This window comes from Actinomadura sp. KC216, from assembly GCF_004348535.1.
Classification (GTDB): domain Bacteria; phylum Actinomycetota; class Actinomycetes; order Streptosporangiales; family Streptosporangiaceae; genus Spirillospora.
Window position 1 is genome coordinate 1 of record NZ_SMJX01000013.1, and the last position, 57,271, is coordinate 57,271.

The window sequence follows — 57,271 nt, forward strand, 5'->3', positions numbered from 1 at the left end:
CGCCGCCGCTCGCGATCTCGTCGGTCACCAGGCACGGCGCGATCGTCGCGAGCCCATCGCCCGCGCGGCTGCGGATCATCTCGTCGGTCAGGACGACGGAGGCCCGCGCGTCCTGCGCGATGGCGAGCAGCCGCTCCACCGCGCGCATGTTCCGCGGCGGGTAGCAGGGCACGGGGACGACCCCGGCGAGGAGGCAGGCCCAGAACGCGCGGACGAACTCCGGCCCGTGGGGATAGAGCAGCAGGGCCCGCGCCGGTCTCGGCAGTTCGCTCAGGCGGGCCGCGAGGGCGCACACGGAGTCGTGGAGGTCCCGGTAGCTGATGCTGTGCGCGTCGTCCACCCCGTCGCGCAGGAACGTGTAAACGGGCTTCGCCGGTGATTCGGCCGCGCGACGGCGCAGGAGGGCTCCGAAGTTGTGCTCGCCGCCCGGTGAGCTCCTGTCCTCAGTCATCGACCCGCTCCAGCTTCGCGTCGCGGAATGAGCTCGTGATCTGGTGGCGCCGCAGTTTCCGGGTGCCGGTGAGCATGCCGTTCTCGGCGCTGAACGGCACCTCGCTGCGCACGAACAGCTTCACCTTTTCGTGCTCCGCCAGCTCCGGATTTCCCGCGGCGAGATAGGCCCTCAGCGCGTCGGGGCCGCCCTTCTCGGCGGGCCAGTGCGCGATGGCGACGAGGCGCTTCCCGTCGAACGAGGTGACGCAGATCGAGTTCTCGGCCTTCAGCTCGTGGAACACGGCCTCGACGCTGGAGGGGAACACTTTCTTGCCGTTGTCGAGGACGATGACGTCGTCCTTGCGGCCGTGGAGGAACAGGAAGCCGTCCGCGTCCAGGTGGCCGAGATCGCCGGTGCGGATGTACCCGTCCGGGTCGAAGGTGACGATCGACGGATCGGGAAGCTCGCTCCGGTCGATCCCGACGCGGATCTCGCCGTCCTCGCCGATCCTGACCGGCACGCGCGGCTTGCCGACGCTGCCGATGCGGAAGTCCTTCTCCGAGCTCATGGAGATGATCCGCGGGAGCTCGCTCTGCCCGTACCCCTCGTAGACCTTCACGCCCACCCGGTAGAACGTCGTGAGCGTGCGCGTGCCGATCGGGGCGCTGCCCGTCACGAAATAGTCGGCCCGGCCGCCGTACACCTTGCGCACCTTGGCGAACAGGTAGCGGCCGAAGAGGCGCTTCACCCAGTTGCGGTTGCCGAGGCGGTTGATCCGGAGCCGGAGGTAGAGGCGGAAGACGGCCTTCTGGCGCGCGCTGAGCCGCTGCAGTTTCTCCTCGATCCGCGTCGCGAGCGCCTCGTAGATCATGGGAACGCTCACCATGATGTTCGGTTTCTCGACGACGAGATCCGGCACGCAGCGCAGGGGATCGGAGAGGACGATGTCGATCCGGCGCATCAGTGCCAGCCGCACGAAGGCCCGCTGCTGGACGTGCGAGAACGGCATGAAGATGAGGACCTTGTTGTCTTTACGGCTCCAGAAGCTGGTCCTGTACCGGTAATACTGGGCGGCCAATTCGAGGCCGCGTTTCAGGCCGGTCGAGCGCTGTTCGGGCTCGGGCGGAAACGTCAGGTCGATCCGCTTCGCCTTGCCCGAGGTACCGGACGAGTAGCCGATCGAATAGTGGTCCAGCATCCGGTCGGCCGTGCAGGTCCACTCCGCGCCCGCGAGGCCCGCGAAGTCGTTTCCTCCGCGATCGGCTCCCCCGCGCCCGAAGAACCACACCGGCGCGTCGACCTCGGTGAGCCGCTCCTCCAGCGCCCGGTCGGCGAGCACGACGTCGGCCTTCGCCTCCCGGAACAGCGCACCGATCTCGCGGCCGGTGAGGAACTCGGGAACCGCGATCGACCGGAAGCCCGCCTTCAGGCAGGCCAGGTCGAGCACCATCCACTCGTAGCTCGTCGGCCCGATCAGCCCCACGTGGAAGTCGCGCCCGTCCGGCGGCCGGAGCGAGGCCAGCCGGGCGACGGCCCGGTCGATGTCGGCCGCCAGCTCCGACCACGTCGTGCGGACCTTGCCGCCGTCACGGTGGACGACGACGTTGCGGTGGTTGCCCGCGAGGTCCTCCAGGGCGGCGAAGAGCTGCCGCTTCATCGCATGTTCCCGCGGATGATCGCCGCGATCTCGTCGAAGCGGCTGCCCTCGAACAGCTGGTCCGGCGGCAGCACGTCCTCGCCGAACGCCTCGTGCACTTCGAGCACCATGCGCACCGATTTGAGCGACGTCCCGCCGAGCGCGAAGAAGTCGTCGGACGCCGAGACGTCGTCCACCTTCAGGATGCCGCGCCAGATGGCGGCGAGCTTCTTCTCGATCTCGGGCAGCGGGCCGCCCTCGGCGGTGCCGTCCGCCGCTTCCTCCGTGAGCAGGGCGATGAGCGCGGCCGTGTCGATCTCGCCGCGGGCGTCCCTCGGCAGCGCCGTGCCGAACCGGAATCGCTCCACCGGCAGGTCGGCGAGCTCGGCGGCGAGCTCCCCGCCGAGCTCGGCGCGGATGGCCGCGGCCAGCGCCCGGCGCGTCGACAGCGGCCGGCGCCAGGGCGGGGCGGCGGGATCGGGCCCCACCGGTCCCCGCCGGGCGTAGAGGCCGTGCATGTCGGTGGCGAGCAGGTCCTGGTTGCGGTCGACGAAGACGGTGAAGCCCTTGCCCTCCAGCAGCGCGACGGACGCGGCGACCCGGCCGTCGATGTCGTGGACCTCCATGACGACCTGGTCGATGCGCCGCCACAGCTCGTCGCCGATGCCCCGCAGCACCTGCCACTCCGCCTTCTCGACGTCGATCTTCAGGAGATCGATGCGGTCGATGGCGTGGCCGTCGAGCGCCTGCCCCAGCGTCTGCACGGCGCACTCGATCGACTCGCCGGCGAGCAGTTCGGCGACCATGGCGTCGAGCCCGGCGTCGGAGCCCGCCTCCTCCTGGCCCGCGAGATAGGTCTTGAGGACGTCCCGGTCCGCCGCGTCGGCGAGGAGCCCGGACATCGCGGTGTTCTTCGGGTAGTACGTGATCTGCGTCCGGCGGGGCGCGTCGCCGACCGCGCAGGGGATCACCACGACGTCGATGTCGTGCAGCCTGGCGTTCAGCTCGACGGCCCGGCAGAGGTGCGGGACGGGCTCGACCGCGAAGATCCGGGCGCCCGGGGCGGCCTTCCCGAACAGCACGGCGGCGCCGCCGATGTTCGCGCCGACGTCGACCACGGTCGGGCGGTCCGGCAGCCTCACCCCGTTGCGCAGGTATTCGTTGTCGCGGAACACCTCGCGGAAGATGAAGTCGGCCTCCCGCCGGTTCCGGTGGAAGATCATCAGGTCGTCGTCGGGCTCGAACAGCGAGAGCTCGCCGCCCGTGGCGGCCTCCTCGCACAGGGCCGCCGCGCGCCGGACCGCGGGGGCGTCCTCGCCCGGCACGGCGAAGACCCCGGCGACCCGCCGGTCCCCCGTCGCGTGCCGCACGAGGACGCAGTCCTCGACGAGCCCGCCGAGGCCGCGATCGATCTTCTCGACTTCGAGGGATGCGATGTCGATCATCCTTCAGGCGTGGGTCGGATGCTGCGCCGCCAGGAAGCCGGCGGCGAGCCGGGTCAGTCGGGCCGAGGTGTCGAAGACGGACAGGTGATCGCCGCTGGGCTCCTCGACGAGCCGGGCGCGGGCGAGCTCGCGCGCCACGCGATGCGAGCCCGCCGGATGCGCGGTCGTGTCGGTCCGGCTCGTCACGACCAGCGTCGAGTGCGGGATGCGGCCGAGCGGATCCGCGCTGTCGAACGACATGATCGCGAGGTTCAGCCGGGCGTAGTGGTGGAACAGGGTGGGCGTGGCGTAGGGGTAGATCACCAGCGGCGCGACCCGCTCGGGGATCGTCGCCAGGGCGGCCGGGCGGTGCATGAGCTTCTGGTACGAGGCCGCCTTCTCCGGGCTGTCCGCTCCGATCTCCATCAGCGCCTGGACGTCGCGCTGGTGGTCGGTCTTCGGCGTGCCGGGCCCGAAGTCGTAGTCCCCGTGCCACAGGCTCATCGACCCGAACCGCCCGGGATGCCGATGGGCCGCCTCCAGCGCGATGACCGCGCCGCCGCACAGGCCCATGAGGTGGCAGGACGGCACGCCGAGCGCGTCCATGACCGCCAGCAGATCGCCGACCTGGGCGGCCACGTCACATGCCATCCCTGGCTCGGGATCGGCCGGGGAGAACAGGCCGCGCGTCTGCCAGGTGATGACGAAATGCTCGTCGCCGAGCGCGTGCAGCCACCGCCGCGACAGCTCGACGGGCATGCCGCAGGGCGGGATCAGCATCACCGCCGGGCGGGCCCGGTCGCCGGCCGTGAAGGCGTCGAGCGTCAGGCCGTCGTGCGTGGCGACCGGCACCCGCCTGGGTGCCCGGTCACGGGCCCTGGCCGCGGCGCGCTCGATCACGGCGGCCCCGGCATCGGCGCTCTCCTCGTCGAACAGCCCGGGATCCCGCAGCAGGGCGCTGAGGCGGCGCTCGATCGAGAGCCCGAACGAGCTAGAGGGCCGCCGCGGCGCGGAGCAGACGCGGATCGTCTGGCGCAGGCCGGCCGCGCGGGCGGCGCCGTCGAGCATCCGCTGCGGAGCCGCGCCGAGACGCTCGTGGTCTTCCACGACCACCTCGAAGCGGTCCTGCGGCAGCCGGTCGGCCAGCGGCTTGACCTCGCCGCAGACCTCGACGGCGGTCGCCGCCCACGCCTCCAGCCGTTCCAGCCGTCCCATGATCAGTTCTTGCGGAACGGGATGCCGGTCGTCGTGTGGGTCAGGAGCCGGTTCCGCTGGTAGCGGTCCTCGCCCGACACCAGCACGCACCCGAAGCGCTCCAGCGAGATCCGCCCGCCGTACTCGTGGATCTCGTCGAGGCCCGGATAGACCGACACCGACGCCGGGACGTAGCGGCTGACGAAGCCGAGCCGCATCTCGTCCGTCCGGCCCGCGTGGCTGTGGGAGGCGTGCATCAGCGTCGACCAGAAGATGATGAACTGCCCCGGCTCCAGTTCCATCGACACGGCCTTGCTCTCGTCCGGGGACCAGTCCGGGTCGATCTGCAGCTGGCGGTAGTCGTAGCCGAAGAAGCCGCGGCTCACGCCGTTCTTGACCTTGTTGCGGTTCGCCTCGGGGTCGTAGTGCATCCCCAGGCTCTCGTCGTAGAACATCTGCCGGTGCGTGCCGGGGATGAACTGCAGGCAGGCGGTCTCGACGGTGGCCCGGGTGAACGCCGTCCACACCGTGATCGTGCCGCCGTACTCCTTGTCCTCGGCCCAGACGATCTGGGGCTCTCCCCCCGCGTTGGCGAAGGTGTCCGCCTGGTGCCAGTCGGTCCCCTCGTCGCCGGGGTACTTCGGGAAGAACTCCGAGCGCCAGCAGAGGACGTCGTCGCCGAGAATGCTCGCCACGCGGTGGACGATCTCGGGCCGCGCGATGTGTTCGGCGAGGAAGGCGTTGTCGAGGTGACGGTCGTAGTTGGAGATGTTGGTCCCCTGCGACACCGCCTCCGTGTCCTGGTAGACGGCGTCCTTCCGGTCGAGCAGCCGCAGCCGCTCCTTCCGCCAGCGGCTCGCCATCTCCTCGGGGTCGTAGAGCGTGAACGGTCCGGCATAGCCGTTCTGCTGGAATGCGTCGAGTTCGTCGGGCGTGAGCGTGAACTGGCTCATGACATCAACTTTCGCGATCATCTGGTGCGGGCGAGGGGCCGCGCTCGGCGGCCGTCCGGCTCCCGGACGCGAGCTGCTTGCCGACGTGCTCGACATAGAGGTCGAACGAGAGGCCGTCGGCGAAGGCGGCCGGGTCGACGTCCACGGAGAGCTGCCTCTTCGTTTCCGTCATGATTCGGATGAGGTCGAGCGAGGTGCCGCCGTCCTCGAAGAAGTCCGCGTCCGGCGAGCCGACGGGCCTCTTCAGGACCTGCTCCCAGACGGCCCGGACCTTCTCGGGATAGCCGCCGTTCGGGTCCGGCCGGGCATCCGGCCCGGCGTCGGGCCGGGCGTCCGGCCGCGCGGACGGCTCTTGGGCGAGGTACAGCTCCCGGAGGGAGTCGCGGTCGACCTTGCCGTTGTGGTTCCTCGGGTGCTCTTCGAGCAGGACGCACTCGGCCGGGCACATGTACGGGGGAAGCGACTCGCGGATGCGCGCCAACACCGCCTCGCGGGCGGCGTCGCGCTCGGCCGGTGCGGCTCCGCGCTCGTGCAGGCAGAACAGCACGAGGCGGGCATCACCGCTGGACGGCGACACCCGCAGCGCGACGGACCCGGAAAGGCCGGGCTGCGCGTCCGCCACGGCCTCGATCTCCCGCGGGTCGATCCGGTAGCCGTGCAGCTTGATCTGGTCGTCCGCGCGCCCGGCGAAGAAGTACTCGACGCCGTCGTAGGTGACGCCGAGGTCGCCCGTGCGGTAGATCCGCTCCTGGCTGCCGTCGCCCGCGTCCCGGCCCAGGAACCGCGAGGCGGTGAGGTCGGCGTCGTTCAGGTAGCCGGTGGCGACGCCGGCGCCGCCGACGTGGATCTCCCCGATCTCGCCGCGGGGGGTGGGCTGCCCGGCGCCGTCCAGGAGCCGGATGGTCAGGTCGGGGATCGGCACGCCGATGGGAGAGTGCTCCGACGCGCCGAGCACGTCGAGCGTCAGCGGCCGGTACGTGACGTGCACGGTCGTCTCCGTGAGCCCGTACATGTTCACCAGCCGCGGGCGGGACTCGCCGCGCCGGGCCAGCCACGCCACGGCGACGTCCTTGTCGATCGGCTCGCCGCCCAGCACGATGTGCCGGAGCGCGAGGTCGGAGCGGCGGCGGGCGTCAACCGCGGCGAAGGCGCGGAACGCGGTCGGCGTCTGGCTCAGGACCGTGACGCCCGCGTCGGCGACCAGTTGGTGGAAGCGCTCGGGCGTGCGGGCGGTCGCGCCGGGCACGATGACGGCCTTGCCGCCGTACAGCAGCGCACCCCACAGCTCCCAGACGGAGAAGTCGAACGCGTTCGAGTGGAAGAGAGTCCAGACGTCGGTGGCGGAGAAATCGAACCATTGCTCCGTCTCGCGGAACAGCCTGTCGACGTTTCCGTGCTCCACGACGACGCCATGGGGCTCGCCGGTCGTTCCCGAGGTGTAGATGACGTAGGCGGGCGCGTCCGCGGAGACCTCCGCCGGGGCCCATCCGGGCGGGGCGTCGCCGGTGAACGCGCCGCGCTCGTACGCGACGAGCGTGAGGTCGGGCCGGTCGAACAGGCCCGCGAGCTCCGGGGCCGCGACGACGACGTCCACCCGGCTGTGATCGACGATGTAGTGGACGCGGGCCGCCGGATGGTCCGGATCGATGGGCAGGTAGGCCGCCCCCGCCTTGAGGACGCCGAGCAGCGCGGCGACCATGTCGACGCCCCGCGGGAAGCACAGGCCGACGACATCGCCGACCCGCACGCCCTGGGACGTCAACCGGCCCGCGAGCCGATCGGAGAACTGGTCGAGCTCCCGGTAGGTGAGGCGCTCACCGCCGAACTCGACCGCGGTCCGCGAGGGCAGTTCCCTCGCCCGCCGACGGAAGACCTCATGAAGCCCACCCCGGAATCCGTGCGGGGCGTCCGCGCTGGTAGACATGGATTCCTCTTCGCGCTGAGAATTGCTGGATCAATCGGCTCAATCGACCGGTGCGGTGCGCGTGTAAAGCTTTCCCTTGGCCCATATGTAGTTCACGTGACCCCATTCGACGACGCTGCGAATATCGGGGAAGAAACCGGAGCCGAGGTCGTTGGCGCTGGTGTTGCAGAGGACCGGCAGCCCGCTGAGCTCCGCGTAGTGCCTGAGCAGCGCGTGGATCTCCGGGTTCTCCCGCTCGTTGACCGTCTGGAGGCGGGCCGTCCCGTCCAGGTGGCAGACGGCCGGGAGCCGCTCGGCCGCGTCCGGGCGCACGCGGTGGTCGTAGAGCATGTACGGGTCGGGCGTGCCGGGGTCGAAGAACCGCGGCGCGTCCTCCTCCGCGCAGATCGGCGCGACCGGCCGGTACGACTCGCGCCGCTTGATCCGGTTGAGCGTGACCTTCATCTCCGGCGCGGTCGGCGCCGCCATGATGCTGCGGTTCCCGAGGGCGCGCGGCCCGAGCTCGGCCCGGCCGTGCAGGACGATCACCGGCTCCTGCGATTCGTGGAGGAGCCGGGCCAGGTCCTTGAGGGTGCAGTCGCGCGTGGACCAGCCCGCCGAATCCCATGGCGTGTCCCGGATCGACGGGCCGCTGTAGACGTCCCAGTCGACCGACTCGTAGCCGTGCTGGGCGACGAGGTCGCAGCAGACGGTGCCGATCGCGGACCCGGCGTCGTTCGGGAACGGCGGGATCCACAGCTCCGCCAGGTTGCAGGAGCGCCGGATCGCGCTGTTCCACTTGATGTTCAGCGCGCACCCGCCGGCGTAGCAGAGGTTCCGGGGGCCCTTGTCGAGCTCGTCCAGGCGTGCGGCGAGCGTCCGGACCAGCACCTCTTCGAGGAAGTGGTGGAACGTCGTGAGGACGTCGTCGTCGCCGAAGCCGCTGGCCTTGGCCCGGAAGACCAGCTTCAGCAGCAGTGCCCGCTCGAATTCGAGCATCTGGTCGTGGGTCGTGACGGTCCCGGTCCTGGCGACCAGCTTCTCGAAGATCGCGTGAAAGCTTTCGAGAAGGGACGGCTGCCGGTGCCCCTTCGCGATGTAGGCCATGTACTTTCCGGCCAGCGAAAGGTCGTTCGGCCGGTACTCCTTGTACGGGGCGAAGTTCACGGCGAAGTACGTGTAGATGAACCCGCTCATCGGGAACAGATAGCCCAGGCATTCGAGTGGGCCGCCCGGAGAATAGTGGAAGAGCTGGGGGAAGGACATGCCGTCCCACGTCAGCACGAATGACGGTTCACCGCGCCGGCCGATGGGGCTGCAACAATAGGCGGAGTAGATGTGGCCGGCGATGTGATGGTAGGAACTGTACTCCCGGTCGAAGTAGGGGCTGAACGCGGCTTTTTTCGCCAGCGGATTGGCGCGTACGTCGTAGAGATGACCGTAGTCGCCCACCTCGAACGGTACCGTCGCCCCGCCCACGGACACCCCGTACGGCGTCGTGTGCCAGCCGTCGACGACGACCGAGTCCACCTCGCCCCACTCGTATCCCATGTCGAGGAGCAGATCGGACAGCTCGCCGCGCGTCAGCCCGTACTCCGAGTAACGCGCATTGTTGTCGAGTTTCTCGATTTCGTAGCACCGGACGAGGCTGTTGTCCGAAAAGAGGGCGACGCTGCTGTCGTGACTCAACTTGATGCCCAGCGAGATTAATCGTTGATCGCGCATGTCCCGGCTTCTGTTGTCCGAGCTTCGATTGTCATCCCAGGCTTCGTTGCCGAGCGCTGATGTTACGCGCGAGAACTCGTCACTTCAAGCGCCGCCGATAGAACGATTTCGGACGCACCGCAGACCGCGTTTTTCAGGGGCCCATGCTGTGACGGAAGGGACGTAAGTGAAAGGCGCCTCGCGATTGAGGGAAACAGCGGATAGATGTCAGAATCAGCTGTGGCTTCATCGGTGAAGGCGGCGATGGCGGTGGAATCGATGGCGTGGAATAGGGTCGGCCATGACATCATGCGCGCTGTCACCGATCCCTACGCCCTGTATTGCATCGCACTCGGCCACGCTCACGACGCCGCACAATTGCGCGAGCGAACCGTCGACGGGCGCCTTACGCTCGTCATCACCACGCTGGCGATGGTCAGCGCCAGCGGCCTGGCCGGCTGCGGCGAGCGCTGCGGAAGGGCCCATCCCGCCGACATCACGCCGTCGCTGCGGGAGCTGGCGGACGCCGACGGCGCCGAGCTCCGTTCCCTGACGCCCCCGCAGGCCGCCGCGCTCGGCGCGCTCTACCGCACCCAGACCGCGGCGGGCTATCTCGGTGACACCGTGCTCGCCGCCTGCGGCGCCGCGCTGGTCGCGCACGCGGAGAACATCCCGCTGCTCACCACGCCCCGGGCCCGGTACTGCTACGTCACCGGCCGGCCGGCGTCGCTCGCCACCCGCATCGAGATCGACTCCGTGCCCGACGCGGGTGATCACCCTTGAGATTTGAATGCTTTTAGGTGAAGATTTGCCGTGCCAACGGTGAGAACGCCACGCCGAGTAGACGACCGACCGTTCTTTTGTTGCAGGACCACAAAGGCCGGCGCCCGATTTCTACTGTGCGGGAAAGGGCTCGCGATATGGACGTGCCGACGACGAACAGTGGTGCCCGGCTCGTGGTGCTGGGAACGTCTTCCGGGGTCGGAAAGACGCTCATCACGATGGCCATCTGCCGGTGGTTGCGCGACCAGGGGGTGTCGGTGACGCCGTTCAAGTCGCTCTCGATGGAGGAGGGCCCGGCGGGTTACCCCGTGCCACCGGACGGCGTGATCCACTTCCACCAGGCGTACCAGGCCATAGCGGCGGGCGTGGCACCGGAACGGGACATGAACCCGATCGCCATCTGGACGACTCCGGACGGCGTCGCGACCTCCGTCCGGGGGCAGCGGACGAGCGACTGGCTCTTCCAGGAACCGGCCACCCTGCGCACCAGCCGCAGCCGCGCCGAGGTCCTCGACGCCTACCGCGGGCTGGAGCGACGTCACGACGCCGTCATCGCCGAAGGGTGCGGCAGCCCCGTCGAGATGAATCTCAAGGAGCGGGACGTCACCAATCTCTGGCTCGCCGAAGCGACCGACGCCTCGTGCATTCTGGTGTGCACCACGGTCCTGACCGGGGTGTTCGCGGCATTGCTGGGAACGCTGGATCTCATGACGCCGGGTGAGCGGCGGCGCGTGGTGGGTTTCGTGGTCAACCGGTTCGACGGCGACCACGGTGATTTCGACTCCGCGGTGGAGATCCTCGAGACGTGCGCGGGGATACCCTGTCTCGGCGTCATCCCGCATTTCCCGGACGGCCCGCTGGCCGGACCGGTGCCGACCGGTCCGGAGATGGCCAGGCGCATGGCGCACTCGGCCGAACTCGAGGAACGGATCAGCGCGTGGACGGCACACGTCGCCGGGCACATGGACTTCGCGAAGATGATGGACGCCGTGAACGCCGGTGGCACGCGGGTCTCGCTCGAACATTGACCCCGCGGCGGCTCTCGAACGGCATCGCCTACTTCGGCATCGTCTGGTTCGGGCTGGCGATCTCCCAGCTCGCCAGCGCGACCACCAACTTCGCGCTGACGGTGTGGCTCTGGCAGCGCAGCCACCAGGCGTCCCCGGTCGCCCTGCTCGAACTGTGCTCGTTCGCCGCGGTCGTCGGCCTGAGCCCGGTCGCCGGGATGCTCACCGACCGGTGGGGGCGCTACCGGACGCTGATGCTGAGCAACCTGGTCGGGGCGCTGGTCATGGCGTTCCTCTGGGGGCTGTACGGGCTGGACAACCTCCAGGCCGGGTTCATCTATGTGGCGATGCTCGCGCTGGGCGCGAGCCTGACGCTGCAGTTCCCGGCGATGATGTCGCTGATCACGGTGACGGTGCCGTCCCGGCACTACGCGCGCGCGAACGGGCTCGTGTCGCTCGCCGTCTCCGTGGCCGGGATCGGGGCCCCCGTGCTCGGCGCCGCGCTGCTCCAGTCCGCGGGGCTCGCCACGATCCTGGTGATCGACGTCCTGAGCTACGCGGTGGCCGCCGTCACCCTGCTGGCCGTCCGGGGCGAGAAGCGCGCTCCGGCGGGCCCTGCGCCGTCCGGGAAGCGGGCTGCCTGGCGGTCGGACCTGACGCTCGGCTTCCGGTACATCGCCAGGGAACGCGGCCTGCTCGCGCTGCAGCTGTGCTTCTTCGCGTTCTTCTTCTCCAGCATGCTGGGCGTCCTGCAAGCGCCGATGATCCTGGCCAGGACGGAGGGGAACGCGGTGCTGGCGGGGACGCTCTCGGCCGCCGGGATCGGCGGCCTGCTCGGCAGCCTCGCGACGACCGTGTTCGGCACCGCGGGACGCTCGCCGCTGCGGGTGATCTTCCTGGGGTTCGTGCTCACCGGGCTGGCGGGCCAGCTGCCGCTCGCGGTCACCACCGAACCGGTCGCGTGGTTCGCGGCCTCGTTCGCCGCCGGTCTCATCCTGCCCGCGGTGCTGGCCGCCCACCAGTCGCTCTGGCAGCACACCATCCCGGACGACCTCCAGGGGCGGGTCTTCGCGGCGCGGCGCATCATCACCGAGTCGGCGGGGCCGGTCGCGATGCTGTCGGCGGGGCCGCTGGCCGACTACGTCTTCGAGCCGGGCATGCGGGGACGGCTGGGCTCGGTGGCCGGGCCGCTGGTGGGCACCGGTCCCGGGTCGGGCATGGCGCTCATCCTGCTGCTGGCCGCGCTGCTGTCGGTCGCGACGGGCCTCGTCGGGATGCGGCTGAAGTCGGTGCGCGCGCTGGAAAGCGACACCCGGCGCGGCCTTGGGGACCACATCGACGCGCCGCCGGAACGGCGCTTCGATCCCGCCTGAACGAACCTGAACGAACCTGAACGAATAGGCGTACACCACCTCGAACAAATGGCATATTACCTCGATAATGAGGCAGGGAATTGTCCTCACGGGGTTCTGACGGGGAGAGGTGATGCGACGTGACCACGCCCGGTTACGTCTTCGACAGCGCGGGTGAGGCGGAGCGCCTCCAGGTACAGGCGGAGGTCTGGTCCGGCGACGTCGAGGCCATGCTCGACGAAATCGGCATCGGTGCGGGGGCCACATGCGTCGACGTCGCCTGCGGCCCGGCCGGAATATTAGAACCGCTGTCGCGCAGGGTCGGCGCGACCGGAAAGGTCGTCGCGGTGGACAGGACACCGCACCTGCTGGAGGCCGCCCGGGAGCACTGCCGGAAACACGGCCTCGAAAACGTCGAGTTCGTCCTCGCCGACGCCCGGAAGACGACGCTGCCGCGGGGGTCGTTCGACTTCGTCCACTCCCGTTTCCTGCTGCTGCTGTTCGAGGACTACGGCGATTTCCTCACCGAGATGATCGAGCTCGCCCGGCCGGGCGGGGTGATCTGCTGCCAGGAGTCGGACCAGGCCGCCTGGGACTACTTCCCGACGCCACCGTCGTGGCCCGGGGTGAAGGACGTGATCGAACGCGCCTTCGCCACGTTCGGCGGCGACCCCAACATCGGCCGGCGGCTGGTGCACATCATGCGCGAGCGCGGGCTGGACGACGTCCGGGCCCGCGCCGCCGTGCGCGCCCTGCAGGGCGGCCATCCCTACATGCAGATGCCGCTCATCCTGCTCAGCCGCATGCACGACACCATCCTCGAACACGGGCTGCTCGGACCGGAGGAGTTCGACGCCGCGTTCGCCGAGATGCAGGCGGCCGTCGACGATCCCGCAACGTGGGAGATCACCTTCGCGCTGACCCAGATCTGGGGCCGGCGCCCGATCGCGGCCTGAACCGGGAGAGGCGGACGAGGACGATCGCATGAAAGCACCGCTCGACCGTGACCGGTTCCCCGTGTGCCGGCGCTGGGCCTACCTCGACCATGCCGCGATCGCGCCCGTCCCGCTGCCGGCGGCGGAGGCCATGCGCGAGCATGCGCTGGAGCTGGCGCGCGACGGGGCGCTCGCCTACGACGACCACGCCGCCGCCGTCGAGCGGGTGCGCGCGGCGGCGGCGCGGCTGATGGGCGTCCCCGCCACGGACGTCGCGTTCGTCAAGAACACCACCGAGGGGCTCGCGTTCGTCGCCTCCGGCCTGGACTGGAAGCCCGGAGACCGGGTCGTGGTGCCCGCCCTGGACTTCCCCTCGACCGTGTTCCCCTGGACGACGCTCGCCGGCCGGGGCGTGTCGGTCGCCTTCGTCCATCCCCGCGGCCCGGGCCGCACCCTGCCGTTCTCGGCCTACGCCGAGGTCATCGACGCGGGTCCGGCGCCGAGGCTGGTGGCCGTGAGCTGGGTGCAGTTCGCGCGCGGCTGGCGGACGGACCTCGCCGAGCTGGCACGGCTGTGCCGGGAGCGGGGGACGCTGCTGTGCGTCGACGCCATCCAGGGGCTCGGCGTCCTCCCGGCCCGGCTGGAGGAGTGGGGCGTCGACTTCGCCGCGGCCGACGGGCACAAGTGGATGCTGGGCCCGGCGGGCGCCGGGGTGCTGTACGTGCGCCGGTCCCGCCTCGACCTGCTGCGTCCGCTGGAACCGGGCTGGGCCTCGGTCCGCGACCCGGGCCTGTGGGACTCGCTGGCGTTCGATCCGGACGACACGGCGCGGCGCCTGGAGGGCGGCATGCTCAACGCCGCCGGGATCCTGGGGCTGGGCGCCTCCCTCGACCTGCTGCACGCCGCGACGGTGGAGCGGGTGTGGGAGCACATCGACGGGCTGTGCGACCTGGCGAGCGCGGAACTCACCGAGGCCGGGGCGACCATCCTGTCGGACCGTACGGCCGGGGGTCGGTCGGGGATCGTGACGTTCACCGTGCCGGGGGTGGATCCGGAGACGGCCGTCGCGCAGCTGAGGACGGCCGGCGTGGTCTGCTCCGCCCGCGGCAAGGGGCTGCGCATCTCCCCGCACGGCTACACCACCGAGGAGGACATCGGCCGCCTGGTCCGCACCATCACGGTCCTGGCCCGAGCCGCGGCGTAGCCAGGAGCCGCGTAGACAGGAGCCGCGTAGTCACGAGCCGAGTGATCAGGAGCCGGGCAGTACGAGCCAGCCGCGCGCGTACTGCTCGGCCTTCTCCCGGTCGAACATCTGGAGGAACCGCTCCCGCAGCACGTCCGGCGGGCCGAGGTAGAAGCGCTCGTAGAGCAGATGACGGCCGCCGAACGCCCCCACCGCCAGCTCGGACGCCAGCCGCAGCAGCGCCGCGTGCTCGTCGGGGCTCAGCACGTCGCCGGTGAAGTAGTCGCGCAGCAGCTCCGCGGCGGGGCCGGACAGGTCGCGCTCGGACGGGCCCATGATCAGCCCGCTGGACCCGATCAGCTGCAGGAACTCCCCGAACCGGGGGAAGAACATGCTGGCCAGGACGGACGAGGAGCCGAGCGGCGGCGTCGCGGGCAGGTGCCGCCCGCCCGGGCCGGGCGCCGCCGTCGCCTCCGCCGCGGTGACCAGCGCGCGGAGGCTCTCCACCATCGCCGCCATCTCGCCCAGCATCACGCGGGTGGGCGGCTGCCGGTCCCGGCCGCTCGCGCGGGCGAGCAGCCCGGCGACGCCGACGAGGAGCTCCGCCTTCACCGCCGCGCGGACCGACGTCTGGTGCCACTGGTAGGTGGTCATCGCCGTCTCCGCGCGTAACGCGTTGGCCAGCTCCACGTCCCCGTCGATGAACACGAGGTCCCGGGGGACGACGGCGTCCTCGAACACGCACAGCGCGTCCATCTCGTCGAAGCGTTCGCTCAGCGGCGCGTCGAAGAGCGGCGCGTCGCGCGCCAGCGGATCGCGGCAGAGCAGGCGCAGACCGGGCGCGTCGGCCGGGAGCGCGAACGCGAGCGTCTGGGCGGCCTCGTCCGGGCCGAGCGGCCGGAACGGGTAGACGAGCAGCGCGTCCGCGACCGGCGCGAGCGTCGCCAGCATCTTCATCCCGCGCACCACGATGCCCTCGCTCGTCTCCCCCACCTTGCGGAGGGTCAGCGGCTCGCCCGTCCCGGCGAGGTGCCGGTCGCGGGGCGGATCGCTGATGGCGTGCGTGTGGCACAGGTTGAGCTTCCGCGCGTGCCGGTAGTAGCCACGGACGTTGTCGGCGAACCGCGGATCGCGGCGGCCGAAGAAGTCGCTGCGGGCGTACCAGCTCGCCAGCAGCGTCGCCAGGAAGTCGGGGCTGCGGCCCATGAGGCCCGCCGTGGCCCGCGCGACGATCTCGAACGCGCGGCCGCGGGCGGCGACGCCGGCCGCGTCGGTGGCCAGGGCGTAGGACCAGGGGACGGTCTCGCCGGTCTCCTGGCACGTCGTCATCAGGTCGTCGCGCGCGTCCGGGTCGTGGTGCAGGTCCATCAGCGCGGCGATCGAGTTCGCGCTGCCGCGCAGCGCGCTGTGGGAGGTCACGTCGGCGACCCGGGACCCGCCGACGACGACGTCGCGGCCGTCCCGGAGGTCCGAGAGGTACTGCTTGCCCGTGCGTGCGTGGGTCATGGCCTCATCCTCGCCCCCAATCCGGCAAAGGGCTATGCGGCTGAACGCTCCGCGGCGACCGCCCGGTGCACCTTCGCGTAACAGGCCGCGGCGACCAGCGACAGCGCCAGGACGCCCAGCCACAGGACCCCGTCGCCGTACCGCTCCCGGGCGGGCAGGCCCACGGCGGGAGCGAGCGCGCTGCCGATCCACATCGTGGATGTGACCACGCCCATGTAGGTGCCGACGCGGCCGTCCGGCGCCGCCCGCACCACGATGTCCTCGCTCGCCGGGCCCCACATCATGTCGCCGAGGACGAAGGCGACGATGAACAGCAGCAGGCTCGCGACCGTCAGGCCGCCCCAGAACACCGCGAAGGAGAGCCCCATCAGCAGGACCCCGGCCGTGAGCCGCGTGGCGGGGGAGAGCGCGCGGAGGCGGCGCTGCACGCGGAGCTGCCCGACCAGGGTCAGCAGCGGCCCGACCGCGTACAGCAGGCCCCACTCGCTCGCGGTCAGGACGTCCGAGCCGACGACCACGATCGGGAGGACCGCCTCGAAGACGTACATGACCGTCCATGCGCTGCTCGACGCCACGAGCAGCAGCAGGAGCCTGCCGTCCGCGAGCAGCGCCGTCATCCCGTGCACGGCACGCCCACCCGCCCCGGGCGTCCCGGACGACGCTTCGTCCGGCGCCTTGGACTGCTTCACGGCGGGTGCGTCGTCCGGGGCCCGCCCGGCGCGGTAGAGGGCGACGGCGGGCAGCAGCGAGAGGACGTACAGCGCGCACACACCGGCCCGCAGCGCCGTCCAGCCCCCTTGCAGCAGGGCCGCGCCGAGCAGCGGGCCGCACAGCAGGCCCACGTTCAGGACGAGCCGGTAGTCCGCGAAGCCCTTCTCGGTGTCGCCGGCGCGGGCGCCGAGATGGCCGATCAGCGTCCGCTGGGCGACCCCGCGCAGCGGCTGGGTGCCGGTGACCACCGCGAGCATGCCGATCGCGGGCCAGGTGCCGATGCCCGGGAGCGCGAGCACCGTGGTGCCGGCGGCGTGCAGCGCGGCGATGGCGATGATCATCCGCCGCGGGCCGAACCGGTCGACCAGCGAACCGGCGAGCGCCGCCCCGCACGCTCCCGCGAGACCGGCCGCGAACAGCGCGGTGGAGACGGTCTCCACGGGGGCGTCCCGGTCCTTGATCAGCCAGAGGCCGAAGTAGCCGACCAGCGCGCCGAAGCCCGCGAAGTTGGTCCCGACGGTCGCGAGGACGGGCAGCAGCACCCGCTCCAGCCGGCCGCCGAGGACGAGCTCCGCCGCCCTGGACCCCGCCGCGCCGAGCCGGCGCGCGAGAGCCGTCCATGGCCTCGGTGCGCCCGGCCCCGTGGCGCGCGGCCGGGAGTCCCTGCCCCGGCGGGTCACCCGCGCGGGGGCGACAGCTCGGCGAGCTCCGCGACACCGCGCCGGGCGCTCGGGTCGCGCGGGTCGAGGCTCTTCACGTACGCGATCTGCTCGACCCCGGTGCAGCCGCGGGACTCCTTCACCTCGTCCGCCCCGATCGAGTAGTGGATCGCGGCCAGCCCGCGGGCCTGGGCGAGCCGGACGAGCTGGTAGTACACCAGCCCGAAGTACAGCGGCAGGCGCCCCTTGACCGCGTAGTCGAAGCCCGCCTGCCGGGCGTAGAGGTCGTGCCCGTCGGCGAAGATCAGCACGAAGCCCGCGAGCCGCCCGCCGAGCTCCGCCGTCACCACCTCGGCGTGGTCGGGCACGTTGCGGGCGACGCTCCGCAGGACGCCGAGCAGCGCGGCCTCATCGCCGGGCGTCCCGTACCGGGCGTACAGCTGCGCCTCCAGCGGGGCGAGCCGTCCGGCCAGCTCTTCGGTCAGCGGGCGGACGCGGTAGGTCACGCCCGCCCCGTCGAGCGCGCGCACGTCGCGTGCGACGCGCCGCCGCCGGGTCTTCGTCGGTAACGCGGCGATGTAGTCGGTGAAGGTCCCCGGCTGGGGGACGGGCAGCATGTACGTCGTCGCGCAGTGGAGCGCGGTGTACCCGCCCTTCTCCAGCACCGTCCGGAACATGTCGTCGGTGGCATCGACGTAGAGGAACGTCACGGAGGCGAGAGCGTTCTCCGCCGCGACCTCCTCCGCCCTGGCGACCAGGGCCGTCGCCGCCTTGAGCCGGTCATCGGGACCGAGATCCCGCGCGAAGGCCGCGCCGGAGTGGGAGGGATGGCGCGGACCGCAGGCCAGGCACGGCATGAGCGCTCCGGCCCACTCCGCCGGCCGGCCCGCCGCCGTCCGGCTGATGTCGTCGATCACGTGGTCGGCGCGGCAGAAGACGAATGGCGCGTCGCGGGTCAGCGCGTACGCCGGCATCGTCGCTCGCAGGCGGCCCGCGTCGGCGCCGGCGGTGTCGGCGGCGGTGAAATAGAAAGGCGCCGGATCTGCGGTGCGCTCGGCATGGCGCAACCATGGACTGGACGAGTAAAAGCCGCCGTCCGGCTGCACCGCGTCCCATTCCGGAATATTCAGGGATGCCAGGTGGCGATCCACGCGGACGGAAAATCCCATGGCGCGGATCCTCTCATCCTGGCCGCTGCGTGTACGAGTCCGCGGTTGATCCCGCACACCGAGTCCGGCACCATCGGCCGTGACGTCACGTCACCATCGGTTCGCGACACGAAATCGAGGGGAACCCCACATGGCAGACGGCCCGTCCCGCCACGAAAGGGTGATCACGGAGCTGCGCGACAACCTGCGCGGACCGCTGATCACCGCGGCCGACGCCGGTTACGACGAGGCCCGCGGCGTCTGGAACGGGGCCATCGACCGCCGCCCGATCGCCGTCGCCCGGGTGGCCGGCACCGCCGACGTCGTCACCGCCCTCGGCGTCGCCCGCGAGCACGGGCTGCCGGTCGCGGTGCGCGGCGGCGGCCACAACGTGGCGGGCTTCGCCACCTGCGACGACGGCATCGTCGTGGACCTCTCGGCGCTGAAGGGCATCCGCGTGGACCGGGCCGCCCGCACCGCCCGCGCGCAGGGCGGGGTCGTCTGGGGGGAGCTGGACGCGGAGACCCAGGCGTTCGGGCTCGCCACCACCGGCGGCGTCGTCAGCGGCACGGGCATCGCCGGGTTCACGCTCGGCGGCGGCATCGGCTGGCTGATGCGCAAGCACGGCGTCGCCGCCGACAACCTCGTCTCGGCCGACGTCGTCACCGCCGCCGGCGAAACGGTCACCGCGGACGGGCGGGAGAACCGCGAACTGCTGTGGGGGCTACGCGGCGGCGGCGGGAATTTCGGTGTCGTCACCTCGCTGGAATACCGGCTGCTTCCGGTCGGCCCGCTCGTGTACGGCGGCGTCATTCTCTTTCCGGCCGAGCGGGGCCCGGAGCTGCTGCGCTTTTATGCGGAATGGACGCGCGACCTGCCCGACGAGCTGACCACCATGGTGGTGTTCCTCGCGGCCCCGCCGATGCCGTTCGTGCCCGCCGAATGGCACGGCCGGCAGGCGATCGCCGTGGCGTGCTGCCATATCGGAACGGCGGACGCCGCCACGGCGGCGTTCAAGGAACTGCGCGATTTCGGCGAACCCGTCGCGGACGCCCTCGGGCCCATTCCCTACACGGTTCTGCAGGGAATGTTCGATCCGACCGCGCCGCGCGGCATCAACGCCTACTGGAAGACCCACCATCTGGCCGACCTCGCCGGCCCGGCCATCGACACCGCCGCCGAGCGGGCGGCGGAACTGACCCGGCTCTTCCCCCTCAGCGCCGTCCATTTCCACCATCTGGAGGGCGCGGTGGCCCGCGGCTCGTCCGGCGACGGCGCCTTCTCCCACCGCACGCCGCGCTTCGTGATGAACATCCTCGGCATGTGGGCGGACGCCGCCGACGCCGACCCCCACACCAGGTGGGTCCGCGGGACGTGGGACGCCATGCGCGCGCACGCCACCGGCGACCCGTACCTCAACTTCCTCGCCGACGAGGGCGGCACCCAGGTCCGCCGCGCCTACAGCGACGAGGTGTTCGCCCGACTGACCGCCCTGAAGAAGAAATACGATCCGGAGAACCTCTTCCGGCTCAACCAGAACATCCCGCCGGGCTGATCGCGGGGGCCGATCGCGGGGGTGACCGTCGCCGTCGCTAGTCCGAGGCGCTTTCGGCGGCCGCCTTCCGTTCGTCCCGCTCGATGTTCCGCATCGCGTACCCGTGCCCGGCGAGGTCGGCGGGCCGGCCCCGTTCGGTCAGCCGCTCGGCCACCGCCCGCCGGTGCGGGACGTCCATGTTGCCGCCGAACTTGAACTTCCCGTCCAGCTCCCTGATCGCCAGCCGCGCGCCCCGGATCCCGGGCAGCAGGTGCGCGTGCACATCCGGGTCGTGCTTGCGGTCCGGTTCCTTCTGGCGCAGCTGGGCGCGCAGCACCTCGAGCTTCGCCTCTGTCGTGTCCATCATCTCGACCTCGCACCGCGCCTGGACGGCGGCGTAGTAGATCGTGGGGATCCCCATGTCCGGGTCTTCGTCGCCGACGACCCGCCAGTATCCGGGGATGTAGGAGTAGTGGGCCGCGACGCTCAGCATCACCATCGGGTTCTCGTCGATCGCCGCCCAGACGGAGTTCTTCGCCGACAGGTGGAGCATGAGCGTCTCGTCGTCGATCACCACGAACTGGGTCGGGACGACCACCGGGACGTCCCGGCCCCGCCCGGCCGCCACCAGCTGCCCGAACTCGTGGGTCCGCAGGAACTCCATCGATTCCTCGCGGCTCGCGCGATCGACCTGGGGTATCAGCATGTGCCGTTCCTTCCGTGCGTCACGGTCAGTACCTGCCTCCCCCGCCTCCCCCGTTCCCGGCCGGGCGGGCGGAGCCCGCGACGCCGTAGGGCGCCAGCTCCAGCCATCGGCCGCACCGCGGGACCAGCGGGGACAGCGCGGCGGCGGCCGCCTGCCGGAACCGTCCGCTCCGGCCCGGGGCCAGATGGGCGAGTGCCCGCTCGGTGGCGGCGGCGTTGCGCACCGCGGCCGCGCGCCGCTCCACCGCGAACCGGCCGACCGCGGCCGCGCGCTCCGGCCCGCCGGCGTCCCGCGCCTCGGCCACCGCCGCGGCGGCGGCGACGGCGTCGGCGAAGCCGCTGTTCATGCCTCGGGCGCCGAACGGCGGGAACAGGTGCGCCGCCTCCCCGGCCAGCAGCACCCGCCGATGGACGTCGGTGAAGTCGTCCGCCACGACCCGCAGGAACCGATACGTCGAGATCCAGCGGATCCGCGGGACGTAGGAGGGGTCCACGACCTGGCGGAGCCATTCGTGCACGGCGGCTTCGTCGTCCCAGTCGGCGGCCGAGTCGTCGCAACGGCACTGGAGGTCCACCTGGAAGCCGCCCGTGAACGGCACTAGCAGGACGTGACGTCCGCCCAGGCGAGGGTGCCGGTAGTGGAAGGTCCGTGCGCGGAGCAGGTCATCGTCATGGTCCGCCTCCACGTCGAGGACGACGTGGAAGCCCTCGGTGCGGGGCCCGGTGGCGGCGACGCCCAGCGACCGCCGCACCGTCGACCGCGCGCCGTCGGCGCCGACCACGTACGCGGCGCGGCGCTCGCGACCGTCCGCGGTGCCGACCGTGACACCGTCCGCCGAGCTCGACACCGCCTCGACGGGCGTGCCCCACTCGATCGGTATCCCCGCCGATTCGCATGCGCCGCGCAGGAACCTTTCGGTGTCGGTCTGCCGCAGGCTGGTGAACGGCGGCAGGACGCCGGGCGGAAGGTCCGGCCGGGTCCGCTCGAAGACCTGCCGCCCGTGATACACCGTCCGGCGCACGCGCCAGGTCAGGCCGTACCCGGCGATGTCCCGGCCCAGCCCGGGCCGCACGCCCTCCAGCAGGCGCAGCGAGTCGCGGTGGACGTACAGGGCGCGGCTGCCGGGCCGCACCCGCCCGGCGTCCTCGGCCTCCAGCACCGTCACCGCGATGCCGCGCGCGTGCAGGGCCAGCGCCGCGGCGAGCCCGGCGGGGCCGGCGCCGACGACGATGACCTCCGGGGTGGTCACGGCGCCGCCGTCACGGTCACGGGCGGACCTCCCTCTCTCCACGGGCCGGGCTCTCGTCCCGGACGGGGCTCTCTTCGCGGGCCGTGCCATTCTCCGTCGCCGCCTGCGGGGCGGGTACCCGGTCGGGGAGCCCGTTCGCCACCGCCATCGCCTTGAGCATCATCTCCTCGTACTCGGCGGCCGGGTCGGAGTCCAGCACGATCGCGCCGCCGGCACCGACGAGCAGGTGGGAGTCGGTGAACACCGCCGTCCTGATGGTGATGTTCAGGTCGGCGGTCCCGTCGCAGCTCAGGAAGCCGATGGTGCCCGAGTAGGGGCCGCGGGCGCGCGTCTCCAGCTCATCGATGATCTCCATCGTGCGCAGCTTCGGCGCCCCGGTCATCGACCCGCCAGGGAAGCACGCGCGGACGCAGTCGATCACGGACATGTCCTCGCGCAACCGGCCGCGCACCGTCGACACCAGCTGGTGCACGGTCGTGTAGGACTCCACCTGCATGAGGTTGGGCACGTGCACGCTTCCCGGGACGCACACCCGCCCGAGGTCGTTGCGGAGCAGATCGACGATCATCAGGTTCTCGGAGCGCGTCTTGGGGTCGGCCGCCAGCTCGGCGCGCAGCCGGTCGTCCTCCTCCGGCGTCCCGCCCCGGGGAAGGGTGCCCTTGATGGGCTTGCTCTCGACCACCCGGCTTCTGTCGATCTTGAGGAAGCGTTCCGGGGAGGAGCACGCGATGCGCACCCCGCCGGCGGCGATGTAGGCGGCGTACGGCGCCGGGTTCCGCCGCCGCAACCGCAGGTAGAAGCGCAGCGGATCGTCCTCGCGGGGCAGCACCGCGGTGTTGGTGACGCACACCTCGTAGGTCTCCCCCGCCAGCAGCTTCTCCTGGCAGTGCCGGATGTCGGCGAGGTACCGGCCCCGGTTCCTGACCAGGCCGTCCTCCACGACCGTGCGTAACGCCGCCGCCCGCGCGGCGGCCGACCGCGCCGCCGCGGCGTCCGTGCCGCCGGGCTCCCGGTCGACGCTCTCCCGGTCGGCGGGACGTTCGGCGGCGTTCAGGGCGACCTCGGCGAGTTCCAGCCAGCGCAGGGCGGCCTCCTCCGAGTGCGGTGAGGTGTCGCTGAGCGCCACCAGCCACAGCGTTCCGGCGGCGTGGTCGATGACCGCGAGCCGGTCCACGAAGATCCAGACCGCGTCCGGCAGCTCGGAGGCGTGCCGGGCGGTGGATCCGCACTCGGCCTTCAGCTCGTACCCGAAATAGCCGATGTACCCGCCGGTGAAGTCGAACGGCACCTGCGGGGCGCTGATGGCCCGCCGGCCGATCTCCTTGTCCAGCACCTCGAAGATGGATCCGGGCACGCGGCCCACCGCACCGCCGACCTTCTCCACCCGCACCCGCTCGTCGCCGAGCCGGTAGGTCAGCACCTCGCCCAGTTCGCCGGACGCCTCGGCGAGGTAGGAATATCTCGCCAGCCCCGGCGCGGGGCGCGCGCTGTCCAGCCATGCGGTGTGCTCGGAACCGCCGAACAATGCCGCGTGGATCTCCTCGCCGCCGGCCGGGAGAGGCATCTTGCGGGTATGTGCGGTGTAGCGGCGTTTACCGGTGGACAGCGCACCGGGCCGCCGCTGGTGCGAGGCGACGATCTCGCCGAAGTTCCACAGCAGCCGGCAGCCGTATTCGGTGAGCACCGATTCCGGGTGGAACTGCACTCCCCAGAACGGAAGCCGGCGGTGACGATGTGCCATGAGAACACCGTCCTCGGCCCACGCGAGCGGTTCGAGTTCGGGCGGCAACGGTTCCCGGACGCACAGTGAGTGGTAACGCACCGCGGCGAAATCCTGCGGGATTCCGTGAAAAAGTTCGTCGTTGGTGTGCCGGATCGTGCTCACGAAACCATGGCGTGCGCGCGGCGCACGGGTCACATCGGCGCCGGAGTTCGCGCTGATTCCCTGATGCCCCAGGCAGACCCCCAGTATCGGCACTCGCGCATGCTGGATCACGTCGCCGCACATGCCGAAATCGTGCGGGTCGCGCGGGTCCCCCGGGCCCGGCGAGATGACCACGGCCCCCAGCTCCTGAGCGAGTTCGACGCATCGGGGATCGTCATTGCGCACGACGACCGGGTCCGTACCGTACACCTGAGCCATCAGCTGGAACAGGTTATAAGTGTACGAGTCGTAGTTGTCGATGAGCAGGCTGCGAATCATAGCCGACCAATTTCTGGAGAGTCCATCCGTCCGGTGGACGGGGGTGGTGGAACATATCCGAGCGAAGATCGGTTGCCATCGACCTGACGGGCCTCGTGTTCGGGGTGGGGCCTACCACCTGTCGACAGGCTTTAGAATCCGACAGGACACCGAGTGCAGTCAATCGCATTACAGGCTCTCGTCCCATCGGGGTGTGCATGAAAATCGCGGACACGCTGGTCGTGATCGAACACGGCCGTCTGCAACCCTTTGCCTTCGACCCTTTCAAGACCTGTCACGAGCTGGGACTGCGGCCCCTATTCGTGACCAACGACCTGGCCGAATACTTCGCCTCCGCGGTGTCCGCGGAGAGCGTTGACAAATATGTCGACGAGGTGATCGAGACCGATATCTCCGACCCCGCGCGGGTCGTCGCGGCGCTGGCGGAGGCGCAGGCGTCGGGACGGCTGCTCGGGGTGTTCTCCATCACCGAGTACGGCGTCGTGACCGTCGCCGACGTGGCGAGCGCCCTCGGCCTGCCCGGGCTGTCCCCCGCGGCCGCCCGCAACGCCCGGCACAAGCACCGGACCCGGCGGCTCTGCGCCGCCGCGGGGGTGCCCGTGCCCGAGCACGCCTGGGTGCGGTCGGCGGCCGAGGCCCGGAGCGCGGCGGCGCGGCTCGGCGGCGCCTGCGTCGTGAAGCCGCTGAGCGAGGCCGGGGGCATCGGGGTGCGGCTGTGCGCCGGCCCCGAGGAGGCGGCCGAACACTACGCCGCCATCGCCGCCGCCGGCACCGACCGGAGGGGCAACCCGCGCCCCCCGGGCGCGCTGGTCGAGAAGTACGCGCCGGGCTACCAGGTGAGCGTCGAAGTGGTCCACACCGGCCGCGGGCATCACGTCGTCGGCGTCACCGACGGGCTCTTCGGGGGACGCCCGCACTTCGTCGAGCTGGGCGAGACCTACCCCTCCCTGCTGCCCGAGCACGTGCGGCGCGACTGCGCGGACGTCGCCGTCCGGGCGCTCGGCGCGATCGGCCACGACTTCGGCGCGGCCCACGTCGAGGTGCGCGTCACCGCCGACGGCCCCGTGCTCATCGAGGTGAACGCCCGCCTGGCCGGGGCGCAGATCACCCGGCTGATCCACGAGGCGCAGGGGGTGAACCTGCTGCGCGAGGCGATCCGGCTGCACGCGGGCCGGTCCGCCGACCTCACCGTCCGGCGCGACGGCGCCGCCGCGGTCCGCTACCTGACCAGCCCGGTGGGCGGGGTTCTCAGCGCCGTCCGCGGCCACGCGGAGGCGGAGGCGATGCCCGGCGTCATCGACGTCGACTTCTACGTGGCACCGGGGGCCCGGGTGCGCCCGCCGGAGAACATCGCCGACGTCACCGGCTACGTGACGGCCACCGGCCGCACTCCGGGCGAGGCGGCCCGGCGCGCGGACGCCGCGGCGCTGGAGATCGGCTTCGTCGTCGATCCGCCGGGAACGGCCGGCGCGAGCGCCTCGGGGCCCGAGAGCGTGCTGCTACTCTGACGCCGGGCCGTGACTGGCGTGTGAGGATGGAACCGACCATCAGGGAGCGGCCCCTTCCGCGATGTCGTGCCGTGCGCCTGGGTGCCGAAACCCTGGAGGCATGGCTATGAGCGACCTACCCCGTTTCCCCGGCTCGGCGGACGGCCCGCGCCTCATCGGAATCGTCAATCTGACAACGGACTCGTTCTCCGACGGCGGCCTGCACCTCGCCCCCGAGAAGGCTCTGCGGCACGCGCACGACCTGCGCGCGGGCGGCGCCGACATCATCGAGCTCGGCCCCGCCGCCAGCCATCCCGGTTCCGAGCCGGTCACCGCCGCCGAGCAGCGGGAGCGGCTGGCGCCCGTGATGGCGAGCCTGGCCGAGGAGAACATCCCCGTCTCGGTCGACTCGTTCCACCCGGACATCCTGCGCTTCGCGATCGAGAACGGGGCCGCCTACCTGAACGACATCCAGGGCTTTCCCTGCGCCGACCTCTACCCGGCGCTGGCCGAGTCCGAGTGCACGCTCGTCGTCATGCACTCGATCCAGCGCCGGGGCCCGGCCACGATCGTGGAGACCGACCCGGCCGAGGTGTGGGCGGGCATCGACCGCTTCTTCGACCGGCGCCTCACCGAGCTGCGGGCGGCGGGCGTCCCGTCCGAGCGGCTCGTCATCGACCCCGGGCTCGGCTTCTTCCTCGGCAGCAACGCCGAGCCGTCGGTCGCCGTGCTGGCCCGGATCCGGCGGCTCAGGGAGCGATTCGGCCTGCCGGTGCTGGTGTCGCCGTCCCGCAAGTCGTTCCTGCGGGCGCTCACCGGACGCGACATCGCCGGTGTCGGGCCCGCCACCCTCGCCGCCGAGCTCTTCGCCGCCTCACAGGGGATCGACTACATCCGGACCCACGACGTGGAGGCGCTGCACGACGCCCTGACGGTGCTGCGCGCCCTCACCACCGAGGACCCTGACGGGCCGGGCGAGGGTTAGAAGACGTTCTCCCGCTCCATCGCGGTGAAGAGTTCCTTGACGTTGTTGAAGCCGGTCTTGTCCGTCCGGGTGATGAACTCGAACTGCATGCCGGTGTTGGCGTCGCGCTTGGTGAACGTCTGGTCGAGGCCGGGGGAGCTGATCACCCCGGTGAGGAGGTTCGCCTCCCGGGCGGTCAGGTCCTCCACCATGCCCGGCTGGTCGCGCACCTCGATGGCCACGTGCTGCACCCCGGGGCCGTAGTGGTCGATGTACTGGCGGACGTTCGAGTTCGGCGAGTCGCCCTCGCACAGGACGACGGTGACCCGTCCCGCGCGCATCGTCACCATGGTCATACCGGTGAAGTCGCCCTCCACCTTCTGGCGGTCGGCGACGGAGAAGCCGTACCGCTGCTCGAACATGGCCACGGCCTCGTCCATGTTCTCGACGGCGATGGCGACGTGGTCGATCCGGCGGGTCCGGCCGGCCAGGGCGCTGCGGCCGTCCTCGCCCTCGCTCGGGCCGATGATCGTGTCCTCCAGCCAGCACGCCTCAGCGGTGACGGCGTCGAAGATCTCTTCGAGATAGGCCTGGTCGATATCGTTCTCGGCGGCGAACTCCCGGACCTTCTCCTGCAGGGCGTCAAGCCGCCCCTGCTGCATCATCGAAATCCCGTGGTCGCGCTTGTGCTCGGCGATTTTCCGGCACAGCTCGTTGCGCTCCAGCAGTAACGCGAGCAGCGCGTCATTGACACGGTCGATCTCGGTGCGAAGTCGCGCCAGTTCGGGAGTTTCGGACTCGCTCATCGTCGTCCCTTCGCGAATTTGCGGTCGGCCGGAAAATAGCGTCCGCGCAATAGGCCCCCTGCCCGGCGGCGATTAGAGTCTCGCATATGTCCGAAGGCTCACCAAGACCAGCAGGATCGGCATTCAAGGCCCCGTTTGCACGGTCCGTGATCCTCGGCGGCCGGGGCGCGGTCGGGCGGCTGTTCGCGGACCTGCTGCGCGGCGAGGGCACCGTCACGCTGGCCGATCTCCGTCCGGGGGTGCCCGTGCCGGGCACGTCCGCGCTGGAGGCGGACGCCCGGCGGCCGGACCCGCGGCTGGCCGCGGAGCTGGCCGTGGCGGACGCCGTGATCGTCGCGCTGCCGGAGGAGGCGGGCGTCGCGGCGGTGGAGGCGGCGGCGCGGCACATGCCGCGCGGGGCCGTGCTCGTGGAGACGCTGTCGGTCAAGAGCGCGGTCGCCGGAGCGCTCGCGCGCGGCGCCGCGGAGCACGGGCTGGAGGCCCTCGGCGTGAACCCCATGTTCGCCCCCGCGCTCGGTTTCCCGGGCAGGCCCGTCCTCGTGTCGCGCGTGCGCGGCGGGCCGCGCAGCCACCGCCTGGAGACGCTGATCGAGGACGCCGGTGGACGGCTGGTCCCCGTCGAGATCGGCGAGCACGACCGGCTCACGGCCGCGCTCCAGGTCGCCACGCACGCCGGCATCCTGGCCTTCGGCGGAGCGCTGCGGCTGCTCGGCGCCGACGCCGGGGCGCTGACCCGGGCGGCGCCCCCGCCGCACCGGGCCATGCTCGCGCTGCTCGCCCGCGTGGTCTCGGGAACGCCGGAGGTCTACCGCGATGTGCAGGCCGCCAACCCGTACGCGGGCGAGGCGCGGAAGGCGCTGGCGGACGCCCTCGGCCGGGTGGACGAGGCCGCGCGGGAACCGTCCGGGCGCTTCGATGAGATGCTCGGCGACCTCGCCGGCTGGCTCGGCCCGGAGCGCGAACGCCTCGCCGTCGAGTGCGCGGACCTGTTCACCCATCTCTCGGACTGAGATCCTCGGCGACACCGCCGAGGCCGGTGCCGGTGTTCAAGTGTCTCTTCCGAACACTTGAACACCCACTCACGATCGACGGCCACGACGCCCCTTCAGCGGTGGGACTCGTCGCGGAGCTTGAAGCGCTGGAGTTTTCCCGACGGGGTGCGCGGTAACGCCTCGCACAGCCGGACCCACCGGGGCACCTTGAACGGCGCGAGCCGCTCCTTCGCCAGGGCGCGCAGCTCGTCTTGGAGCACGTCGCGCGACACGTCCCGCGCCGGGACGACGAAGGCGTGCAGCGATGTCGCGCCGGTCGCGTCGCCGACCGCCACCACCGCCGCCTCGCGCACGTCGGGATGCCGCCGGAGCACCCGCTCGATCTCGGCGGGGTGGACGTTGATCCCGCCGACGACCTCGATGTCGTCGGTCCTGCCGTGGTACTCCAGCGTCCCGTCCGGACGGCGGCGGGCCCGGTCGCGAGTGTTCAGCCAGCCGTCCACGAGCACCCGCGCCGTCGCCTCCGGGGCGTCGAGGTAGCCGGGCATGACGGTCGGGCCGCGCACCCACAGCTCGCCGACCTCGCCGTCCGCCGACACGCTCCCGTCCGAGCCGCGGACCTCCAGGTCGAATCCGGGGACGGCGCGGCCGAGGGTGCCGGGCGCGTTCCCCGTCACGCCGTTGGAGCAGAAGGCGTGACCGGCCTCGGTGGCGCCGATCTGGTCCCACAGCGGGACGCCCAGCAGGGCGCTCGTGGCGTCGAGGAGCTCGCGCGACACCGCCTCGCCCGCGGTCACGGCGGCGCGCAGGGAGCGCAGCCGCTCGTCCGGGCCGTCCGGCAGGGTGTCGGGGAGCCGCGCGTAGAAGCTCGGGACGGAGAACAGCAGCGTCACCCCGCGCCGGCCGACCGCCTCCACCACCTCCGCCGGGCTCGGCCGGTGCCGGAACAGCACGGCGGAGCACCCGGAGGCCAGGGGGAACGCCAGCGAGTTGCCCAGCCCGTAGGCGAAGTACATCTTCGACACGCTCAGCAGGACATCGTCCCGCCCGACGCCCAGCACCGGTCCGCCGACCAGCCGGTGGTAGTCGAGCAGGTCGCCGTGCCGGTGCACCGCGCCCTTGGGCCGCCCGGTCGTGCCGGAGGTGTACTGGACGTAGAGCGGCGCGTCGGGGCCGAGGTCCGCCGCCGCGTGCCCGTCCCCCGGGGAAGCCGCGACAAGCTCGTCAGGATGGACGGAGCTGATTCCGGCGTCGACTCCCGGCAGGTCGGTCACCAGCAGGCGCGCCTTGGAATCGGCCACCAGATACCGGTGGTCGGCGGCGGTGAGCGAGGGGTTGGCCAGCACCGTCACCGCGCCCAGCCGGGCCGCCCCGAGGAAGGTCGCGACCAGGCCGATCCCGTCGTCGGCGAGCAGCACGAGCCGGTCGCCCGCGGTGAGGCCCCGCGCGGCGAGACCGGCCGCGGCGCACGCCGCCCGCCGGTGCACCTCACCGTGCGTCCACGTCCGGTCGCCGGTGTAGAACGCCGGACGGTCGAGGAACGGCTCCCGCCGGGCGCGTTGTTCCAGTTCGAGGGCCGCGTTCATCGCGCATTCACCCCTGCCAACGTCAAGGTTCACATTCGGCCGTTGTCATGAGGTCACCGAACTCCCGGAAGGCCACCGCGAACGGAACACCAGCCGTTCGAGAAGGGTGAGGCCGCCGTTCAGGATGACGCCGAGCAGGGCGAGCAGCAAGATTCCCGCCCACATCTCCGCGTACGCGAACTGCCGCTGCCCCTGAAGCACCGAATAGCCGATGCCGTCGGTGGACGCGACCATCTCGCTGATCACCATCATGATCTGCGCGAGCGGGACGCTCGTCCGCAATCCGGCGAAGACGTACGGCGCCGCGGTCGGCAGGATGGCGAGGAGCATGCGGTCCTTCCGCGTCATCCGGAACGAGAGCGCCGTGTCCCGCAGGAGCGGGTCGAGGACGCGGGCGCCCTCGATGGTGTTGAGCAGGACCGGCCAGATGCAGCCCGTCGCGATGAGGAACACCTTCATGCCGTCGCCGATCCCGAACGCCAGCAGCGCGAACGGGATGAGGGCCGGGGGCGGCATGGCCCGCATGAACTCGATGATCGGCTCGCAGGCGCGCCGGACCGGCGGCACGCTGCCGAGGAGGAGCCCGCCGGCCACGCCGAGGACGGTCGCGATGGCCAGGCCGCCGAGCATCCTCGCCAGGCTCGGCAGCATGTCCTCGGCCACCCGCTCGAACACCCAGGTGTCGAGGAAGGTGTCGAGGATCTCCGAGAGCGGCGGGAGGAAGTAGACCTCGCTGCCCGCGGACAGCACCCACCACAGGACGAACGCGCCCGCGAGCACGACAACGGTCAGCAGCGGCCGGAGCCGGGCGGCGGTCATGTCGCGGGCTCCGCGTCGCGCCGGGCGGGGTGCCAGTGCACCATCGCCCGCTCGGTCCTGGTGAACACCGTGTTCAGCACCAGGGCCAGCACACCGGTGGCGATCATGCGCGCGTACATCAGGTCCGCCGACCCGCCCGAGCGGGCGAGCTCGATGGCGCGGCCGAGGCCCGGCGCGCCCATGACGATCTCCGCGGTCACCGCGAGGATGAGCGCGGTCGCCGAGGCGAGCCGCAGGCCGGTGACCACGTACGGCAGGGCGCTCGGCAGGACGAGCCACCGCACCCGGGCGAGCGGGCTCAGCGCGTACACGCGGGCGGTGTCGCGGGCGACGGGATCGACGTTGCGCGTCCCGTAGATGATCTGGATGAGCAGCGGCCAGGTCGCGGCGAAGGTGGCCAGGAACACCTTGCCGCCGAGGTCCGCGCCGTACACGGTGATCGCCAGCGGGATCAGCGCCACCGACGGGATCGGCCGCAGCGAGTCGATCACCCCGCGCGCGGCGGCGTAGGCGGTCCGCGACGCGCCGAGGACGAGCCCGAGCGGGACGGCGATCGCCACCGCCAGCGCCAGGCCGAACGCCCAGCCCTGGAGGGTCGCGCCCGCGGCCGTCCAGAAGGACGCCGTGCCGAGGTCCCCGGCGAGCGCGGCGAGCACCTCCGACACCGGGGGGAAGTAGCGGCGGGGCAGCAGCTCGGTGCGGGCGGCCGTCTCCCACGCGGCCAGCACGAGCAGGACGGCGACCGCCCCGTACGACCGTTCCACCAGGCGGGACCGCGCGAGGCCGTCGCGCGGCCGCGCGGGCACCCGGGCGCGGGACGGCCGTCCCTGCGATCTCCGGGGCGGCGGCGGCGCGGAGCCGGGGTGGCCGATCCCCACCCGGGTCACTTCGAGACCAGGTCGTTCACGTCCGCCGGCTTCTTGATCAGACCGTACCTGTGGGACAGTTCGCCGAGCAGGCGGAAGCTGCCGGGGTCCATCGTCTCGGTCCAGGTCGGGAGCGTCATGTCCCCGATCACCGTGTTCGGGATCTCGGCGAACCGGGCGATCTCCGTCCGGGCCTCGTCGGGGTGCTCGCGCGCGTACGCCGTCGCCGCGGCCAGCGCCCTGGTGAAGCGTTCGACGGTCGCCTTGTTCTTCTCCGCGTAGGAGTTCTTGGTGAAGTAGCTCGTGATCTGCAGGCCCGGCTGCGTCCCGACCATGCTCGACATGATCGACCGGTGTCCGGCGGCCACCGCCTGCGTCACGAACGGCTCGCAGTTCCAGACCGCGTCGACGCGCTTGTTGGCCAGGGCAGCGTTCATGTCGGAGAAGGGGATCTCGGTGAACTTGATCGTGTTGAGGTCGACGCCCTGCTTGGCGAGGGACGCCCTGACGGTGACCTCGCCGATGGCGGCCAGCGTGTTCAGCGCGATCGACTTGCCCTGAAGGTCGCTCGGCCGCCGCACATCGCTCGTCTTGGCCGCGATCACCCGGCACGGGTCGGAGCCGTCGGTGGTGCCGACCTTGTAGCCGGGCGCGACGGCCCGGAGCGGCAGCCCCCGCGCATGGCCGACGATGAGGGAGACGTTGTTGGAGTAGCCGATCTGGAAGTCACCGCCCATCACCGACGGGACGATGGCGGCGCCCCCGGCGGCGAAACGGGTCTCGATCTCCAGGCCCTCCTTCTTGAAGAAGCCCTTGCTGATCCCGATGAAGATGGGTGCCACGTCCGCGACCGGTACCAGACCGACGGAGAGTTTCCGATCGTCTCCCGACTCACCGGAGGACCCTCCGCATCCTGAGACCGCCAGCACCGCCGCGATGGCGACGGCTGGAACGGCCAACGGCCTCTTCCACATCCCATGCCTCCTCTTGCCCTGTCCTAGGCACCGTCACCGGCACTCGCGTGCGCGCCGTCCGGAGCGGCGGCGGCCGCGGGCCTCGTCACCGCGCGTCGGCCACCGACCGCCTGCGCAGGTCGTCGGCGATGAGCTCGCAGTTGCGCGCGAGCGACGAGAACAGCTCGGTCACCAGCACGGTGCTGTGCGGCGGAAGCTGGTTCATGGTCCTCGGCAGCTCGTCGAGCCTGGAGGTGATCTCGCCCAGTCGCTTGAGCACCTCGCGCCCCGCGTCGCTGAACCGCAGCGAGGGGTCGCGGCGCAGCCGGTCGAGCAGCGCGCCCGTCGGCCGTGGCGGCTGCCCGCTGCGCAGTTCGGCCCGCGGACGCACCCGGTCCTGCGCCGGGACGATCGCGCGGCGCTGCTTCAGCGGGACCGGGTCGCGGCCCTCGGCGAGCCGCCGCCGCACGTCCTTGGCGGTGGCGGGCGAGATGCCCGCGCGCCGCGCGATCTCGCGCAGCGGCGTGTCCGGCGCCTCGGTCATCAGCCGGCCGGCGACCATGCGGCCCTCCGCGGCGTTGAGGGGCCGGACGCGCCCGTCGCGGCTGAGGCGCACGATCGGCTGCTCGCTCCGTGCGATCGACCGCTTGCGGATGCGGCCGACCGTGCTGGCGGCGAGCCCGGTGGCGCGCGCGACCGCCCGGTCCGACCACATCGGGTAGAGCTGCAGGATGCGGGTGGCCGCGGCGACGCGGTCGCCCAGGGTCAGCGGCAGGCCGTGCTCGGTGTTCGCGCGGACCGCGAGCACGAACGCCGTGGCCTCGTCGCCGTCGAACACGTGGGCCTCTATGTCCCGGTCTCCGCGCAGTTTCGCGGCGCTGATGCGGTGGGCGCCGTCGATCACGCGCCGGGTCGGCCGGTGCACCAGGATCGGCGGCAGCTCCCACTCCACCTCGGCGAGCAGGCGCACGTGCTCCTGGTCCTGGCCGGCCAGCCGGACGGTGTCGGCGCACACCAGGTCGGCGATGAGAAAGGTCTGTTTGGGCAGCCGGTCGATCGGCACATCCTGCAGTAAGGACTCCACCTGGTCGGGAAGCCGGCCGTCGGCCGGGCGGACACCCGTGACCCCGGTCTCCCACGCGACGCCATCCAGATCCGGAGGATCCCCCGTCATCGAGCGTTCCAATTGATCATCTGCTCGTCCCCGTATCATCAACAAACCCCAAACAGAGATGCGTCATGTTTCGGTCTGTCCCCGAAAGATAACAAGTCCTGTCAATACCGCAAGGTGACGAAGTTGAACGTCCGGCAGGCCAGTAGTGGTCACCCGTGCCATCACTGCACCTCACCGGACGTTTCACATTGCCGGCATCCGCACGGCGGGCCGGCCGGACCCCTGATACGACCTGATCGAGCACCAATGCCCAAACGTTTGCGGACATGCTCGGCTTCATGCCACGATAAGTCTGCACTCCCCTGTCCTGATCGACAACACCTCTTCGATCACCGAACGGGCACGCCATTCGGGCACGTTTCGTTGGAACGTTACATTTCGCTCTTGATCGCCAGGCCCTGCCGCGCTTAGGGATCACTCTTACGCTTGCATGACGATTTCCGGCCGCCCAGAACCCCCGAATTCAGGCGGCCAAATACAAGCCTACCAGTTCCTTGATCGAAAAAGCAGACCGAACCGACCTCAATGATCTCACCGCCACGCCCGCTCTATTCACCGTCCCGAACTGTACCGGCGCGAAGCCCGGCCCGCATCGCGATATTGACGGTCTAGATCTTCCCGTGTCATCTTTGGGGCGCCACAGAAGGTGATCTGCACTCTCATCCGTCCAACGGCGAGTGGCCGTAGAGCTGCACCTGCTTCCCCCGATGGCGAACGGTTGAGAAAAGCGAATCTCACCTAACTCCCAGGCGATCCGGGGACGGATGACAATGCTTTTCCGGGGAAATGAGACCGAGCCGTCGAAGTACGCGGGCACGGCGGGAACGACTTCTAGAACGAACACACAGACCATTCCCTACTGGCTTCCCACAATGGTCGGCAGGGAACGCGAGCTCACCGACCTCAAGAAGATCATCATGGCGCCCACCTCGCGCCTGGTCACCGTGACCGGCCCGGTCGGGGTCGGCAAGACGCGCTTGGCGCTCCAGCTGGTCAGCGACCTCGGCCAGGAGCCCGCCTGCGGCGACGTGCGGTTCTACGATCTCGCCCACGCCGGGGCGGGCGACGGTACCGAGGATCTTCTCGGCCCCGCTCCCCTGCACGCGAACCTCGTACTGATCGACCACTGCGAAGAAGATGCCGCCGCCTTATCCGGCGTCATCGCAAGAATGCTCGGCACCCGCACCGACCTGAAGATCGTGGCCTTCAGCCGCGAACCGCTCGGGATCTGCGGCGAGCTGGTCTTCCGGCTGGCACCACTCGCCGTACCGGCGCACGACGCCGGTTTCGTCGAAGTGGCCGGCTCTCCTTCGGTGGCGCTGTTCCTCAACGCCGCGCGGGCCACCAGGCACGATTTCAGATTGACCGGCGAGAACGCCCTCAGTGTCGCGGAGATATGCCGCGAGCTGGACGGGCTGCCGCTTCCCCTCTCGATGGCGGCGGCCCGCGTGAAAATCTTCAGTCCGAACGATATCCACGACCAGGTGCACCGGGACTCAGCCGAGTTACCCGGTGGGTCGTGCGGGGCTTTCAGCAACAAGTACCCAAGTCTCGGGGCGGCACTGGAAAAGAGCCTGCTGGGGGTTGAGGGCGGCGAGCTCGCGGTCCTCGAAAAACTGACGATGTTCCGTGGCGGATTCACTCTGGAGGCCGCGGAGTCCGTCGTCGGTTCCGGGCAGGGCCCCTTCTACCGCGTCATCGAGCACCTGCTCGACAAGAGCCTGCTGCTACTGACCGAGTGCGCGGACGGGGAACTTGAGTTCTCCATGCTCAGGACCACGCGCGCATATATCGCCAAGCGCACCACCAGCACGGCCGACACGGCCGCCGCACGACGTTATGTGGCCTACTTCTACAAGATCGCAGAGAAGGCGGCCGCGGCGAGCGGGCAGCGCCGGTATTGGCGGGACAGGCTGGCCCGCTACCGCGACGACCTTTCACAATGCTGCCGGCTCCTCATCGAGTTCGGCGATCACTGCGGTGCCGTCCGGCTCCTGCATCTGCTCCGCGGATGTTCGACCTCGGTACTGGCCGCCTGCGACGAGCGGAGAATTCTTGAGGCGGCCCTGAGCCGCGGTTCCCGCCCCGCCCTGCAGAAGGCGATGGCCTTACAGCTTCTCGGCGCACTCGACCTGGCCCACCGCCCCGAGGATGCCCGGCGCCGGCTCCTGGACGCGCTCGCCACCGTCGAACGCCTCCATGATCAGGCCGAGATCGGGCGCTGCCACGCGCTGCTCGGCAGAGTCGCTCTCACCGTCGACGACCTGCCCGCCGCCGAGCACCACCTCGGCACGGCGATCCAGGCCGATCCCCCGTTCCCAGGCCACCACCACGCCCTCAGGGATCTCGCGAAGGTCAGGCTGCTGGAAAAGGACCTCGAACAGGCCGAGGCGCTCGGTGAACGCTCGTTGCGCGCCGCCCTCGACGCGGGCGACGGCCCGGCGGCCGCGCTCTCGCTGTTCGTGCTCGCCGAGTCGGCCGTCGAATCCGGAGACCTGGAGGGCGGCAGAGGCCGGCTGGCCCAGGCACTGTCGTTCCTGCGCTGGCCGGCCGACCGGGAGGAGATCATCACCGGCCTCGAACTGGTGGCGGTGCTGCTCCCCCGGGTCTCCACGAGCATCACGCAGTGGCAGCGAACCGCCAAGGTCCTCGCCGCGGCGCTCGCCGCCCGCGAGGACGCCGCCGGCCGGAATGACGACCGCGCGGCGCCGCTACCGGAGAGCGCCAGGGTCGGCGAGATCACCGGCAGGGTCAAGCAGAAGATCGGCGTGGTCGCCTTCAGCCGGGAAGTGGCGGAAAGCCGATATTCGCCGGTGACCGAGGTCTTTTCCGATGCGCTGCTGTGGATGACCCCGGACGGCGACGAGCACTTACCCGGCCGACGCAGCCATGCACCGCTCACCCCTCGCGAGTTCGAGGTCGCCAGGCTTGTCTCACAGGGGCTGACGAACCGGGCGATCGGCCGCCGGCTCGGCATCGCCGAATGGACGGTGGTCAACCACCTGCGCAAGATCATGAAAAAGCTGGACTGCTCCTCCCGGCTGCTGGTGGCGAAATGGGTGCTCGATACGGACTGACGCCTGCTCCCCTCTCGCTCAGACCAGCGTGCCCGGGACGAGGTCCAACCCCATGCGGACCTTCCCGTACAGTTCGCGGGCCCCGTCGACGTCGCAGACCAGGTGGCTCTTGATGGTGTTGACGTCCCGCTGCGCACGCTGGAACGGCGAGTGCAGGAACTGGCTGCTGGCACCGGACGCCTCGGCCAGCAGGTTGATCGCCGAAGCGGCCACGTCGGTGACGTGCGCGGCGATCAGCCGGCAGCGGGCCCGGCCGTCGAGGTCGAGCGCGGCCCCGCCCGCGTAGGTGTCCTGGACCCAGCGGACGGTGTCGTCGAACAGGAGGCGGGCCGCCCGCAGCTCGGCGGTGGCCTTGGCGAGCCGCAGCTGCGCGCCGACCACCTCGGAGTACGGGGCGCCGCTGTAGGCGAGGCGGCGGGTGCGCATGAGGTTCTCGAAGGAACCGAGCAGCGCCTCCGCGGTCCCGAGCGCCGGCGCGGCCGCCGAGAAGGCGATCGCCGGGATCACCGGCATCCGGTAGGTGGGAAGGTCGTACAGCTCGGTTCCGGCGGTCACCCCGGTGAGCAGCCCGGACGTGAGCAGCGTGCGCCAGGCGGGCACGAAGACCTCTCGCGCCTCGATGTCGTTGCTGCCGGTGGCCAGCATGCCGCTGGTGAACCACACGTCGTGGACGACGAGGTCGGCGGCGTCGACCAGGAACATCCGGCGCTCGATGGCGCTCTCCGGCAGCTCGATCTGCGCGGCGACCAGCGCATGCGTGCCGTGCTGGATGCCGCTTCCCCAGCGCCAGCGCCCGCTCAGCACGTAGCCTCCGTCCACCTGCCGGGCCGTGCCGGTGGGGGCCAGCGTCCCGGCGGGCAGCACCGGGCCCGCCCCGCCGAAGACCTCCCGCTGCGCGCGCTCGGGCAGCATGGCGGCCATCCAGTTATGGATCATGTAGATGGTCGCCACCCACGCGGTGGACGTGCAGCCGCGGGCCAGCTCGCCGCCGACCGCGAAGGCGGTCTCCAGGCCGAGTCCGAAGCCGCCCCGTTCCGGCGGCAGCAGGATGCGGTGGAACTCGGCGTCCACCAGCTCCTTCACCGTCGCTTCGGGCAGCTCTCGCCGCTGCTCCGCGTCCTGCGCCCGTTCCTCAAGGACCGGCACCATCCGCCGGGCGCGGTCGAGCAGTTCGTCATGGTCGGTCATGTCGTCCTCCTGGCTTGGTCTCCTGGCTGGTCTCCTGGCTTGCCCGGCCGCCGTACCGGCTTCGGGGTGGGGAAGACGTCGCCGCCGCGCGCGCCGCGCAGCACGGCGAGCACGACGGCGGGATGGAAGAGAGCCGTGTCCGCCCCGGTCATGTGCAGTGCGTCCAGAAGCGCCAGCGCCGTCCTTCTGTGGTGTGCGGCCACCTCCACGAGCCGCTGCATGTACCACTGGAGGATCCGGCCGCGCAGCGGCAGCCTGACGGCGGGCAGCCATCTGAGGTCCGATCCCACCGACAGCTTCCAGGCCGGCTGGAAGATCCTGCCGGCCTCCTCGCGCAGCGCGGTCACCGCCGCATCGAGCGTGGGCGCCTCGGCCAGTGCCCGGTCCAGGGCCACCGCCGTCCGGGCCGCGACCGATACGCCCTGGCTGTAGGAGGGGTTGAGGTAACCGGCCGAGTCGCCGACGAGGACGAGCCGCCGGGGGAAGTCGTCGAGGGCGTCGAAGCGGCGCCACCTGTTCTCGGTCACCCCGTAGGCGCTCACCGGCGTGAGCGGTTCGGCCTTCTCCAGGGCCTCGGCGATGATCGGGCTGCGCATGCGCTCCGCGACCTCGCGGAACTCCTTCACGCCGGCCGGGGCCCGGTCCGCTCCCACCAGCGCCAGCGAGACGAGCCACCGGTCGCCTTCGAGCGGGATGAGGATCCCCGCCTGGGGGGCGTCGGTGGTCGCCTGGATCAGCACGCTCTCCCAGTCGGCGTCGTGCGTGTCCGGCCGCTTGAAGACGCAGGTCGCGTAGACCGTCCTGGAATCGATGACGGTCTCCTGCGGGACGCCGTATCCCCATCGCCGAAGCCATTCGGCGGCCCGGGAGTGCCGTCCGGTCGCGTCGACGACCAGATCCGCGGCGAGCTGCGCCGGTTCGCCCCAGCCGTCTCCGTTGGCGTTCCGCTCGCGGACCTCGACACCGGTGACCTCGCCCGCGTCGACCCGGACTCCGGTGACCTCGCAGCCGTCGCGAATGCGGGCCCGCCCGCCCGTCTCGATCCGCGTGCGCACCACCCAGTCGAGCAGTTCGCGGCTTCCGGTCAGCATCACGTGGCGTCCCTCGAACCGGCGCATCCATCCGCCGGGCGTCAGGAGGAGGACGTCATCGGGCATCCGCACCCGGCGTATGCCGTGCGCGACGAGTTCGTCCTCGATGCCGGGAAAGAGCCGCTCCAGCGCCGCCAGCCCCGACTGGAAGAGGTTGTGCGCGTGCCCGCTGTGCGGGACGCCCCGGCGCCATTTCGGACCATCGGGGAAGCGGTCACGTTCGACCAGTACGACGTCGTCGAAACGGCGCATCAATGCCTGTGCGGCGCACAGCCCCGCGATGCCGCCGCCGAGTACGACCGCCCGTCCGCCCGCAACCATATGCCTCCACATCGTCAAAGGAACTCTCTGTCGCCGGCGCTCAGGCCGCGGGTCGCGGCCGTCACGTCGAAGAGGTAGGCCGAATGGCCCAGCACCGTTTCCAGGTCCACCTGCCGGTGGGGCACCGCGAGGACGACGCAGTCCGCCCAGGAGAGCTGCGCCGGTTCCAGCTCGACGCGCGGCGCTCCGGACGGCCGCACCGAGGGCGGGACGTGCGGATCATGCAGCCGGAGTGTCGCGCCACGGTCGGCCAACTCGTCCACCAGCCGCACCGCGGGGGACTCGCGTACGTCATCGACGTCGGGCTTGTAGGACAGCCCGATCACGAGGATCTCGGCGTCGGCGATCCCGCGGCCCCTCGCCGCCAGCCCGCGCTGGATGCGGTCGGCCACATAGCGCGGCATTCCCCGGTTGATGGAGTCGGCGGCCTCGATCAGCCGGACGGATCTCCCCAGCTCCTTCTTCACCACCCACGAGAGGTAGGTGGGGTCCACCGGAATGCAATGGCCGCCCGCCCCGAGCCCGGCATCGAAACGCATGAACCCGAACGGCTTGGTGTCCGCTGCCTCGACCACTTCCCAGATATCGATGTCCAGCTCGCGCAGATGCTGCGCGAGCTCGTTGACCAGGGCGATGTTGACGTGCCGGAATGTGTTCTCCAGCACCTTGGCCGCCTCCGCGACGCGCGGGCTGCTGACCACCACGGTCGGCCCCGCGATCCGCTGGTAGAAGGCCCGGGCCCGGGACACCGCCCGCTCCCCGACGCCGGAGACGACCTTCGGCGTGGTCCGCAGGTCCCACCGGCTGTTTCCAGGGTCTATCCGCTCGGGGCTGTAGGCGAGGGAGATGTCCGTCCCGATCGCGAGCCCGGATTCCCGGGCGAGGATCGCGCCGAAGCAGTCCTCGGTCGTACCGGGGTAGCTGGTGGACTCAAGGATGACCAGGCAACCGCTGCGCGCGTGGGGGGCCAGGCCGTGCGCCGCCGCCCGCACATGGGACAGGTCCGGCTCCCCGGCGGCGAGCGGTGTCGGGACGGCGACCACGGCGATGTCGAACTCCTTGGCATCGGCGTAGTTCTCGCTGGCCCGGTACCGGCCGGCCGCGGCGGCGCGGGCCAGTTCCTCGTCCGCGACGCCGGTCACCGGGGAGCGCCCGTCCCGTAGCAGCGCGACGCGGCGTTCGTCGATCTCCACGCCCACCACGTCGTAGCCCGCCTGCGCGGCGGCCAGCGCCAGGGGCAGCCCGACGTAGCCCTGCCCGACGACGACCAGGCGTTCGCGCTGGGTGCTCCGCCGTCCCATCAGGAGAGTTCGAACTTCATGTGCTTGACGCCGTTGACGAAGTTCGACCAGAGCCCGTCGGGTTCGCCGACGCTGCGGATGCCGGGATACCGGGTGAGCAGCTCGTGGAACATCACCTTGATCTCCTGTTTCGCCAGGTTGGTGCCCAGGCAGTAGTGCGGGCCGTGGCCTCCGAAACCGACGTGCGGGTTGGGGTTCCGGGTGATGTCGAAGGTGTCGGGGTCGTCGAAGACGGCGCCGTCCCTGTTGGCCGACGGGTAGAAGAGCAGGACCTTGTCCCCGGCGCGGTACTGGTGGCCGTTCATCTCGTGGTCGCGCGTCAGGGTGCGCCGGAACTGGATGACCGGGGACGTGAAGCGGATGATCTCGTCCACGGCCCCCGGCAGGTGGCGGTCGAGGTCGGACAGCAGGATCTCGCGCTGCCCGGGATGGTCGGTGAGGAGCCGCAGGCCGTGGGCGATGGCCGTCCGGGTCGTCTCGGCACCGGCCACCACGAGCAGGATGAAGAACGATCCCAGCTCCTGGCGGGTCAGCCGTTCCCCGTCGATATTGGCGTTGACCAGCATCGACGTCAGATCGCCGGTGGGCGCCCTGCGGCGCTCGCGGGCGAGGCTCGACCCCAGGCGGTGCAGCCGATGCCCCGCGGCCCACCACTTCTTCATCATCCGCACCGTGGAGCGCGTCGTCAGGTCGACCTCCGTGCCGAGGTACTCCGGGTCGTAGCCGGCGAGGATGACGTTGGTCTGCGCCAGGATCTCCTCGTGGCGGCCGTCGTCGATGCCCATCAGCCGGCAGATGACCCGCACCGGGAGCTGCGCCGCGACCTGGGTGACGAAGTCATGGCAGCCGGCGGTCTCGATCCGGTCCACGATCTGCCGGGCGGTGTCGGAGATGTAGCCGTCCAGCTCCTCGAGCTTGCGCGGGGTGAAGCTGCGCGACACGATGCGCCGCATCCGCGCATGGCGCGGATCGTCCATGTTGATCATGGATCCGAAGTAGCGCGCGGTGACGCGCGGCATGTCCACCACGGTGTTGGCGCACGGCTCGCTGCTGAAGACCTCGGCGTTGCGGCTGGCCTCGACGACGTCCTCGTACCGGGTCAGGGCGTAGTAGCCGGCGCCCTTCTTCATCAGCGGGAAGTGCGGCTCGGCGAAGAAGGCGGGCTTCTCCTGCGAGCGCAGCAGCGCGAAGGCGGCGTTGCGTTCCTCGTACGGCAGCTTCCAGAAGTCGAAGCTCGACAGGTCTATTTCGGAGACGTCCGAGAACTCCGGGGCGGACATCATCGATCACTCCCTCTCGTGCAGATACCGGGCGCGCGCGTCACGTCCACGCTCCGGTGCCGAACGTTTCGGAGGTGCCGAGGAGCCGCTCCCTGAGCTCGGGCCGCCGCACCTTCCAGGTGCCGGTGCGGGGGAACTCCTCCCACCCGATGACCTTGGGCTCCTCCATCGGCGGGAGGTCCTTGGTCGCGGCGGCCCACGCGTCCGCGTCCAGGTCTCCGGTGGAGGTGCTGACGACCGGTACGGGACGGCGTCCGGGCACGCCGAGGACGACGACCTCGGTGGTGTGCGGCAGCCGGTCCAGCAGCAGGCTCTCGACCTCGATGCCGCTCATGTCCGGCAGGACGTCCACTTCCCGGTCGATCAGGACGATCTTCCCGGTCCGGGTCCGCACCCCGATGTCGCCGGTGTTCCAGTAGCCGTCCCATTCCTTCTCGGCGTGCCGGTCGGGCTCACCGAGATAGGTGAGGCACCGCCCCTTGGTGCGGACGAGCAGGATGCCCTGCCGCCCGCGCCGGACCGGCCGCCGGGTCTGGGGATCCACCACGCGCACCTTCGTGACCAGCGGTATCGGCCGTCCGACATCGCTCGTCACCGCGCCGGCGCCGGAGTCGCCCACCGAGCGCCTGGTGTAGACGCCGAGGGTGACCGGGCCGGTCTCGCTCTGGCCCCAGCTCTGCCCCCACACCACCCCGCGGCGGCCGGCGGCGGCCAGGAACGTGCGGACGGTGCGGGGGTGGACGAGGTCGAACGTGTTGACGTAGGCGCGGATCCGCGCGAACAGCTCCGGGTGATCGTCGGGCAGCGCCTCCCACCGCTGGAAGATGTTCGGGCACGCCTCCAGCGTGGTCGGCGGGTGGGCGCGCAGGGTGCTCACCACGCTCTCCGGGTCGGAGTCGGCGAGCACCACGGCCTTGGCCGGCGGGAGGCCGAGCTGGGCGAACGCCCACACCGCGCTGCGGCCGTGGACGAAGGCGATGCACGCGGCGATGGTGTCGTCCGGCCGCGTGGACAGGAACGGGATGCGCATCGTCTCGAGCTTGGTGATGACGCCGCCCAGGGTGTTCGCCGAGTGCACCACCAGCTTGGGCACGCCCGTCGTCCCGGACGTGTGGGTGCAGATCATCGGTTCGTCGTCGGCGGCCGGACGCGGCGGGGGGACGGTGGCGTCCATCAGGCCGGTCAGCCTCGGGGCGGCGGCGGTCCCCGTGCCCGCCCCGACGCTGAGAACGCGGTGACCGGCGCCGTCCAGCGGGGCGCCCTCCTTCTCCGCGCGCTCCAGCACCCCGTCTCCGGCGATCACGACCGTGGGTTCGAGGCGGCCGAGCATCGCGTGCAGCGCGGCCGGACGCACCGTGTGGGAGATCATCGCGGGCAGCGCGCCGATCCGGGCCGCCGCCGCGGCGAGGAGCACCACGTCGAAGTGGTTGGACTTGCAGATGCCCACGCGGTCACCGGCCCCCACCCCGGCCGCGGCGAGCCCGGCGGAGGCGCGCTCGACCAGGTCGGCGAGCCGGTCGACGGTGTAGGTGGTGCCGCCGTCCGGATCCAGGTCGAAGGGCCGGCTGAGCTCGAAGACGGGCGCCGCCGCCCCCCGGTGCGCCGCGAAGAGCAGACCGAGGTTCTTGGGGTTCTTGCGCTTGCGGGACATGGTCGCCTCTCTTCACGGCGCTCAGGTAGGAGGATCAGCGAATGATGATCAGGTTGGCGACGCACAGGCCCGCGACCCCGCACCGCAGGGCGGTGATCCCGAGCTTGCGGGCGGCGAGCGCGTTGAAGGTGGTGAACCAGCCGTGGAACTGCCGGAAGCGCATCGCCAGCAGCGGCAGCAGCGCCACGGCGAGCAGGGGCTCGGCCGACGCGCCGAAGCCGATCGCGGTGAGCTCGGCCGCCAGCAGCGCGGCGAGGAACAGGCGGTAGTTCTGGCGGGAGACGGCCGTCGCGACGTTCTTCCGCCGCGCCAGGCGGTCCCCTTCGATGTCGTTGAGGTTGGAGTAGGCGGAGATGAGCACGCTCCACAGCCCGAACAGCACCGCTTCCGGCACCACGAGGCGCCACGGTGTCCCGGTCAGCAGCGCGGCCGGGATGATGATCGTCAGCGCGGGGCTGAGGAAGAGGATAATCTCCTGCCCCCAGCGGTAGCTCAGCCGCAGGCCGTAGGAGTACTGCACGCTGCCCACGACGACCACCGCCATGAGCCCGGCGGCATAGGCGGGCCGCTGCGGAGCGACCGCGAACGCCGAGGCCAGCAGGACGACCGCGCCCAGCGTCATCGCGTACCCGAAGCGCACCGCCTCCGCCACCGACAGCTCCCCGACCAGGAGCGGTTTGCGTTTGACGGATCTGAGGGCCGCCTGGTCCGGGGCGTAGTTGCGGTTGTCGCTGCCGTCCCGGAAGCCCGTCACGTCGTCGAAGGCGACCGTCGCCGCGACGGTCAGTACCCAGGCGAGGGTGAGGAGCAGCAGCACCGCCAGCTCGCGCGCGCCCAGCCGGTCAGGGCGGCCGATCAGCGTCCAGGCCACCAGGCTGGAGAGGTAGAAGTCGAAGAACGCCAGCTTCGCCAGCCGCGCGTACGCGCTCAGCCTGCCGCTCAGGGACCGGGTCGCCGTCATCGGCCCGGATCCTGTTTGCGGCCGATGACGGAGACCATCACCTGGCTCAGCCAGTGATAGTCCGGATCGAGCAGCAGCGCGCGGGCGTCCGCGAGCTGCTCGCCGGAGACGAGACCGGCCGCCGTCATCTTCGGGCCCAGGTATTCGAGCCACAGCAGGTAGTTCTCGGCCTCCTCGCTGCCGCCGCGGATCACCCGCACCCGGCCGTCGGCCACGATGTCGGTGAACCCGGCCCGGGTGAGGGCGGTGATGTCACCCTGGCCTCCGTGGTCGTCGAACCCCGCCTGGGCCATGATCTGGTAGCCCGCGGACTTGACCGCCGCGAGCGCGTCGTTCCGGACCGTCCCGCGGAAGACGGGGCTGGGGTCGGTGTCCTCCACGTACAGCACGCCGCCCGGGCGCAGGGCCTTCGCGAGCCGCCGCACCACCGCCTCCCTGTCCGCCATGTGCTGGAGCAGCATGCGCGCGTGGACGAGATCGAACGTCCCGGCGGGCAGGTCGTCGGAGCGCACGTCGTGCCGCCGCACCTCCACGCCGTGCTCGGAGAGCCAGTCGAGGCGCTCGGTGACCAGGTCCCCGGCGACCACCCGGCCGCCGGGCCCGACGCGGTCGGCGAGCCATCTGGCGATGGAGCCGCAACCGCCGCCCACCTCCAGGCAGTGCCAGCCCTCGCCGACGCCCAGCGTCTCGAAGTGCTGGATGGTCCCCGGGTCCCAGATGGCCTGGTTGGCCAGCAGCCGCCGGGTCTCGAGCCGCCAGCCGGAGTCGTAGACGTAGCGCGTGCCCTCGGAGGCCTTCACGGGAGTCATTCGAAGAACTCGCAGACGGAGTCGGCGATGTACTCGACCTGCGCGTCGGACAGGTGCGGCCAGATCGGGATCGCCAGGTTGCGGGCGCTGACCAGCTCGGCGTTCGGCCAGGACCGCCCGGGCGCCGCGATCGCCGAGAAGGCGGGCTGGCGCGGCAGCGGCACCGGGTAGTAGATGTGCGTGCCGATCTCGCGCTCGGTGAGGTAGGCGCGCAGGTCTTCACGCCGCTCCACCAGCAGGGAGTAGACGTAGTAGCAGCGCCCGTTGCGGCCCGCCGGCGGAGGGGTCAGCCCCCGGTCCGCCAGCCCGGAGAAGCGCTCGGAGTAGTAGTCGGCGATCTGGGCGCGCCGCTCCAGCCGTCCGGCGAAGCCGGGCAGCCGGTGCAGCTGGAAGCGCGCGATGGCCTCGTCGAGCCGGCTGTTGTAGCCGACCCGGTGGTGCAGGAAGCGGTTGACGCCGTCCTGGCCGTGGTTGCGCAGCTGCCGGACGGCGGTGGCGAGGCCCGTGTCGTCGGTGAAGACCATGCCGCCTTCGCCGGCGGTGCCGAACGCCTTGACCTGGAAGAAGGAGACGACTCCGAGGTCGCCCCAGCGGCCGGCCTGGAGCCCGTCCAGCACGGCCCCCTGGGCGACGGCGGCGTCCTCGATCAGCGCGACGGACCGGCGCTCGGCGATCTCCCGGAAGCGCGGCATGTCGGCCATGATCGAGAAGACGTGGGCGGGCATGATCGCGCGCGTCCGGTCGCCGATGAGGCTTTCGGTGTGGCCCGGATCCATGACCATCGTCAGCGGGTCGACGTCGGCGAACACGACCGTCGCCCCCAGGTTGGCGACGGTGCTGGCCACCGGCTGGCAGCAGAACGCCGGGACGACGACCTCGTCGCCGGGCCCGATGTCCAGGGCGTGCACCGACAGCGTGAGCGCGCCGGTGCCGCTGGCGCACGCGATGACGTGCCGCGCACCCGTCTGTTCCGCGATGGCCCGCTCAAGCTCCGCGGTCGCCTTGCCCAGGATGAGCTTCTCGTCCTGCGAGGTCCCGAGCTGGTAGAGGATGTCGAGCATCGCCTTGCGGTCGACCTCGAACAGGTCCGGGGGGAAGAAGGGGATCACGTGCCGCTCCTTCCGGCGTGGCCGGCGTAGAACGAGCCGATGGCGTCGCAGACCAGGTCGACGTCCGCGTCGGACATGTCGGGATAGAACGGCAGGGCCACCGTCCGCTCGCAGGCGCGTTCGGCATGGGGGAAGTCGCCCTTGACGTGCCCCAGCTCGGCGAAGCAGGGCTGCAGGTGCAGCGGGATCGGGTAGTACACCTCGGTGCCGATCCCCTGCTCGGTCAGGTGGCGGACGAGGTCGTCCCGCCGCTCGACCTCGATGACGTACACGTAGAACACCGGGTTCGTCGTGGCCTCCCGGCTCGCGATCACCGGTACCCGGGTGACGCCCGGGGCGTCCCGCAGCCGTTCGGTGTAGGCGGCGGCGAGCTCGGCCCGGCGCCGGATCTGCGCGTCCAGATTCTCGAGCTTTCCGAGGAGGACGGCCGCCTGGATGTCGTCCATCTTGCTGTTCGTGCCGGAGATCCCCGACAGGTTGGAGATCCCCGCGATGTGGTCGATGGTCTTGCCCATCCGGCCGTGGTGGCGGAGGATGCCCGCCAGGCGCGCGGTCTCGTCGTCGTCGGTGAGGATCATCCCCGCGTCGCCGAGCGCCCCGAGCGTCTTGGTCGGGAAGAACGACAGCACGCCGCCGGTGCCGAGGAGCCCGGCGTGCACCCCGTTCCAGCGCATCCCGATGGCTTCGGCGCTGTCCTCGACCATCAGCAGCCCGTGCCGGTCGGTGATCGCGGACAGGGCGTCCATGTCCGCCATCTGGGTGAACAGGTGGACGGGCATGACCGCGCGGGTCCTGCCGGTCACCACCGACTCGACGGACGCGGGGTCCATGAGGTACGTCTCGGGATCGATGTCGGCGAAGATCGGGCGGCCCCGTGCCAGGACGACCGAGGTGGCCGACGCCACGAAACTGAAGGCCGGGACGACGACCCCCTCGCCGGGGGCCAGGCCCGCGGCCCGCAGCAGGAGGATCAGCGCGTCGGTCCCGCTGTTGACCGCGATCGCGTGCCGGGCCCCGGTATAGGCGGCCATGGCCCGCTCGAACTCGGCGACCTTCCGGCCGTGCGAGAACTTCCCGCGGTCGAACACGTCCTCCACATGCCCGCTGATCAGCGGCCACACGTCCCGGAACGATTCAGCCTGCCCAAAAAATGACACTCCCCTTTGTTTGCGGGAGGGCGCTGCCGTGCCACTCATCCTCAACTCCCAGCGGCCCATGAAACAGCCGAACGCATCGAAGTGTCATTGGATGCGGCTCACGTTAAGTCATCGCATCTGAACGATCCATAGCAGTCGTATAGCAATATCTGGGCAGCCATAGCAGGCCATGGCAGGACCGTTCACAGGCGACCATTAGTCTGCTATTGCTCCGGCACTTTGGTTGACATGATCACCGGCGGCCTTGCAAGCTGAGGTGGTTATTTCCAGCATGACAGCCGATAGTCGTCGGGGAGTCGGAAAGGTGGAGGCGTTCCCAGGCTAGGTGAGCTTTTCGTTCCAGAAAGGCATGACACGGCAATGTCGACCACACGTTCCGCGGCCTCGGCCGACGTCAGGACGGCACGGGAGCACCTCGTCCGGGGCGCCGAACAACGGATCCATCGGCTGCTCGCCGCGGAAGTCGCGAAATGGTCCTCGCTGGGGCACGGGTCCACCGATCTCGTGGCGGCCGTCCAGCGCATGATGGACGCCGGCGGCAAGCGGCTGCGGCCGGCGTTCTGCGTGGCGGGATACCTGGCGGCGGGCGGCGATCCGGAGCGGGCGGACGAGATCGTGGACGCCGCGGCCGCCGTCGAACTGCTGCACGTGTTCGCGCTCATCCACGACGACGTCCTCGACAACTCGCCCGTCCGGCGCGGTGTCGAGACCATCCACGTCACCTACGGGCGGGAGCACCAGGACAGGGGGCTGACCGGCGACCCGCGCCGCTACGGCGAGGGCGTCGCGATCCTGGCCGGCGACCTCTCGCACGCCTATGCCGACGGCCTGGCCGCCCGGTTGCCCGCCGCCGCCCGCGAGGTGTGGGCCGAGCTGCGCGCGGAGATGATCGTCGGGCAGTTCATGGACGTGCGGGCCGCGGCCGAGTCGCTGATGGACACGGGGCTCGCCCGCTGGATCGCCGTGTGCAAGTCCGGGCACTACACCATCCACCGCCCGCTCGCGCTCGGCGCCGCCGTCGCCGGGCGCACCGACCTCGACGAGCTCTTCCGCCGGTACGGGACGTGGGTCGGCGAGGCGTTCCAGCTCCGCGACGACCTGATCGATCTGACCGGGGACAGCGCCGTGACCGGCAAGCCGACCGGGCAGGACACGGCCGGGTACAAGATGACGCTGCTGCTCACGCTGGCCGCCGAACGCGACCACCGGGTGCGCGACCTCGTCCGGCGCCCCGGCAGGGACCGGCCCGCGGCGGCGGACCTGCACACCCTGCTCCGCGAGAGCGGCGTCGCCGTCCAGGTGGAGCATCTGATCGGCGAGCTGGTCGGCAAGGCGTCCGCCCTGCTCCACGACGCGCCGTTACCCCCGCCGTGGCGCGCCGAACTCATCGAGATGGCGCACCACGTCGCCTACCGCGACCGTTGAGGCGGACCGGACCCGTGCACACACTGATCATCGGGATGGGCCGTGCCGGCACCGGCCTGCACTGGCCGGTGCTGCGCAAGCTGAGATCCGAGCCGGAGAGTTCCGGCCTGTTCTCCGGAGAACCGCCGCTCGCCTGGGACATCCGCGGGCCCGCGGCCGGTGACGCACCGCCCGGCCTGCGGTTGCTCAAGTCGCTGAAGCAGGCCCGCAAGCTGGTCGATCCCGGCCGCACGGTCGTGCACGTCTGCACGCCTCCGCAGCAGCGGGTGGAGACCGTCCGGCGGCTGGCCGAGCTGGGGTTCCGGCACCTGCTGCTCGAAAAGCCCCTCGCCGACCGCTACCCGGACGCGCGGCGCATCGCGGAGCTGCGCGCGGAACTGGGGCTGCGGATCATCGTGGTGGCGCCCTGGCAGACGAGCGCGCTGACGCGCCGCGCCGCCGACCTGGTCGCGTCGGGCACCCTCGGCGAGCTGCGGTCGGTGACGTTCTCCCAGCGCAAGCCCCGTTTCGAGCGGACGCTGCGGGACGGGAGCGGGCTCACCGTCTTCGACGTCGAGCCGCCGCACTCGGTGGGCGTCGCCCTGACGCTCGCCGGGGACGCCGAGGTGGCCGCCGCCTCGTGGAGCGACCTGCGCATCGGCGACGCGCACGTCCCCCGGATGGGCGCGGGCCGGCTGACGCTCAGGCACGCGGCGGCGCGGACGCGGATCTTCTCCGACCTGGCGGCCCCCGTCCGGGAACGGCGGCTGACGCTGCGGTTCACCGGCGGGACGTTCACCGGCCACTACCCCGTGAGCGAGAGCGACTGTTACGCCTTCGCGCTCGTCTCGACCCCGGGCGGCACCACCGAGGACCGGTTCCCGGACGACTCCCTCACCGAGTTCATCCGCCACACCTATCTGACCTTCGCCGGGGCCCGCCCGGACGGCGACGAGTTCGGCCTCGGCCTGCGCGTCGCCCGCCTCCTGGACGACGCCAAGGCCATGTGCCGCGGGCTCGACGACGGCGCCGCGGCACCCCCGATCCCCCGCCTCACCGACCTAGGAGCGGTGGCCAGCCATGCCTGACGAGCTCATCCCCCCGTCCCGGATCCGGCTCGGCGCCATCGGCGACGAGACCGGCCGGACGCTGCCCGAGCAGATCGCGGCGCTTCAGACGGTCGGCTGGCGCGACATCGAGCTGCGCAGCATCGCCGGGACCGCCGTCGCCGACCTCTCCGACCGCGAGTTCGGGGAGGTGTGCACCGCCCTCGCAGGCGCCGGGTTGGCGACGGTCTGCCTGGACTCGCGCATCGGCAACTGGGCCCGCTCGGTCAGCACCGACCTGGAGTCCGACCTGGCCGAGCTGCGGATCCTGATGCGCAGATGCCATCTGCTCGGCACCGGCCTGATCCGCGTCATGTCCTACCCGAACGACGGGCTGGACGACGCCGCCTGGCGCGCCGAGGTGATCAGGCGCATGCGGATCCTCGCCGGCGAGGCCGAGCAGTCGGGGATCGTGCTGGTCCACGAGAACTGCGCGGGCTGGGCCTCGCGCGAGGCCCCGCGCATGCTCGACATGCTGGACTCGGTCGGCAGCCCCGCGCTGCGGCTGCTCTTCGACATCGGCAACGGTGTCGAGCACCGCTACGACGGCCACGCGCTGCTCAAGGAGATCGTCGGCCATGTCGCGCATGTCCACGTCAAGGACGCGATCGGGCCGGCCGCGTCGGCCACCTACACGCTTCCGGGCGACGGCGAGTGCCGGGTCGCCGACTGCCTGAGGCTGCTGCTCGCCGCCGGGTACTCCGGAGTCTGGAGCGTCGAGCCCCATCTGCGCGTCCGCCCGCACGACGGATACGCGGACGCCGCCGACCAGCGCCTCGAAGCGTTTGTGGCCTACGCTCGCCGGCTGGAGCAGCTGGTCGCCTCCGAGGTGGCGGTCACGGCGGGGGGCGATCCGCGGTGACCGCGCCGACCCACGTCTCGGCCGCCGACCAGCGGCTCCTGCTCGACCTGCTCCGCCTCCCGACCGCCGGGCCCCTGGAGACGGGTCCGGGATCGGAGTGCCGGATCGGCGAGGCGCAGTCGCGCTACGCGGAGGCGGCGGCCGGGTTCGGCATGCGGGTCGTCCATGACGGGCCTGCGGATCCGTCCGTCCTGGCACGTGAGGGCGTCCCGCGCACGGTGACGGACGCGGCGGGCGACGACCCCGTGGCCTTCCTCGAAGCACAGCCCAATCTGGTGCTGCGGCTCGGTCCCGAACTGCCTCCCGAGAACGTCGTCATGTTCAACGTGCATCTGGACACGGTCGCCGGGGACCTCCCCGTCCGCCTGGCCGGAAAGCGGATCGAAGGGCGCGGCGCCATCGACGCCAAAGGTCCCGCCGTGGCGCTGCTGGCGGGCATCCGGGCGGCGTGCGAACGCGAGCCGTCGCTCGGCCGGACGACCGGGGTCCTCGTCCAGGCGGTCGCCGGCGAGGAGGGCGGCGCGATGGGCGTCTACGGGACCCGGCCGCTCGTCGAGGCGGGCCACTACGGGCGCCTCAACGTGTTCTGCGAGCCCACCGGCCTGCTGGCGCTCGCGCGCGCGACCGCGTCCATGACCGCGCGCATCTCGGTGGCGGGCAACGATGCCGTCGACGACGAACCGGCTCGCGGGCACAACGCGACGGTCCTCCTCGGTTTCCTCGCCCAGCACCTCGCACGCAGGCTCGGCGGCGCCGACGGGGCGGACGGGGGCGACGGGCGCGACGGGGCCGTGTGCATCGCCGGGCTGCACACCGGACACCGCCACAACCGGGTGTACGGGTCGGGCGAGCTGCTGGTCAACCTGTCCTACGGCTCCACCGCCGCCGCCCGGCGGCTGGAGCGCACCATGGCCGCCGAGATCCGGCAGGGGCTCGCCGAGTTCAACGCGGCGTTCGCCGGGGTGCCGCTGCTGGCGGAGACCGCCGCCGCCGCCCGCGTTATCACCGGGCTTCGCTGGGACAAGCGCGGACTGCCCGCACTCCGGAGCTCGGACACCTGGGCCGAGCGGTTCCTCCTGGAGGCCGGGATCCCCGCCTGGCCCGCGTCCAAGCCCGCGTTCACCTGCGACGCGATCTGGATGGCCGACGTGCCGGGCACCCACACGGTCGTCTTCGGGCCCGGGGAACTGGGCCGCAACAACGCCCATGCCGCAGGCGAGTACGCCGAGCTCGGCGAACTCGAGCGCTTCGCCGAAGCCGTCGCACGGATACTCACCCGCTTCGCACAGCACGAGGGCAAGGACTCATGAGCATGGACGAACCCGAGACCCGGGTCCCCTACGAGGAACTGACCGGCTGCGTCGCGCAGATCATCGAGAAGCACGGTGTGCCGGGCCCGCGGGCGGAGATCGCCGCCCAGGCGCTCTGCCACGGGGACCTCACCGGGGTGAGGTCGCACGGCCTGTTCAACCTGGCCCGGCTCTACCTCCCGCTCTTCGCCGACGCGCGGGTCGACCCGCAGGCCGACCTGGACGTCGTCAACGACACCGGCGCGGCCGTCCTGGTGAACGCCAACCGTGCCCTCGGACTGTGGGCCGCGAGCGAGGCCATGGACATGGCCGCCGAACGCGCCCGCTCCCACGGCATCGGGCTGGTCTCCATGCACGACTGCACCCACTTCGGGGTGGCGGGATTCCACTCCGCCCGGGCCGCCCGGCACGGCATGATCGGGATCACGGCGTCCAACTGCGGGCGGCAGCGCATCGCCCGGCCGCCGGGCGGCCGGGCCGCCATGCTGGGCACCAACCCGTTCAGCGTCGCCGCGCCCGCCATGGACGGGCATCCCTTCGTCCTGGACATGAGCACGACCGTCGTGCCGACCGGGCGGATCCGCTCCGCGGCCCTGGCCGGCGACCGCATCCCGGAGGGGTGGCTGGCCGACGATGACGGCCGCGCCGTGACCGACCCGGCGGCCTTCGACCGTGGTGACGCCCACCTGCTGTGGCTCGGGGGCAGGGCGGAGACCGGGGCCTACAAGGGGTACGGGCTCGGGCTCATGGTGGAGACCCTCGCGGCACTGCTACCGGGGGCGGGGCTCGGACCGTCGCCCGAGGCGCTGCACGGCGACGGGAGTCCGGGCGGGCGGGACGACGACATCGGCGTGATCGCCCTTGCCATCAGCCCCGGCACCCTGCGCGGGACCGGCGGATTCCAGGACGACGCCGAGCGTATGTTCGGCGTCCTGGCCGGTGGCCCGCCCGTGAACGGGGAGTCGCCCGTGCGTTACCCCGGCTGGCATGAGGCCGCCACGGCCCAGGAGAACCTCAGGCTCGGCGTTCCGGTGCCGGACTGGCTCCTCGCCGAAGTCTCCCAGGCCGCCCGGGAGGCCGGGGTGCCCGCACCCGTCCCCGCCACGACCGAGGAGGTCACATGAGCCGGTTGCGCGTCGGAGTCGTCGGGCTGGGCGTGATCTCGCGGTTCTATCTCGCGGCCCTGCAGAACCGCGCCGACATGCGGCTGGTGGCCGCCTGCGATCTCCGGGAGGAGGCCCTGGTCGGCCTCGACCCGGACGTGCGGCGCTACCTCGGCCACGAGGAGATGTTCGCCGCCGGGGAGCTGGACGCCGTCATCGTCAACGTGCCGAACGACCTGCACGCGGCGGTGTGCCGGGCGGCGCTGGAGGCGGGTATCGCCGTCTGCGTCGAGAAGCCGCTCGCGACGGTGCCGAAGGACGCCCACGAGCTGCAGCGGCTGGCGGAGAAGACCGGCGTCGCGCTCTTCACCGCCTTCCACCGCCGGTACAACTCGAACGTCCTCGCCATCCTTCCAACGGCGGCGGACCGGGACGCCGTCGAGTCGGTCACCGTCCGCTACCTCGAACGCATCGAAGAGCACGTGGGCGGCGACCGCTGGTACCTCGACCCCGCCCGCTGCGGGGGCGGCTGCGTGGCCGACAACGGCCCGAACGCCTTCGATCTGCTGAGGCTTCTGCTGGGCGAGGTGCGGGTCACCGCGTCCAGCATCGTCTACGACGATCTCGGCATCGACAGGAAGGCGGACATCACCCTGTCCTCCCCGTCCGGGACGACGGCGACCGTCGAACTCGACTGGTCGTATCCGCATGGCGAGGCCAAGGACGTCACGATCCGCTATTCCGATGGCAGAGAACGCCACGCCGATATGCTCGCGGGCTACCCGGAATTCAAGAGTTCGCTGTCCCACGAGTACGCCGCCGTCCTCGACGATTTCGCGGCGGCCGTCCGGGCGGGACGCGCGGACTCCGGCGGCGTCGCCGCGCTCGATCTGGTCGCCGCCGCCTACGATCTCGCCGCCGAACCCGGGCGCGTTCCCGCCGTGGTCGAAGAATCCGGCCTGAAACGCACCGTTCGCAGCGAGGTGGTCAAAGTCCTCAAGCACCGCCGCGAGGACCGGGGAATGGTGCTTGAGCCGTTCGCGAGCAGATGCGTCCGGCAAGGGGAGATCCACGAGCTGGTGACGACGGACCAGCGGACCGCCGGCGCCGGCGACCTCGTCGACCGGGTCGGATTCCTGGGCTTCACCGAGATCACCCGTGCGGGCGTGCTGGACGCCGGCGACACCGTCCTGGTCGACGGCCGCCCGATCGGCCGGATTCTGGGGTTCGACGCCTGCCATTTCCCCAACCACTACAACGTCCTGATCGCGGTGGACCGGCTGGTGACGGGCCCCGAGATCGGGCTCGCGCCGGGTACCGACGTCGCCTTCTCGCCCGCCCGGAAGGAGACGGAACCATGATCGTCATGCTAGAAATGGCCGTGCCGTCGAATACCGAAAGGTGAATGCTCGATGAATGAGCGTACCCGCCTGATTTCCTGGGAGGACCCGGATCAGGCGGCGACCTCCACGTTCGCCATGCCCGGGCTGGAGGCCGTGCGCGCCATGTTCCGGGGCGAGGTGCCGAAACCGCCGTTCGGAGAACTGCTCGACTTCGAGGGCGAGTCGGCCGACGAGGGGCGCGCCGTGCTTTCGGTGGCCCCGGCCGAGTTCCACTCGAATAACGCCGGGACCGCACACGGTGGGCTGGCGAGCGCGCTGATCGATGCGACGCTGACCACGGCGGTACTGACCGTCCTTCCCGAATACCACTATCTGAGCACCCTCCAGTTGAGCATCTACTATGTGCGGCCGCTGCTCATCAACGGAGAAAAGGTGATGGCCGAAGGGAAGGTCGCACACCGCGGCAACACGATCGTCACGGCGAACGCCGAGATACGCACGACGGCGGGGCAGCTCTGCGTGCACGGCAGCGGCAGCTTCATGATCAGGAAGTTCTCGCCGAAGTGACGGCGCGCACCCGGGCCTAACCGCCGGCGCTGCTGCGGCTGGAGTCCGGCACGCCCGGCCGCACGTACGCCTTCGCGGGGGCCTCGGAGCCGACCTCGATCACCATGCGGTTCCGCTCCTCCTCGGTCTCCTCGATCCGGTTCATGGACACCCGCAGGATCGGCGGGGACGACAGCGAGGTGACGACCGAGACCAGGACGAGGACGGTGTACATCTCGGCGTTCAGCACGCCCAGCCGCAGCCCGACCATCGCGACGATCACCTGGATCACCCCGCGGGCGTTCATGCCCGCGCCCAGCGCCAGCCCCTCCCACCTGGTCAGCCTGCGCGCGCGGGCACCGAAGTAGGCGCCGAGGAACTTGCCGGCGAACGCCGTCGCGAGGATGAGCAGCGCGAACCCCAGGACATCGGGCCGGGCCAGGGCGGTCAGGTCCATGCGCAGCCCGGCGGTGGCGAAGAACACCGGTGCCAGGAACGTCAGCACCACCGTGCGCAGCGGCGCGAGCCGGGCCGGGTCGGGCCGGCCGAACTCGCTGATCACGACACCGGCCACGAACGCGCCGAACACCGCCTCCAGCCCGAGGGCCTGGGTGCCCGCCGCCGACAGCAGCACGATCACGGTCACCACGGCGACCGTCCCGCCCGGGTCGCCCACCGCCCGGAACAAGCGGCCGACGACCAGCCGGCCGAGGACGAGCGCCACCAGCAGCACCCCGGCCAGCGCGACGACCGACAGCGCCACCGCCCCGGCCCGCACCCCGGTGGTCGCCATCGCCGACACCACCGACAGCAGCAGCCACCCGAACGCGTCGTCGATCATCCCCGCGGTCAGCGTGAGCTGCGCCATGTCGCGGTGGATCAGCCGCATGTCGATGAGCGTCTTGGCGATCACCGGGATGGCGCTGACGCACATCGCGACGCCGAGGAACAGCGCGAAGACCTCCGGCTGCGCCCCGCCGGTCAGCGACGCGGGCAGCAGGTAGCCGATCCCGACGCCCATGGCGAGCGGGATCACCAGGCCGAACGCGCTGACCGTGGCCGCGGTGGCGCCCTGGCGGCGGACCAGCTTCAGGTCCAGATGGGCGCCGGTGATGCCGACCAGCAGCAGCACCCCGATCTGGCCGACCGCGTCCAGCAGGTGGACCTGCTCCGGCTCGGCGGGCAGCAGCCAGCCCGACGCTCCGGGCGCGAGCTGGTGGAACACCGACGGCCCCAGCAGGACCCCGGCGGTGAGCTCGCCCACCACCGCGGGCATCCGTAACCGCGCGGCGAGCCGTCCGAGCAGCAGCGCCATCAGCAGGACGACGCCGACCTGGAGCAGAAACAAAAGCAGCGAATGCGCGTCGATCGGGGAAACAGGATGCATGTCGATGACCCCTTTTCCATCCGTCTTGGCGGACGCCGAGCACGGCATGATCGCGATACGGACATTCGGCCGGTGACACAAAGAAACCCCTGCTAGACGAGGTGATCACCATGTCTGAATCAGGGGCCCTGCACGCTGTTTCCATCGTGCCATTACCGATTTGTCCGGTTCAAGCCGTAGCCGTGAACGCGGGCGGGTCAGGTTCGGTTCTTTCCTTCGATGACGTCGAGGATGTGTTCGGCGATGGCCATGGACGAGGTCGCGGCGGGTGAGGGCGCGTTGCGGACGGCGGTCACCCTGCCGAGCCGGTGGACGCGGAAGTCGTCCACCAGGCGGCCGTCCGGGTCGAGCGCCTGCGCCCGCACCCCGGCCCCCGCCCGGACGACGTCTCCCGC

The 57,271-nt window shown here is 71.2% G+C and carries 46 protein-coding genes, 1 pseudogene and 1 riboswitch; of the genes and pseudogenes, 17 read left to right on the forward strand and 30 right to left on the reverse strand.

The genetic code is table 11. From position 1 onward, the window contains the following. The 7 genes from E1264_RS04150 to E1264_RS04180 form a co-directional block, all read right to left on the reverse strand. Positions 1 to 451 (reverse strand): AMP-binding protein (locus E1264_RS04150; protein ID WP_165963979.1); only part of this gene is annotated, 451 nt, incomplete at its 3' end. Then, on the reverse strand, positions 444 to 2,090 hold the full coding sequence (locus E1264_RS04155; protein ID WP_132169712.1) for an AMP-binding protein: 1,647 nt from the start codon (positions 2,088 to 2,090) through the stop codon (positions 444 to 446). The genes E1264_RS04150 and E1264_RS04155, both read right to left, overlap by 8 nt. Beyond that, on the reverse strand, positions 2,087 to 3,514 hold the full coding sequence (locus E1264_RS04160; RefSeq protein WP_132169714.1) for an FkbM family methyltransferase: 1,428 nt from the start codon (positions 3,512 to 3,514) through the stop codon (positions 2,087 to 2,089). Before E1264_RS04160 ends, E1264_RS04155 begins: the two co-directional genes overlap by 4 nt. 3 nt (positions 3,515 to 3,517) lie before the next feature. Further along, positions 3,518 to 4,708 (reverse strand): alpha/beta hydrolase, encoded by a 1,191-nt coding sequence (locus E1264_RS04165; protein ID WP_132169716.1) that lies wholly within the window; start codon positions 4,706 to 4,708, stop codon positions 3,518 to 3,520. 2 nt (positions 4,709 to 4,710) lie between these two features. Next, on the reverse strand, positions 4,711 to 5,640 hold the full coding sequence (locus E1264_RS04170; protein ID WP_132169718.1) for a chlorinating enzyme: 930 nt from the start codon (positions 5,638 to 5,640) through the stop codon (positions 4,711 to 4,713). A gap of 4 nt (positions 5,641 to 5,644) precedes the next feature. Continuing rightward, positions 5,645 to 7,564 carry a non-ribosomal peptide synthetase gene (locus tag E1264_RS04175; RefSeq protein ID WP_132169720.1) on the reverse strand — a complete coding sequence of 640 codons (1,920 nt, stop codon included), beginning with the start codon at positions 7,562 to 7,564 and terminating at the stop codon, positions 5,645 to 5,647. 39 nt (positions 7,565 to 7,603) lie between these two features. Further along, positions 7,604 to 9,232 (reverse strand): carbamoyltransferase N-terminal domain-containing protein, encoded by a 1,629-nt coding sequence (locus E1264_RS04180; RefSeq protein WP_165963980.1) that lies wholly within the window; start codon positions 9,230 to 9,232, stop codon positions 7,604 to 7,606. A gap of 324 nt (positions 9,233 to 9,556) precedes the next feature. Between E1264_RS04180 and E1264_RS04185 the strand changes: the two genes are divergently transcribed. From E1264_RS04185 to E1264_RS04205, 5 genes are all read left to right on the forward strand, one after another. Continuing rightward, complete coding sequence (locus tag E1264_RS04185; RefSeq protein ID WP_132169724.1) at positions 9,557 to 10,030, forward strand: hypothetical protein; 474 nt, start codon at positions 9,557 to 9,559, stop codon at positions 10,028 to 10,030. A 137-nt stretch (positions 10,031 to 10,167) separates the two neighbouring features. Then, positions 10,168 to 11,058 carry an AAA family ATPase gene (locus E1264_RS04190; protein ID WP_132169726.1) on the forward strand — a complete coding sequence of 297 codons (891 nt, stop codon included), beginning with the start codon at positions 10,168 to 10,170 and terminating at the stop codon, positions 11,056 to 11,058. Continuing rightward, positions 11,055 to 12,410: an MFS transporter gene (locus tag E1264_RS04195; protein ID WP_165963981.1), complete on the forward strand. Its 1,356-nt coding sequence runs from the start codon at positions 11,055 to 11,057 to the stop codon at positions 12,408 to 12,410. Before E1264_RS04190 ends, E1264_RS04195 begins: the two co-directional genes overlap by 4 nt. Before the next feature lie 119 nt (positions 12,411 to 12,529). Continuing rightward, positions 12,530 to 13,345, forward strand: coding sequence for a class I SAM-dependent methyltransferase (locus E1264_RS04200; protein WP_132169730.1), 816 nt, complete (start codon positions 12,530 to 12,532; stop codon positions 13,343 to 13,345). 28 nt (positions 13,346 to 13,373) lie between these two features. Beyond that, the gene (locus E1264_RS04205; RefSeq protein ID WP_132169732.1) at positions 13,374 to 14,528 is read left to right on the forward strand and encodes an aminotransferase class V-fold PLP-dependent enzyme; all 1,155 of its coding nucleotides are present in this window, start codon (positions 13,374 to 13,376) and stop codon (positions 14,526 to 14,528) included. 45 nt (positions 14,529 to 14,573) lie between these two features. Here E1264_RS04205 and E1264_RS04210 read toward each other — a convergent pair whose 3' ends face one another. Genes E1264_RS04210 through E1264_RS04220 form a run of 3 tightly spaced genes read right to left on the reverse strand, consistent with a single transcriptional unit; the run spans position 14,574 to position 18,552 of the window. Beyond that, positions 14,574 to 16,013: a 4-hydroxyphenylacetate 3-hydroxylase N-terminal domain-containing protein gene (locus tag E1264_RS04210; RefSeq protein ID WP_132169734.1), complete on the reverse strand. Its 1,440-nt coding sequence runs from the start codon at positions 16,011 to 16,013 to the stop codon at positions 14,574 to 14,576. Between the two features lie 32 nt (positions 16,014 to 16,045). Next, positions 16,046 to 17,404, reverse strand: a complete 1,359-nt coding sequence (locus tag E1264_RS04215) for an MFS transporter (RefSeq protein WP_132169736.1) — start codon at positions 17,402 to 17,404, stop codon at positions 16,046 to 16,048. After that, complete coding sequence (locus E1264_RS04220) at positions 17,401 to 18,552, reverse strand: GNAT family N-acetyltransferase (protein WP_132169737.1); 1,152 nt, start codon at positions 18,550 to 18,552, stop codon at positions 17,401 to 17,403. Before E1264_RS04220 ends, E1264_RS04215 begins: the two co-directional genes overlap by 4 nt. A gap of 130 nt (positions 18,553 to 18,682) precedes the next feature. Here E1264_RS04220 and E1264_RS04225 point away from each other — a divergent pair, with 130 nt between their 5' ends. Continuing rightward, positions 18,683 to 20,086: an FAD-binding oxidoreductase gene (locus E1264_RS04225; RefSeq protein WP_132169739.1), complete on the forward strand. Its 1,404-nt coding sequence runs from the start codon at positions 18,683 to 18,685 to the stop codon at positions 20,084 to 20,086. A 37-nt stretch (positions 20,087 to 20,123) separates the two neighbouring features. Here the strand turns inward: E1264_RS04225 and E1264_RS04230 are convergent, their stop codons facing one another. The 3 genes from E1264_RS04230 to pabB are packed head-to-tail and all read right to left on the reverse strand — an operon-like array spanning position 20,124 to position 24,223. Next, positions 20,124 to 20,771 carry an FMN-binding negative transcriptional regulator gene (locus E1264_RS04230; RefSeq protein ID WP_132169741.1) on the reverse strand — a complete coding sequence of 216 codons (648 nt, stop codon included), beginning with the start codon at positions 20,769 to 20,771 and terminating at the stop codon, positions 20,124 to 20,126. A gap of 25 nt (positions 20,772 to 20,796) precedes the next feature. Further along, positions 20,797 to 22,020 (reverse strand): FAD-dependent monooxygenase, encoded by a 1,224-nt coding sequence (locus E1264_RS04235; protein WP_243710737.1) that lies wholly within the window; start codon positions 22,018 to 22,020, stop codon positions 20,797 to 20,799. 16 nt (positions 22,021 to 22,036) lie between these two features. Further along, positions 22,037 to 24,223, reverse strand: a complete 2,187-nt coding sequence (pabB, locus tag E1264_RS04240) for an aminodeoxychorismate synthase component I (protein ID WP_132169745.1) — start codon at positions 24,221 to 24,223, stop codon at positions 22,037 to 22,039. A 197-nt stretch (positions 24,224 to 24,420) separates the two neighbouring features. Here pabB and E1264_RS04245 point away from each other — a divergent pair, with 197 nt between their 5' ends. Together E1264_RS04245 and folP are read left to right on the forward strand one after the other, a co-directional pair. Further along, positions 24,421 to 25,731 carry an ATP-grasp domain-containing protein gene (locus E1264_RS04245; RefSeq protein ID WP_132169747.1) on the forward strand — a complete coding sequence of 437 codons (1,311 nt, stop codon included), beginning with the start codon at positions 24,421 to 24,423 and terminating at the stop codon, positions 25,729 to 25,731. Continuing rightward, positions 25,731 to 25,821: riboswitch (ZMP/ZTP riboswitch) on the forward strand. Its footprint overlaps the gene before it by 1 nt. 16 nt (positions 25,822 to 25,837) lie before the next feature. Further along, positions 25,838 to 26,695 carry a dihydropteroate synthase gene (gene folP, locus E1264_RS04250; protein WP_132169749.1) on the forward strand — a complete coding sequence of 286 codons (858 nt, stop codon included), beginning with the start codon at positions 25,838 to 25,840 and terminating at the stop codon, positions 26,693 to 26,695. Here folP and E1264_RS04255 read toward each other — a convergent pair. After that, positions 26,692 to 27,480 carry a chorismate mutase gene (locus tag E1264_RS04255; protein WP_132169751.1) on the reverse strand — a complete coding sequence of 263 codons (789 nt, stop codon included), beginning with the start codon at positions 27,478 to 27,480 and terminating at the stop codon, positions 26,692 to 26,694. The two genes, folP and E1264_RS04255, sit on opposite strands and share 4 nt — an antisense overlap. A 146-nt stretch (positions 27,481 to 27,626) precedes the next feature. On the opposite strand from E1264_RS04255, the gene E1264_RS04260 reads away from it, so the two are divergent. Further along, positions 27,627 to 28,490 carry a prephenate dehydrogenase dimerization domain-containing protein gene (locus E1264_RS04260; RefSeq protein WP_165963983.1) on the forward strand — a complete coding sequence of 288 codons (864 nt, stop codon included), beginning with the start codon at positions 27,627 to 27,629 and terminating at the stop codon, positions 28,488 to 28,490. A 95-nt stretch (positions 28,491 to 28,585) separates the two neighbouring features. Here the strand turns inward: E1264_RS04260 and E1264_RS04265 are convergent, their stop codons facing one another. The 5 genes from E1264_RS04265 to E1264_RS04285 form a co-directional block, all read right to left on the reverse strand. After that, positions 28,586 to 30,058 carry an AMP-binding protein gene (locus E1264_RS04265; RefSeq protein WP_132169755.1) on the reverse strand — a complete coding sequence of 491 codons (1,473 nt, stop codon included), beginning with the start codon at positions 30,056 to 30,058 and terminating at the stop codon, positions 28,586 to 28,588. A gap of 45 nt (positions 30,059 to 30,103) precedes the next feature. Further along, positions 30,104 to 30,877 (reverse strand): ABC transporter permease, encoded by a 774-nt coding sequence (locus E1264_RS04270; RefSeq protein ID WP_132169757.1) that lies wholly within the window; start codon positions 30,875 to 30,877, stop codon positions 30,104 to 30,106. Continuing rightward, positions 30,874 to 31,764 (reverse strand): ABC transporter permease, encoded by an 891-nt coding sequence (locus E1264_RS04275; RefSeq protein WP_207935707.1) that lies wholly within the window; start codon positions 31,762 to 31,764, stop codon positions 30,874 to 30,876. The genes E1264_RS04270 and E1264_RS04275 overlap by 4 nt, the downstream gene beginning before the upstream one ends. Beyond that, positions 31,761 to 32,717: an ABC transporter substrate-binding protein gene (locus E1264_RS04280; protein ID WP_132169759.1), complete on the reverse strand. Its 957-nt coding sequence runs from the start codon at positions 32,715 to 32,717 to the stop codon at positions 31,761 to 31,763. The genes E1264_RS04275 and E1264_RS04280 overlap by 4 nt, the downstream gene beginning before the upstream one ends. 85 nt (positions 32,718 to 32,802) lie before the next feature. Continuing rightward, positions 32,803 to 33,870: a ParB/RepB/Spo0J family partition protein gene (locus E1264_RS04285; RefSeq protein ID WP_165963985.1), complete on the reverse strand. Its 1,068-nt coding sequence runs from the start codon at positions 33,868 to 33,870 to the stop codon at positions 32,803 to 32,805. A gap of 872 nt (positions 33,871 to 34,742) precedes the next feature. On the opposite strand from E1264_RS04285, the gene E1264_RS45865 reads away from it, so the two are divergent. After that, positions 34,743 to 36,947 (forward strand): LuxR C-terminal-related transcriptional regulator, encoded by a 2,205-nt coding sequence (locus tag E1264_RS45865; protein WP_279489749.1) that lies wholly within the window; start codon positions 34,743 to 34,745, stop codon positions 36,945 to 36,947. A gap of 18 nt (positions 36,948 to 36,965) precedes the next feature. Here the strand turns inward: E1264_RS45865 and E1264_RS04295 are convergent, their stop codons facing one another. Genes E1264_RS04295 through E1264_RS04335 form a run of 9 tightly spaced genes read right to left on the reverse strand, consistent with a single transcriptional unit; the run spans position 36,966 to position 47,779 of the window. Continuing rightward, a complete protein-coding gene (locus E1264_RS04295) occupies positions 36,966 to 38,135 on the reverse strand; it encodes an acyl-CoA dehydrogenase family protein (RefSeq protein ID WP_165963986.1) in 1,170 nt (389 codons plus the stop codon). After that, positions 38,132 to 39,547, reverse strand: coding sequence for an FAD-dependent monooxygenase (locus tag E1264_RS04300; RefSeq protein ID WP_165963987.1), 1,416 nt, complete (start codon positions 39,545 to 39,547; stop codon positions 38,132 to 38,134). Before E1264_RS04300 ends, E1264_RS04295 begins: the two co-directional genes overlap by 4 nt. Positions 39,548 to 39,561: 14 nt before the next feature. Next, positions 39,562 to 40,848 (reverse strand): nucleotide sugar dehydrogenase, encoded by a 1,287-nt coding sequence (locus tag E1264_RS04305; RefSeq protein WP_132169769.1) that lies wholly within the window; start codon positions 40,846 to 40,848, stop codon positions 39,562 to 39,564. Then, positions 40,848 to 42,131 (reverse strand): cytochrome P450, encoded by a 1,284-nt coding sequence (locus tag E1264_RS04310; RefSeq protein WP_132169771.1) that lies wholly within the window; start codon positions 42,129 to 42,131, stop codon positions 40,848 to 40,850. The genes E1264_RS04305 and E1264_RS04310 overlap by 1 nt, the downstream gene beginning before the upstream one ends. Before the next feature lie 37 nt (positions 42,132 to 42,168). Then, positions 42,169 to 43,779 carry an AMP-binding protein gene (locus E1264_RS04315; RefSeq protein ID WP_132169773.1) on the reverse strand — a complete coding sequence of 537 codons (1,611 nt, stop codon included), beginning with the start codon at positions 43,777 to 43,779 and terminating at the stop codon, positions 42,169 to 42,171. A gap of 34 nt (positions 43,780 to 43,813) precedes the next feature. Continuing rightward, positions 43,814 to 44,740, reverse strand: a complete 927-nt coding sequence (locus E1264_RS04320; protein ID WP_132169775.1) for a UbiA family prenyltransferase — start codon at positions 44,738 to 44,740, stop codon at positions 43,814 to 43,816. Next, positions 44,737 to 45,540 carry a class I SAM-dependent methyltransferase gene (locus E1264_RS04325; RefSeq protein WP_165963988.1) on the reverse strand — a complete coding sequence of 268 codons (804 nt, stop codon included), beginning with the start codon at positions 45,538 to 45,540 and terminating at the stop codon, positions 44,737 to 44,739. Before E1264_RS04325 ends, E1264_RS04320 begins: the two co-directional genes overlap by 4 nt. Before the next feature lie 5 nt (positions 45,541 to 45,545). Beyond that, positions 45,546 to 46,658 carry a DegT/DnrJ/EryC1/StrS family aminotransferase gene (locus E1264_RS04330; protein WP_243710738.1) on the reverse strand — a complete coding sequence of 371 codons (1,113 nt, stop codon included), beginning with the start codon at positions 46,656 to 46,658 and terminating at the stop codon, positions 45,546 to 45,548. Further along, positions 46,655 to 47,779 carry a DegT/DnrJ/EryC1/StrS family aminotransferase gene (locus E1264_RS04335; RefSeq protein WP_243710739.1) on the reverse strand — a complete coding sequence of 375 codons (1,125 nt, stop codon included), beginning with the start codon at positions 47,777 to 47,779 and terminating at the stop codon, positions 46,655 to 46,657. Before E1264_RS04335 ends, E1264_RS04330 begins: the two co-directional genes overlap by 4 nt. A gap of 396 nt (positions 47,780 to 48,175) precedes the next feature. On the opposite strand from E1264_RS04335, the gene E1264_RS04340 reads away from it, so the two are divergent. From E1264_RS04340 to E1264_RS04375, 7 genes are read left to right on the forward strand one after another with little or no spacing between them, the layout of a single operon-like run. After that, positions 48,176 to 49,240, forward strand: a complete 1,065-nt coding sequence (locus E1264_RS04340) for a polyprenyl synthetase family protein (RefSeq protein ID WP_132169781.1) — start codon at positions 48,176 to 48,178, stop codon at positions 49,238 to 49,240. Between the two features lie 14 nt (positions 49,241 to 49,254). Further along, positions 49,255 to 50,307, forward strand: coding sequence for a Gfo/Idh/MocA family oxidoreductase (locus tag E1264_RS04345; protein WP_132169783.1), 1,053 nt, complete (start codon positions 49,255 to 49,257; stop codon positions 50,305 to 50,307). Further along, the gene (locus E1264_RS04350) at positions 50,300 to 51,187 is read left to right on the forward strand and encodes a sugar phosphate isomerase/epimerase family protein (RefSeq protein ID WP_132169785.1); all 888 of its coding nucleotides are present in this window, start codon (positions 50,300 to 50,302) and stop codon (positions 51,185 to 51,187) included. The genes E1264_RS04345 and E1264_RS04350 overlap by 8 nt, the downstream gene beginning before the upstream one ends. Next, complete coding sequence (locus tag E1264_RS04355) at positions 51,184 to 52,497, forward strand: M20/M25/M40 family metallo-hydrolase (protein ID WP_132169787.1); 1,314 nt, start codon at positions 51,184 to 51,186, stop codon at positions 52,495 to 52,497. The genes E1264_RS04350 and E1264_RS04355 overlap by 4 nt, the downstream gene beginning before the upstream one ends. A gap of 2 nt (positions 52,498 to 52,499) precedes the next feature. Next, entirely contained in the window at positions 52,500 to 53,621 is a 1,122-nt protein-coding gene (locus E1264_RS04360; RefSeq protein WP_243710740.1) for an Ldh family oxidoreductase, read from the forward strand. Next, positions 53,618 to 54,961: a Gfo/Idh/MocA family oxidoreductase gene (locus E1264_RS04365; RefSeq protein ID WP_243710741.1), complete on the forward strand. Its 1,344-nt coding sequence runs from the start codon at positions 53,618 to 53,620 to the stop codon at positions 54,959 to 54,961. The genes E1264_RS04360 and E1264_RS04365 overlap by 4 nt, the downstream gene beginning before the upstream one ends. A gap of 51 nt (positions 54,962 to 55,012) precedes the next feature. Beyond that, complete coding sequence (locus tag E1264_RS04375) at positions 55,013 to 55,510, forward strand: PaaI family thioesterase (protein WP_132169791.1); 498 nt, start codon at positions 55,013 to 55,015, stop codon at positions 55,508 to 55,510. Between the two features lie 16 nt (positions 55,511 to 55,526). Here E1264_RS04375 and E1264_RS04380 read toward each other — a convergent pair whose 3' ends face one another. Both E1264_RS04380 and E1264_RS04385 read right to left on the reverse strand, forming a co-directional pair. Next, positions 55,527 to 56,876, reverse strand: a complete 1,350-nt coding sequence (locus E1264_RS04380; RefSeq protein ID WP_132169793.1) for a cation:proton antiporter — start codon at positions 56,874 to 56,876, stop codon at positions 55,527 to 55,529. Positions 56,877 to 57,073: 197 nt separating this feature from the next. Further along, positions 57,074 to 57,271, reverse strand: a pseudogene (locus E1264_RS04385) (L-2-hydroxyglutarate oxidase); the annotation flags it as partial.

Coding starts and splice junctions, on each gene's coding strand:
- E1264_RS04155 (WP_132169712.1), bottom strand. CDS start 2,090: ATGAAGCGGCAGCTCTTCGCCGCCCTGGAGGACCTCGCGGGCAACCAC.
- E1264_RS04160 (WP_132169714.1), bottom strand. CDS start 3,514: ATGATCGACATCGCATCCCTCGAAGTCGAGAAGATCGATCGCGGCCTC.
- E1264_RS04165 (WP_132169716.1), bottom strand. CDS start 4,708: ATGGGACGGCTGGAACGGCTGGAGGCGTGGGCGGCGACCGCCGTCGAG.
- E1264_RS04170 (WP_132169718.1), bottom strand. CDS start 5,640: ATGAGCCAGTTCACGCTCACGCCCGACGAACTCGACGCATTCCAGCAG.
- E1264_RS04175 (WP_132169720.1), bottom strand. CDS start 7,564: ATGTCTACCAGCGCGGACGCCCCGCACGGATTCCGGGGTGGGCTTCAT.
- E1264_RS04185 (WP_132169724.1), top strand. CDS start 9,557: ATGCGCGCTGTCACCGATCCCTACGCCCTGTATTGCATCGCACTCGGC.
- E1264_RS04190 (WP_132169726.1), top strand. CDS start 10,168: ATGGACGTGCCGACGACGAACAGTGGTGCCCGGCTCGTGGTGCTGGGA.
- E1264_RS04205 (WP_132169732.1), top strand. CDS start 13,374: ATGAAAGCACCGCTCGACCGTGACCGGTTCCCCGTGTGCCGGCGCTGG.
- E1264_RS04210 (WP_132169734.1), bottom strand. CDS start 16,013: ATGACCCACGCACGCACGGGCAAGCAGTACCTCTCGGACCTCCGGGAC.
- E1264_RS04220 (WP_132169737.1), bottom strand. CDS start 18,552: ATGGGATTTTCCGTCCGCGTGGATCGCCACCTGGCATCCCTGAATATT.
- E1264_RS04225 (WP_132169739.1), top strand. CDS start 18,683: ATGGCAGACGGCCCGTCCCGCCACGAAAGGGTGATCACGGAGCTGCGC.
- E1264_RS04230 (WP_132169741.1), bottom strand. CDS start 20,771: ATGCTGATACCCCAGGTCGATCGCGCGAGCCGCGAGGAATCGATGGAG.
- pabB (WP_132169745.1), bottom strand. CDS start 24,223: ATGATTCGCAGCCTGCTCATCGACAACTACGACTCGTACACTTATAAC.
- E1264_RS04245 (WP_132169747.1), top strand. CDS start 24,421: ATGAAAATCGCGGACACGCTGGTCGTGATCGAACACGGCCGTCTGCAA.
- folP (WP_132169749.1), top strand. CDS start 25,838: ATGAGCGACCTACCCCGTTTCCCCGGCTCGGCGGACGGCCCGCGCCTC.
- E1264_RS04255 (WP_132169751.1), bottom strand. CDS start 27,480: ATGAGCGAGTCCGAAACTCCCGAACTGGCGCGACTTCGCACCGAGATC.
- E1264_RS04265 (WP_132169755.1), bottom strand. CDS start 30,058: ATGAACGCGGCCCTCGAACTGGAACAACGCGCCCGGCGGGAGCCGTTC.
- E1264_RS04270 (WP_132169757.1), bottom strand. CDS start 30,877: ATGACCGCCGCCCGGCTCCGGCCGCTGCTGACCGTTGTCGTGCTCGCG.
- E1264_RS04280 (WP_132169759.1), bottom strand. CDS start 32,717: ATGTGGAAGAGGCCGTTGGCCGTTCCAGCCGTCGCCATCGCGGCGGTG.
- E1264_RS04285 (WP_165963985.1), bottom strand. CDS start 33,870: ATGACGGGGGATCCTCCGGATCTGGATGGCGTCGCGTGGGAGACCGGG.
- E1264_RS45865 (WP_279489749.1), top strand. CDS start 34,743: ATGGTCGGCAGGGAACGCGAGCTCACCGACCTCAAGAAGATCATCATG.
- E1264_RS04295 (WP_165963986.1), bottom strand. CDS start 38,135: ATGACCGACCATGACGAACTGCTCGACCGCGCCCGGCGGATGGTGCCG.
- E1264_RS04300 (WP_165963987.1), bottom strand. CDS start 39,547: ATGGTTGCGGGCGGACGGGCGGTCGTACTCGGCGGCGGCATCGCGGGG.
- E1264_RS04305 (WP_132169769.1), bottom strand. CDS start 40,848: ATGGGACGGCGGAGCACCCAGCGCGAACGCCTGGTCGTCGTCGGGCAG.
- E1264_RS04310 (WP_132169771.1), bottom strand. CDS start 42,131: ATGATGTCCGCCCCGGAGTTCTCGGACGTCTCCGAAATAGACCTGTCG.
- E1264_RS04315 (WP_132169773.1), bottom strand. CDS start 43,779: ATGTCCCGCAAGCGCAAGAACCCCAAGAACCTCGGTCTGCTCTTCGCG.
- E1264_RS04320 (WP_132169775.1), bottom strand. CDS start 44,740: ATGACGGCGACCCGGTCCCTGAGCGGCAGGCTGAGCGCGTACGCGCGG.
- E1264_RS04340 (WP_132169781.1), top strand. CDS start 48,176: ATGTCGACCACACGTTCCGCGGCCTCGGCCGACGTCAGGACGGCACGG.
- E1264_RS04350 (WP_132169785.1), top strand. CDS start 50,300: ATGCCTGACGAGCTCATCCCCCCGTCCCGGATCCGGCTCGGCGCCATC.
- E1264_RS04360 (WP_243710740.1), top strand. CDS start 52,500: ATGGACGAACCCGAGACCCGGGTCCCCTACGAGGAACTGACCGGCTGC.
- E1264_RS04365 (WP_243710741.1), top strand. CDS start 53,618: ATGAGCCGGTTGCGCGTCGGAGTCGTCGGGCTGGGCGTGATCTCGCGG.
- E1264_RS04375 (WP_132169791.1), top strand. CDS start 55,013: ATGAATGAGCGTACCCGCCTGATTTCCTGGGAGGACCCGGATCAGGCG.
- E1264_RS04380 (WP_132169793.1), bottom strand. CDS start 56,876: ATGCATCCTGTTTCCCCGATCGACGCGCATTCGCTGCTTTTGTTTCTG.